The sequence below is a fragment of the Enterobacter sp. PL1 genome (genome assembly GCF_945957325.1).
In the GTDB taxonomy this organism is placed as follows: domain Bacteria; phylum Pseudomonadota; class Gammaproteobacteria; order Enterobacterales; family Enterobacteriaceae; genus Enterobacter; species Enterobacter roggenkampii.
Genome location: NZ_CAMFKT010000028.1, coordinates 1 through 47,158, shown reverse-complemented (window position 1 = coordinate 47,158; position 47,158 = coordinate 1). Strand labels below are relative to the sequence as shown.

The 47,158-nt window shown below is 56.1% G+C and carries 40 protein-coding genes; 24 read left to right on the top strand and 16 right to left on the bottom strand.

Features of this window, described 5'->3' with window-relative positions:
- The 4 genes from N6P30_RS20500 to N6P30_RS20485 form a co-directional block, all read left to right on the top strand.
- Positions 1-2,357, top strand: a 2,357-nt coding sequence (locus N6P30_RS20500) for a fimbria/pilus outer membrane usher protein (protein ID WP_260629973.1), incomplete at its 5' end; no start/stop codon positions are given.
- A 6-nt stretch (positions 2,358-2,363) separates the two neighbouring features.
- A complete protein-coding gene (locus tag N6P30_RS20495) occupies positions 2,364-3,374 on the top strand; it encodes a fimbrial protein (RefSeq protein WP_023294518.1) in 1,011 nt (336 codons plus the stop codon).
- A gap of 17 nt (positions 3,375-3,391) precedes the next feature.
- Positions 3,392-5,125 carry a ShlB/FhaC/HecB family hemolysin secretion/activation protein gene (locus N6P30_RS20490; protein WP_023294519.1) on the top strand — a complete coding sequence of 578 codons (1,734 nt, stop codon included), beginning with the start codon at positions 3,392-3,394 and terminating at the stop codon, positions 5,123-5,125.
- 14 nt (positions 5,126-5,139) lie between these two features.
- The gene (locus tag N6P30_RS20485; protein ID WP_260629972.1) at positions 5,140-13,398 is read left to right on the top strand and encodes a hemagglutinin repeat-containing protein; all 8,259 of its coding nucleotides are present in this window, start codon (positions 5,140-5,142) and stop codon (positions 13,396-13,398) included.
- 53 nt (positions 13,399-13,451) lie between these two features.
- Here the strand turns inward: N6P30_RS20485 and speA are convergent, their stop codons facing one another.
- The 3 genes from speA to N6P30_RS20470 all read right to left on the bottom strand — a co-directional run bounded on the left by speA (position 13,452) and on the right by N6P30_RS20470 (position 16,093).
- Positions 13,452-15,428 carry a biosynthetic arginine decarboxylase gene (speA, locus tag N6P30_RS20480; RefSeq protein ID WP_023294521.1) on the bottom strand — a complete coding sequence of 659 codons (1,977 nt, stop codon included), beginning with the start codon at positions 15,426-15,428 and terminating at the stop codon, positions 13,452-13,454.
- Between the two features lie 8 nt (positions 15,429-15,436).
- Positions 15,437-15,568 (bottom strand): acid stress response protein YqgB, encoded by a 132-nt coding sequence (yqgB, locus tag N6P30_RS20475; RefSeq protein WP_127312443.1) that lies wholly within the window; start codon positions 15,566-15,568, stop codon positions 15,437-15,439.
- 354 nt (positions 15,569-15,922) lie between these two features.
- Positions 15,923-16,093, bottom strand: coding sequence for a hypothetical protein (locus tag N6P30_RS20470; protein WP_045335271.1), 171 nt, complete (start codon positions 16,091-16,093; stop codon positions 15,923-15,925).
- Positions 16,094-16,231: 138 nt separating this feature from the next.
- On the opposite strand from N6P30_RS20470, the gene metK reads away from it, so the two are divergent.
- The 8 genes from metK (at position 16,232) to ruvX (ending at position 23,392) form a co-directional block, all read left to right on the top strand.
- Entirely contained in the window at positions 16,232-17,386 is a 1,155-nt protein-coding gene (gene metK, locus N6P30_RS20465; RefSeq protein ID WP_008499745.1) for a methionine adenosyltransferase, read from the top strand.
- Positions 17,387-17,827: 441 nt separating this feature from the next.
- Positions 17,828-19,225: a galactose/proton symporter gene (gene galP, locus N6P30_RS20460; RefSeq protein WP_008499747.1), complete on the top strand. Its 1,398-nt coding sequence runs from the start codon at positions 17,828-17,830 to the stop codon at positions 19,223-19,225.
- 58 nt (positions 19,226-19,283) lie between these two features.
- Complete coding sequence (locus N6P30_RS20455) at positions 19,284-19,781, top strand: SprT family zinc-dependent metalloprotease (protein WP_021242073.1); 498 nt, start codon at positions 19,284-19,286, stop codon at positions 19,779-19,781.
- A 94-nt stretch (positions 19,782-19,875) separates the two neighbouring features.
- Entirely contained in the window at positions 19,876-20,583 is a 708-nt protein-coding gene (endA, locus tag N6P30_RS20450; RefSeq protein WP_260629971.1) for a deoxyribonuclease I, read from the top strand.
- Positions 20,584-20,634: 51 nt separating this feature from the next.
- Entirely contained in the window at positions 20,635-21,366 is a 732-nt protein-coding gene (rsmE, locus tag N6P30_RS20445) for a 16S rRNA (uracil(1498)-N(3))-methyltransferase (protein WP_021242075.1), read from the top strand.
- A 19-nt stretch (positions 21,367-21,385) separates the two neighbouring features.
- Positions 21,386-22,333: a glutathione synthase gene (gene gshB, locus N6P30_RS20440; protein WP_008499751.1), complete on the top strand. Its 948-nt coding sequence runs from the start codon at positions 21,386-21,388 to the stop codon at positions 22,331-22,333.
- 82 nt (positions 22,334-22,415) lie between these two features.
- Positions 22,416-22,976 (top strand): YqgE/AlgH family protein, encoded by a 561-nt coding sequence (locus N6P30_RS20435; RefSeq protein ID WP_008499752.1) that lies wholly within the window; start codon positions 22,416-22,418, stop codon positions 22,974-22,976.
- Positions 22,976-23,392 (top strand): Holliday junction resolvase RuvX, encoded by a 417-nt coding sequence (gene ruvX / locus N6P30_RS20430; protein ID WP_021242076.1) that lies wholly within the window; start codon positions 22,976-22,978, stop codon positions 23,390-23,392. Before N6P30_RS20435 ends, ruvX begins: the two co-directional genes overlap by 1 nt.
- A gap of 14 nt (positions 23,393-23,406) precedes the next feature.
- On the opposite strand, the gene N6P30_RS20425 is transcribed toward ruvX, so the two are convergent.
- Complete coding sequence (locus tag N6P30_RS20425; protein WP_023294522.1) at positions 23,407-24,387, bottom strand: type IV pilus twitching motility protein PilT; 981 nt, start codon at positions 24,385-24,387, stop codon at positions 23,407-23,409.
- 17 nt (positions 24,388-24,404) lie between these two features.
- Between N6P30_RS20425 and N6P30_RS20420 the strand changes: the two genes are divergently transcribed.
- The 5 genes from N6P30_RS20420 to hemW are packed head-to-tail and all read left to right on the top strand — an operon-like array spanning position 24,405 to position 27,725.
- Positions 24,405-25,106 (top strand): YggS family pyridoxal phosphate-dependent enzyme, encoded by a 702-nt coding sequence (locus N6P30_RS20420; RefSeq protein ID WP_023294523.1) that lies wholly within the window; start codon positions 24,405-24,407, stop codon positions 25,104-25,106.
- 21 nt (positions 25,107-25,127) lie between these two features.
- Complete coding sequence (locus N6P30_RS20415) at positions 25,128-25,694, top strand: YggT family protein (RefSeq protein WP_008499757.1); 567 nt, start codon at positions 25,128-25,130, stop codon at positions 25,692-25,694.
- Complete coding sequence (yggU, locus tag N6P30_RS20410) at positions 25,691-25,987, top strand: DUF167 family protein YggU (protein ID WP_008499758.1); 297 nt, start codon at positions 25,691-25,693, stop codon at positions 25,985-25,987. Before N6P30_RS20415 ends, yggU begins: the two co-directional genes overlap by 4 nt.
- A gap of 3 nt (positions 25,988-25,990) precedes the next feature.
- Entirely contained in the window at positions 25,991-26,584 is a 594-nt protein-coding gene (locus tag N6P30_RS20405; RefSeq protein ID WP_023294524.1) for an XTP/dITP diphosphatase, read from the top strand.
- A complete protein-coding gene (gene hemW / locus N6P30_RS20400; RefSeq protein WP_023294525.1) occupies positions 26,577-27,725 on the top strand; it encodes a radical SAM family heme chaperone HemW in 1,149 nt (382 codons plus the stop codon). The genes N6P30_RS20405 and hemW overlap by 8 nt, the downstream gene beginning before the upstream one ends.
- Positions 27,726-27,915: 190 nt before the next feature.
- On the opposite strand, the gene N6P30_RS20395 is transcribed toward hemW, so the two are convergent.
- The 3 genes from N6P30_RS20395 to trmB are packed head-to-tail and all read right to left on the bottom strand — an operon-like array spanning position 27,916 to position 29,734.
- On the bottom strand, positions 27,916-28,632 hold the full coding sequence (locus tag N6P30_RS20395) for a DUF2884 domain-containing protein (protein WP_008499762.1): 717 nt from the start codon (positions 28,630-28,632) through the stop codon (positions 27,916-27,918).
- 56 nt (positions 28,633-28,688) lie between these two features.
- On the bottom strand, positions 28,689-29,015 hold the full coding sequence (locus N6P30_RS20390; protein ID WP_003862421.1) for a YggL family protein: 327 nt from the start codon (positions 29,013-29,015) through the stop codon (positions 28,689-28,691).
- The gene (gene trmB / locus N6P30_RS20385) at positions 29,015-29,734 is read right to left on the bottom strand and encodes a tRNA (guanosine(46)-N7)-methyltransferase TrmB (protein WP_023294526.1); all 720 of its coding nucleotides are present in this window, start codon (positions 29,732-29,734) and stop codon (positions 29,015-29,017) included. Before trmB ends, N6P30_RS20390 begins: the two co-directional genes overlap by 1 nt.
- 144 nt (positions 29,735-29,878) lie before the next feature.
- On the opposite strand from trmB, the gene mutY reads away from it, so the two are divergent.
- The 4 genes from mutY (at position 29,879) to N6P30_RS20365 (ending at position 33,905) form a co-directional block, all read left to right on the top strand.
- Positions 29,879-30,931, top strand: a complete 1,053-nt coding sequence (mutY, locus tag N6P30_RS20380) for an A/G-specific adenine glycosylase (RefSeq protein WP_170226944.1) — start codon at positions 29,879-29,881, stop codon at positions 30,929-30,931.
- Between the two features lie 26 nt (positions 30,932-30,957).
- On the top strand, positions 30,958-31,230 hold the full coding sequence (locus tag N6P30_RS20375; RefSeq protein WP_008499765.1) for an oxidative damage protection protein: 273 nt from the start codon (positions 30,958-30,960) through the stop codon (positions 31,228-31,230).
- A 124-nt stretch (positions 31,231-31,354) separates the two neighbouring features.
- Positions 31,355-32,431: a membrane-bound lytic murein transglycosylase MltC gene (gene mltC, locus N6P30_RS20370; protein ID WP_021242082.1), complete on the top strand. Its 1,077-nt coding sequence runs from the start codon at positions 31,355-31,357 to the stop codon at positions 32,429-32,431.
- Positions 32,432-32,648: 217 nt separating this feature from the next.
- Positions 32,649-33,905 carry a nucleoside permease gene (locus N6P30_RS20365; RefSeq protein WP_008499767.1) on the top strand — a complete coding sequence of 419 codons (1,257 nt, stop codon included), beginning with the start codon at positions 32,649-32,651 and terminating at the stop codon, positions 33,903-33,905.
- A gap of 79 nt (positions 33,906-33,984) precedes the next feature.
- Here the strand turns inward: N6P30_RS20365 and citG are convergent, their stop codons facing one another.
- From citG to N6P30_RS20325, 8 genes are read right to left on the bottom strand one after another with little or no spacing between them, the layout of a single operon-like run.
- On the bottom strand, positions 33,985-34,788 hold the full coding sequence (gene citG / locus N6P30_RS20360; protein WP_023294527.1) for a triphosphoribosyl-dephospho-CoA synthase CitG: 804 nt from the start codon (positions 34,786-34,788) through the stop codon (positions 33,985-33,987).
- The gene (citX, locus tag N6P30_RS20355; RefSeq protein WP_023294528.1) at positions 34,766-35,305 is read right to left on the bottom strand and encodes a citrate lyase holo-[acyl-carrier protein] synthase; all 540 of its coding nucleotides are present in this window, start codon (positions 35,303-35,305) and stop codon (positions 34,766-34,768) included. The genes citG and citX overlap by 23 nt, the downstream gene beginning before the upstream one ends.
- The gene (citF, locus tag N6P30_RS20350) at positions 35,302-36,825 is read right to left on the bottom strand and encodes a citrate lyase subunit alpha (RefSeq protein WP_023294529.1); all 1,524 of its coding nucleotides are present in this window, start codon (positions 36,823-36,825) and stop codon (positions 35,302-35,304) included. The genes citX and citF overlap by 4 nt, the downstream gene beginning before the upstream one ends.
- Before the next feature lie 10 nt (positions 36,826-36,835).
- Positions 36,836-37,711, bottom strand: a complete 876-nt coding sequence (gene citE, locus N6P30_RS20345; RefSeq protein ID WP_023294530.1) for a citrate (pro-3S)-lyase subunit beta — start codon at positions 37,709-37,711, stop codon at positions 36,836-36,838.
- Positions 37,708-38,001, bottom strand: coding sequence for a citrate lyase acyl carrier protein (citD, locus tag N6P30_RS20340; RefSeq protein WP_023294531.1), 294 nt, complete (start codon positions 37,999-38,001; stop codon positions 37,708-37,710). Before citD ends, citE begins: the two co-directional genes overlap by 4 nt.
- Positions 38,002-38,017: 16 nt before the next feature.
- On the bottom strand, positions 38,018-39,040 hold the full coding sequence (gene citC / locus N6P30_RS20335; RefSeq protein ID WP_023294532.1) for a [citrate (pro-3S)-lyase] ligase: 1,023 nt from the start codon (positions 39,038-39,040) through the stop codon (positions 38,018-38,020).
- Positions 39,041-39,053: 13 nt separating this feature from the next.
- The gene (locus tag N6P30_RS20330; protein WP_021242089.1) at positions 39,054-39,917 is read right to left on the bottom strand and encodes a fumarylacetoacetate hydrolase family protein; all 864 of its coding nucleotides are present in this window, start codon (positions 39,915-39,917) and stop codon (positions 39,054-39,056) included.
- A 17-nt stretch (positions 39,918-39,934) separates the two neighbouring features.
- Positions 39,935-41,296, bottom strand: coding sequence for a 2-hydroxycarboxylate transporter family protein (locus tag N6P30_RS20325; RefSeq protein ID WP_021242090.1), 1,362 nt, complete (start codon positions 41,294-41,296; stop codon positions 39,935-39,937).
- A gap of 344 nt (positions 41,297-41,640) precedes the next feature.
- Between N6P30_RS20325 and N6P30_RS20320 the strand changes: the two genes are divergently transcribed.
- Positions 41,641-43,266 (top strand): sensor histidine kinase, encoded by a 1,626-nt coding sequence (locus N6P30_RS20320; RefSeq protein ID WP_023294533.1) that lies wholly within the window; start codon positions 41,641-41,643, stop codon positions 43,264-43,266.
- Positions 43,256-43,948 (top strand): response regulator, encoded by a 693-nt coding sequence (locus N6P30_RS20315; protein ID WP_023294534.1) that lies wholly within the window; start codon positions 43,256-43,258, stop codon positions 43,946-43,948. The genes N6P30_RS20320 and N6P30_RS20315 overlap by 11 nt, the downstream gene beginning before the upstream one ends.
- 88 nt (positions 43,949-44,036) lie before the next feature.
- Here N6P30_RS20315 and N6P30_RS20310 read toward each other — a convergent pair whose 3' ends face one another.
- A complete protein-coding gene (locus tag N6P30_RS20310; protein ID WP_023294535.1) occupies positions 44,037-46,172 on the bottom strand; it encodes an ornithine decarboxylase in 2,136 nt (711 codons plus the stop codon).
- A gap of 182 nt (positions 46,173-46,354) precedes the next feature.
- Between N6P30_RS20310 and N6P30_RS20305 the strand changes: the two genes are divergently transcribed.
- Positions 46,355-47,068, top strand: coding sequence for a DUF554 domain-containing protein (locus N6P30_RS20305; protein WP_008499781.1), 714 nt, complete (start codon positions 46,355-46,357; stop codon positions 47,066-47,068).
- Positions 47,069-47,158: the final 90 nt, after the last annotated feature.

Genomic DNA, 47,158 nt, shown 5'->3' with positions numbered 1-47,158 from the left:
TTAGCAACTTGCGGAAATTAGGAACCTGGCCCATTTCATTTATTCCGGCAAACAATACGCAGGGCGTAAATGCCTGCATGACGCCGGAAATGATTATCCGCTTTGATGTCGATACCAGCAAACTGCCGGAAAACTGGAAGACGGGCCGCTGCCTGATCCTCGAAACGCTTATCCCCGGCGCGACCGTCACCTACAACCAGGATGATGAGCGCCTGGATGTCACCGTTCCGCAGGCGATGCTGCTCAATACACCAGAGGGTTATATCAGCCCTGAACTATGGGATGACGGTGAACCTACCCTCATGGCCTCCTACGCGCTGAGTGGTTCAAGCACGCGCAACCGTGAGTTAGGTGAAACCAGCAACTATCTCTTTGGTAACCTGCAAACCGCTATGACGCTCGGTGCGTGGCGTTTTGTAACCTATGACACCCTGAACCTCGGCAATGATATTGAGGATGAAGGGGTCGATCATCTGCAGGCATTTGCCAGCCGGGGAATTGCGGCCTGGCAATCTGAAGTGGTGCTGGGCGATCTCAACACCAGCGGGGAGATGTTTGATACAACGGCCATTCGCGGCGTCAGACTCGCCACCGACGATCGCATGCTGCCGGATTCCGTGCGCAGCTATGCGCCTGTCGTTCGTGGTTTTGCCAACAGCAACGCGACGGTCACCATCAAGCAGTCTGGCAGTACCCTCTATGAAAAAGTGGTTCCCCCAGGCGAGTTTGCCATCAGCGATCTCTATGCAACGGGCTACAACGGCGATCTGGAAGTCACCGTCAAAGAGACCGATGGCACCATCAATACCTTTACCGTCCCCTACTCCAGCGTTCCGCAGCTGCTGCGCGAAGGCTATTTTCGCTATTCGGTCTCCTCGGGTGAAATCCGCAACACATTTCTTGCCGATGATCCGTGGATGACGGAAGGCACGCTTCAGTACGGTTTGCTTAATAATCTGACCGGTTACGTAGGCGCTCAAACCGCGTTTGATGGCGATTACAACGCCCTGCTGGGTGGTGTGGCTATCAATACCCCGCTGGGGGCATTAGGCCTGGACGTTACCCGCTCTTATACGAACTTTAACTCCAGCACCGGGAACGATGACTGCGGCTCACTGTGTGACATGTCCCTGCGTATCAGCCTTGCTAAAAATCTTTCCGAAACCGGGACAAATTTCAGCCTGGTGGGTTACCGCTACTCCAGTAAAAATTACTACTCGCTGTCGGATGCCGTCAGCGTGAAGCAGGCGCTGGAACATGGTAACGACCGATATTTACCCGAACGCTATCGTGAACGCCTGGAAGCAAACATCAACCAGATGCTGCCTGCGGGTTGGGGAAGTTTCTACGTCAGTGGTTTCATCGGCAACATCTGGAACGATGAACTGGGCCGCACGGAAAAATCCAACTACGCGCTGGGATACAACAACCGGTTTGGCTCGTCGACCTGGGGCATTTCGCTTGGCCGAACCAACAATGAAGACGGTGGTCACGACGATACGATCTACCTGAGCGTATCTATGCCGCTCGGCCATCGTTATGAAAAACAGGCTCGCCTGGGAGCAAACTTTAGCTACAACAGTGATGAGGCCACCATCCGCACCTCGCTCAGCGGCTCGGCCGGCGAGCGATCGCAGTATGGCTTTAGCGGCTACTTCAGCGAGTCCAGCAGGCCGGAAACCAACTTCGGTACCAACCTGTCTTATGTGGGCGATAGCGCTTCCGGCGGCGTCGCGTTCAGCCAGTCCCTCCATAGCTTCATGGGCGGTTTGAACATGAACGGTGGCGTGGTTGTGCACCGTGGCGGTATCAATTTGACCCCAACGTTAGGCGACACCATTGGCGTGATAGAGGCCAAAGGCGCTGAAGGGGCAAGAGTTTACCCTGATTCAAATGCGGTCATTAAAGATAACGGCTACGGGATTGTCGGCTATCTGACGCCTTACAGATACAACGATGTCTTCATTGATCCAAAAGGTACATCAATGAGTGTCGATGTAGAGGATACGCGTAAGAGCATTGTGCCAACCGCCGGTGCCGCCGTGCATATCAAAATGGAAACACAGCAGAAGCAACAGACCTTTGTGCGCTTCACACATGCCTCCGGGCAAAAGATCCCCTTCGGCGCATCCATTACCGATGGTAGCAATACCACGCTCGGTATGGTCGGACAGGGTGGCCTGGCAATGCTGACCTTACCTGAACCTGGCAAGCCGATCGTTATTAAATGGAACAGTAATAAGGTGATGAACGCGTGCTCAGCAGATGTCAATCACCTTTCTGATAACAGAAAAACCCGCGACATGAATAAAGCCGCCTCCTTTAATGCAATAGATATTATCTGCAAAGGCCTTTAACAGAAAATGAATAAATACATTACTACTCTGCTTTATCTCGTTTTATTATCCGTTTTATGGATGTTTACCCTTGAAGCAAAAGCCTCAGCGTGCAGACTCGAAGGCGTGGAAAAGGTTTTAAATATTACAGACGACATTACGTTAAACCCTGCGGATAAAGGCTCCACTGGAACGGTCTTATGGTCGAAAACGTATACTGCACCTAACATCAAATATATCTGTGATGAATCAACGCAAACGCAGTGGCACACCGCTTACAGCCGAAATTATCTCTCTTCCTCGGTAGATAAAGTCTATACAACCGAAATTCCGGGTATCGGTATTCGGATGAAATGGCCAGCCAACGCAGGGAACACCTGGGTGCCGGGTAACTCCGGCTCTCCGGTGACCTGCAGCCCGAGCTGTTCTATCGACAACAGCACCGTATTGGTAGAGTTCGTGCAGACAGGTAATATTAATCAGGGAGAATCCGAGATCCCTGCCGGCGAAATGGTTAACGTAAAAGTCAAACCTTTGCTCACGCCAGAGGATGCGCTTCGTATTCTTACTATCAATTTCTCAGCGCCAATTAAAGTAAATACGCGTTCATGTTCCATTTATCCCTCGTCGACCAACGTCGATTTGGGGACCTACAGTATTGCCTCATTCCAGAACACGCTAAATTATCAAGGTGATAAAAAGGACTTTTCTATTACCATCACATGCCCGGAACAGGCACAAGTTGGCTTAACTTTCTCTTCCCTGATCAATACCAAATTCGCATCAATGAACGGTCTTTTGGGCGTCGAGACCGGCGAAGGCTACGCGAAAAATTTCGCGATTATGGTTTACGAAAAATCCAGCCCTTATGTCTCATCGGCCCTTGTTCTTGGAAAAGAATACCCTTTCCAGGTTTCATCCCGCTTAACTAAAAACTATCAGGCCCAGATTTTCGTTCCTGCCGAGGTTAATCGCGAAAACTCATTAAGTGCTGGCAGGGTGGTCGGCGCAATTCAATACACCATGGCTTTAAGATAATTATCAAGGAGAGATTCGTGCTTCAGCGTTTTTCAAAATATGCACTTTTATTAGTGCCGTTCATTCCTGTGGCTCACGCTACGGCGGCACTCCCTGGTCAGCAAAATAAACAGGAACTGGATCGTCTCGAAAGACAAACCAGCCAGGCATTAATAGAAGAAGCCAAGCGGACCGAGCAGTTAATCCAGCAACAAAAAAAAATGCGCGAAGCCGGAGATGAAACCCTGGCCAGCAGCGACTCGAACTGGAAATTTCAGGTCAATCATATTGTCATCCTTGATGATACGCAGTTTGACAACTCACCGCAGCGTCAGGCGATTATCGATCGCTATGAGGGCAAAATGCTCGGTCGAACAGAAATATTTGAACTGGCCAAAGAACTGACCGATTTTTATATTTCTCGTGGTTATGCCACGACGCTGATTGGTGTTGAGCCCGGTAATATCAAAACGGGCACACTCTCTCTGCGGGTGATGTGGGGAAAAATACACGATCTTAAGGTTAACGGGCAAGCGCCGTCCTTCCGTGAACGCACGCGCATGTTCACTGCCTATCCTTTTGCGAAAGACAAGATTCTGAACATGCAGGATGTCGATCAAATGGTCGAAAACCTGCTGCGCGTTTACCCTAACGACAATATTGAAATTCAACCGTCTGTTATAAACAGCTATTCCGATCTTAATCTGCTGCACGTGCCTGCATTCCCTCTTTCGGTCACCGCGGGTCTTAACAACTCTGGCTTTAAGGCTGACGGCTGGCAGCAGTATTATGGCAGCGTAACCGCTAAAAACATTGCCGGCATCAATGATATTTTCAACGTTTATTATTCATGGAATAACCTGAAGAATAACCAGGATAATCAGGATTCGTGGTCAACGAGTTACAGCATCCCACTGGGTTATTGGTCGTTTGACGCGCTTTATTACAAATCCAGCTACGACAAAACGCTTGCCGGCAATAACGCCAGCTACGCTTCTGACGGAGATTCTGACCGTGCTTCTCTGCGTGTCAGCCGCATGCTCGGCCGTAACGCCACGGGTAAAACCAGCTGGTGGGCAAAAGTTGAAAGACGTAATAGCAACAACAGCATTGAAAACCAGCGTATAGACGTCAGCTCTAAAACCTATACCTCGATTTCGTCGGGCGCTACCTGGGTCGGCGCCCTGATGAACGGCTGGTTCTATGGCGATGTGGGCGTGACGGCAGCGGTTCCCTGGTTTGGTTCCGCCTGGAAAAACGATGCCGACCTTAAAGGGTTTGACCTTGATTACGTCAAGTACAACGGCATTGCCAGCTGGACGCGTCCGCTTTTTCAGTCTGGCCGTTTAGGTGGCGTGTATGAACTCAACGCAGGGTTCCAGTACACCCCGAACGTACTGGTTAGCGATGCAAAATTAACGCTGGGCGATGAATTCACCGTACGCGGCTTCAAGGACGATAGCCTGCTGGTTGATAGCGGCGGCTGGATCGCCAATACCCTGCAGTTTCCATTCGATGTTGGCGTCGGCGGTATCTATCAGCTTATTCCCTATGTAGGTTATGACCTGGGCTTTGCCAAAGATAATTGCCCGAAAGGCGTCAACGTATGTGATAGCCAATTCATGATGGGTGGCTCTGTCGGGATTAAAGCTACCGGTAGCCATTTTTCAACGTATGTCCTCGCGGGCTGGCCTATAAAAAAACCAGATTCACTGGAAGAGAATACCGTCGATAACACGGTCGTTTATTACAAGATGGAAGTAACGTTCTAATTTAAGGAATTTTTATGAGCAATAATAAAACCTCAAAAACGAAGCTAACCGCAGGGAATTTGCATAAACACCTTTGCCCACTTTTTATTTCAATAGCGGGTATTCTCGCAGCTAATGCCGAAGCCGCAACGGTGCCGGATGCCAGCCAGAGTAAAGGGCCAACAATGGGTCAGGCGGCTAACGGCACGCCAGTCGTGAATATCACCGATCCGAATGCGAAAGGCGTCTCGCATAATAAATTCGACCAGTTTAACGTTGATAAAAATGGCCTTATTTTTAACAACAGCATGCAGGATGGTGTGTCTAAGATCGGGGGTTACACGGTTAAAAACGCCCAGCTTGAGCATGAAGCAAAAGCAATTATCAGTGAAGTGACGGGAGCCCAGGCGTCCTATATTAACGGGACGATGGAAGTCTTCGGCAGAAAAGCGGACGTGATCGTTGCTAACCAAAACGGTATTAGCGTTAACGGCGCCACCACCATTAATGCCAACAGCCTGACGCTGAGTACCGGTAAGGTGCAGATGAAAGAGGACGGCAACTATAAACTAGCTGTTGAAAAAGGCACCGTGTCTCTCACAGGGCAAGGCATTTCTACCGAAGGGCTAAGCTACTTCGACATTGTCAGCCGAAGTGCAAAACTGGAAGGTGAAATTGCCGGCCAGGCGGACGTTAAGGTAGTTGCCGGGCAGAACGATTACGATCTCTCCAGCCGCCAGCACACGACTCGCGCCACGGGTGACGGCCATACGCCGGATGTCGCGATTGACGGTCGGGCGATGGGGTCAATGTACGGTGGTAAAATTCAGCTTATCAGCACCGAATCCGGCGCAGGCGTCCGTCATGAGGGCAGTATTATTGCCACGGGTGACATTGAGATCAGTGCGAACGGCGACGTGACGCTGACAGGTTTACGCAGCGATAAAAATGTCACTGTCAGCGGCAACAATATTGCCCTGAACAAAAACAGCAGCGGCACCGGAAGTACAGAAGCGCAAAATAATATTATCCTGCATGCGCTCTCTGGCATGACGGTGAATAACGACGTTATCTCCCGTAACGGCACAATCCGAATTGATGCCTCAACCCTGCTGCAAAATACGGCTGCTATCATTGCGCAAAACAGTGCCACAACAGCGGTACCCGCCATTCAGATTAATGTTGCCGGGCAGTACACCCTTTCCGGAAAACTAAAAGCGCTGGATGCTAACGGCGCTGTCATTTCCGGTGGCGTCGTGACGTTAAAAAATGGCGATTTTGTCGTCATCCAGAATGGCCAGCAGGTGCCCTTCAGCACCCTCGTCTCCGATGCGGAGATCGTCAGCAACAGTGGTAATGTCAACGTTACCGCGGGCAGCATGACTAACAATGAAGGCGTTATTCTCGCGAAGAAAGGAACGCTGCAGTTCAACCTGACCGGTGCGTTTGAAAACAAGGGTTCCGTCAGCGCCACAGGGGATATCTGGATTGCATCAGGTTCGATGAAGAACAATGGCATCCTGTATGCCAGCAACGCCCAGACGCTGTCTGTCGGCCATCTCGACAACGCAGGCCGCCTCTACGCGGATAAAAACCTGGTTATGACCGCCAGCGCCCTGAACAACAGTGGTCATATTGGCGCTAATAGCGGTGAGATGCGCATTAAGGTCAACGGTGAGGTTTCAAACAGCGGCACCCTGAGCGGTAACGATGCGCTGATCTTCATTGATGCCGACGGTAACATCGTCAACGACGGCACCATTGCCAGCAACAAGCATGACGTGACGGTGGCATCCGGCGGCGACACGCTCAGCAATACCGGACGTATTGCAGGACGTAATGTCTCCACCCAGACCCGTAAAGCCAGTGCAACCGTCAGTAACAGCGGCACCATCAGTGCCAGCGAGAAACTGGCCATCGCAACCGCGAATCTGAAAAACCAGGCCGGCACGCTGAGTGCGACCACTGACATGCAGCTTGATGTCAAAAAAGAGCTACAGAATAGTCAAAAAGGCAGCATTATTGCCGGGAAGAACCTCACCATAAAGGGTGACGGCGCGCTGGCAGTACACAATGACGATGGGCTGATCCAGGGCGATAATATCAATGCCAGCGGAATTTCCACCCTCTCTAACACCCATGACGCGCTGATTGCGGCAAGAGAAACCCTCTCCGTTACAGCGACATCGTTGCTTAACGACGCCTCAACCATTCAGGCCGGTAGCCTGACGCTCGATAACGTCAGCACCGTCGATAACCTTAACGCCGCCACGCTGTATGCCAGCAAGACGCTGCAACTTACCCATCTCAACACGCTGAATAACACCGGCAGTTTTGTGATTTCTGACGGCACGCTGTCACTGTCCGATGTGAACACCCTCAATAACACTGAAGGTGCAACGCTATTCGGTGCTGGAAATACCGCGCTGAGAAACGTAGGTACCCTTAATAACAGCGGCGCATCGATGATTAAATCAGATAATGCGCTCTCGATCGCGACGACCACGACGCTTAATAACAGCAGCGATGCAGTGATTGCCTCTGAGGGCAATCTGAATATCAGCGGCGTGAAGACGTTAAACAACCGCTCGGTGATCATCGGCAATGGCAATATCGCGATCGATGCCGTTGAGGAGCTGAAAAACGACGGTGTGGTTCAGGCAGGTCTGGATCTGATTATTCGCAACGTCAAAAACCTGGCCAACACAGGTGAAGGGCATGTTTTAGCTGCACTGCGTAACCTGACGATTGAAGACGTTGAGTCGCTCATCAACAGCGACGGCGCGGTCATCTCCGCCAATATGCAGACGGTGCTGAACGCCATCGGCGTTCTGACCAACCGCACGGCCGGTGTCATTCAGGCTGTAAACGGCCCGCTGGAGATTGTCGCCAACACGTTGAGCAACATTGGCAGCCTCACCGCAGAGGACGGGCAGCAGTCGGTGTCCACTCTCGTGGCGGGCGGCGACATTACGATCAATGCGCAAAACATGCTTAACACCGAACAGGCGGTGATTGTGTCGACGCAGAGCGATCTGTCAGTTAATGTCGCTAATAATCTGATCAACGCCAATGCAGCGGTACTATCGGGTGCCAACAATACGAACCTCAACGTAGCGGGCGGGACGATTAGCAACGAAAAAAATGCCCTGATCGCCGGGAATAACATCACGATTAATGCCTCGCAGCTGAATAATCATGATTCCGGCACGACCTCTGCCAGAAACGACCTCAACATCCATACCGGTTCATTCAATAACATCAATGGCATCCTCGAAGCGGGTCATGATTTATTGCTCAAGGTAAAAGACTCCATCGCGCTGAATGACAATAACCGCAGTATTCGTGCAGGTCATGATATGACGCTCAGCACGGAAGGTACGCTGTTCAACAACACCATGATGGAAGCCATCGGCAACCTGACGCTCCAGGCAGACGGTAAGGTGATCAACAGCAAGTCTGTGGTCACGGGGGGTGATTTACACATCAACGCTAATGAGGTAATGAACAACAGCAACAGCCTGCTCTGGTCGTTAGGGAAGATGGATATTAATGCCCACGACGGTGCCTTTGTTAACGACTATAACGGCAACGTGCTGAGCATGGGTGACATGTCGCTCATCGCGAAAACGATTATCAACTCCGCCGGGATCATTCGCTCCGAACAGAACATCAATATTGATGCGGCCTCTCTGGAAAACCAGAGCACCTATACGGGTGGCACCATTTCGCAAACCCAAACGCAGGATGCCGTGGGTCAATGGGCCGGTATTGATAATGTGATGACGCAGGTCAGGATTACCACGGTTCTGCACATCCCGGTTCTGGCGTCAGATATCGCTATGAGTAAGCTCGGCGAAATCAGCGCCGGGAAAGATATTAATATTAACCAGCGCGGCATTTTCGACGAAAAAGAGGTTAAAAATAACGGCGGCCTGATCCAGGCGGGACGTGATATCACCATCACGGGTAATCTGCTGAACTCGCCAACCTATACCTCCGAATCCATGTATGACTATCTGAATCTCATCCTTGAGCAACCGATAGTACTGACCGACTACTGGAAGGTGGCAGCAGAGCACTACACGACGCTGACCTTCAACTCGCTCTATCAATACCTTGATTTCATCTTTGGTGACGGCGCACCTGCAACCAAAAGCGGTACCCAGGATCCAAACAGAGAGCGTAGCTATAAATCGCTTCTCGACGCCGCGAATGACTCAACCCAGCTCAACTACGTCATGAGCAAAGTGTTTGGTGAAACGTGGAATTCGCAAGATTACGCGACCCTGAACACGGCATGGCATAACCTGGTAAGCAATGACACCAGCATTACCCCTCTGAAGACGAATATGATCTACTTCGTGCCTTCAGAAAAAGGTGAAATCACGGCGGGTCGTAACTTTACGCACAATGGCGGCACGCTGGATAACGGCCTGGCTAACGCTGGCACAATCAAAGAAAACGCCAAAATTGAGAATATCGACGTGGGTGACTACACCATCGACACCGCCGTCGCGGGCTATGATGTTGCCATCAATACCAAAAAGCTGAATGAACTGGCCATGGGGATCAGCCCACTGCCGACCATCAAGGATTTGGTCTCTCTGCCGGGCATGTTTGAAGTCACTGACGAATTCAAAAAAGCCTCTGAGGCGGCGAAAAACGGTACCGAATACAGCGGCCCGGCCAACCACATCATTCCGATTTTCGAAACGCGCCCGGAAATGATCGATCAGAGCAAGTACAGCGGCTCTGACTACTATTTCGACAAGGTGGATTACACTACCACCGAAACCGTTAACGTCATTGGCGATAACTACTTTATCTCCGAACTGATTCGTCGAGAGATCAGCCGCTCCGTAGGCAGCATGTTTGCGATACGAGACGGTCTTGAAGGCGATGCGCTGGTACAAAACCTGATGGATAACGCCGGTATTGCGGCGAAAAACAGCGATCTAAATCTGGTGGTGGGGCAGCCTCTGAGCGAAGAGCAGCGCAATGGGCTAACCCAGGATATCGTCTGGTTCGTGAGCCAGAACATCAAAGGGACGGAAGTGCTGGTGCCGGTGGTCTACCTTTGCCCTGAAACCCTTAGCCAGCTGGCTAACGGTGATATCAGTAAAGGCACAGCGTCCATTGCAGCCGGAAATAGCCTTTCAGTTGATGCCACCGCCATTAACAACGTGAACGGTACCCTCTCCTCTAAGGGTGACGTCACGCTGAAATCCAAAGGGGATATTAACAACATCAGCAATGCGACAGATGCTGGCATCTCGGCGGGCGGTAACGTCTCAATGACGTCGGAAAATGGCAGCATTGCCTCAAACGGCGCGGCAGTGAACGCCGGTGGCGACATTGACATGAAGGCTGAAAAGGGCGACATCACCCTGACCGCATCTGTCGGACACGGCGAAGACGGCAAGCAGAAGATTCATGCGCACGATGATGGCGTCACCGCAGGCGGCAGTATCAACATGCAGGCGAAAACCATCACTTCCAACGCGGCTGATATTACGGCAGGCCAGGACGTGAATATGAAGGCGAGCGAAGGTGACGTCACCTTCAACGACCTGCATCAGATTGATTCTAACCGTACCATCAATACCGAGATCAACGGTCTGTCCAGCTATACCACCACCGACACCAAAACGGTGACCGGCGAAGCTATCGGCGCAACCGTCAAGGCTGGCGGCAATGTGCAGATTGATGCCAGCAAGAATGTGGTCATCGAAGGCGGCAGCATTGACGCGAAAAGCGGCTCCATCAACGCGGCAGAAAACGTTGAGATAAAGACGTCTGAAAACGTGTCCGCTGAGGAACACACCACACAGTCTCGCCAGTTTGTTGCTGAGGCCGGCATCAGCGGCGCCGGTAAATCCGCCTCGGCTTCCTACGGCAAAAACGACGGCACCACAAAAAATACCACCTCTGGCGACTACACCAGCGCAGGCGGTAATTCTGAAACCTCCGCGATTGGTGCCAAACCGGGCCGCGCACCGATCACCGATACTGCCGGTTTCAGGGTGGGTATGGAAGACACAACCGATACCGTGTCGACCCAGAGCAAGCAGAACACCAACGCGTCCATTAATTTTACCGATTCCGGTTCCGTAAATGCAGGAAAAACGGCGGATATTGGCGGCGCTGACCTCTCCGCCGGAGATAAGCTCAGCATTAACGCGAAGGATGTCGCAAGCACCAAATACGAGGATGAAACCAAAACCACCGTCACACATAAAGACCGCTTTGTCGGTGTTTCAGGTGAGGCCCACAGTGCGGTAGTTGATGCGATCGACAAAACCGGGAATCTCATTGATAAATCGCAGCAAGGCCAGTCGATTAACAGCGGAACCACGACGGCGGAAGTGCTGGGCGATGTGTCCAACATCATGCTAAACGATCTTGCTGGCGGCTCCGTCACTTTCGGCGGGAACACGACAAAAACGAAAGAAACGCGCACCGCAACGGCGGAGAATACCACCAATATTAATGCTAAAAACGTCAGCATTAATTCGACCAACGATACCACGCTCAACGGCGTGAACGTGAACTCGCAGAATACGGAGATCAATGCGGGTGGTAATGTGGACATTAACGCAGCGAAATCAACGACCTCTTACACCAATGAAACCGAAAAACACAAAGGCGGTCTTACCGCAGGCGTGGGAGTGGATATAACCGGCGCAAGCGGCGGTATTTCAGTCGATTACAACGGCAGTACGGAACACGGCTCGGGTAACTCTACGTCGTATAAGAACAGTACTATCAACGGCAACACGGTGACAGTGAACGCTGGCGGTGATATGAACATGAAGGGCGCTAACATCGATGCAGAAAAAGCGGATGTTAACGTTGCAGGCGATATGAATATCACCTCCGTGCAGAATACCGAGCACACCGAAAGCAGCCGCGGTAACTGGGGCGCTTCTGTGGGCATCTCCGTCTCGGCAGCGGGCATCATCCCGAACGCGTCCGTCAACGGGGGCGGCGGCTCTGAAAGTTACGATTCGTCTAAAACAGCGAAGCAATCCGGTATCAATACCAGCGGCGAGCTGAATGTGAAAACCGGAGGCGACCTCAATATGACCGGGGCTAATCTGGTATCTCAGGATGGCACCGGATCGGTGAACGTTGCGGGTGATATCAATGCGAAAACGCTGGAAGACCACGTTGAGCAGGATGGTCTGTACGGCGGTGGCGGCATTGGCCTGAGCAATGGCGTAGTGCCTTCCGGTAACATCTACGTCGACACCGTGGATGAAATTCACTACAACGAAACGCAGAAATCCACTATCGCCGTGGGTGACACCACCAGTGCGGCAGTGAATGGCGATCTCAATACCAATAAAGATGAAATGTCGGTTGTCACGCGTGATGAGAAAGAAGCAGGAAATAACATTTCCTACACGCTTGCCGATCCGGGGATTCGTAAGAAGAAGAAAAGCGGCGCTGACGCAGACAGCGATACTCCAGCGAAGCCGGATGACGGCCATACGGACGATGGCGGCTGCCCTCAGAAGTGTACGCCGACTAAGCCAGGCTCAACGCAGCAGCAGACGACAACCACGACGCGTACAACGTCTGATTCTCAGCATATGACGATTGAGAAAACGACGGCGACAACGACCTCCACGTCCGCCTCTTCGGTGGTCCATAAGGAGGCCGTCGCGTCTGAAACCGCACGCAGTGAAGCCGTGCCAAACGTTGCGCCGTCAACGTCCCAGCCGCTGACGCCAAAAGCGAAACCAGAGGCCGCAACGGTTACACCAAAAGCGAAACCAGAAGCCACAACGGTTACGCCAGTGAAGAAATGGGCCGTACCGGAAACTAACTATCCGGTACTCTCTCCGGGCTCTGCAACGGGTAAAACCGGTAAAGACATGCCGAAAACACCGGACCACAGGAAGTGGAATGGCGACATGACCAACGGCGTTGCGCCATCCAGCAACACCAAAGGCGATGACGTCAAGCTCTCGCCGGGTTCGTCCACCGGTCAGACCGGGATGGATATGCCGAAAACGCCGGAACACAAGCAGTGGAATGGCGACATGACCAACGGCGTTGCGCCATCCAGCAACACCAAAGGGAATGACGTTAAGCTTTCTCCGGGGTCGTCCACCGGTCAGACCGGGATGGACATGCCGAAAACGCCGGAACACAAGAAGTGGAATGGCGACATGAGCAAAGGTGCGATGAACGCGCGTCCGCAGTGGAAGGCGTTGCAAATCGATCGACCGATTGATATCTATGCTCCGGTAACCATTACCTTCACCGACGAGCAGTACAGCTAAAACAAAAGGGTCTGACTTTCGTCAGACCCTTTTTTTAACGCCCCTTTCGAACGTTATTCGTCTTCCAGATACGTATATCCGTACAGACCCGCTTCAAACTCTTCCAGGAACTGCTGCTGCAGCGCATCGTCCAGCCCGGTGTTTTTCACCTGGTCGCGGAACTGCGTGAGCAGGGTTTTCGGATCCAGCTGAACGTATTCCAGCATGTCCGCCACGGTATCCCCTTCGTCAGACAGCTCAACTTCCACGCTGCCGTCAGGGAAGACAAACACGTCGACCGCCTCGGTATCGCCGAACAGGTTGTGCATGTTGCCGAGGATCTCCTGATACGCGCCGACCATAAAGAAGCCCAGCATTGGCGGGTTCTCCGGGTCGTATTCCGGCATTGGCATCGTCGTGGCGATACCGTCGCCGTCCACGTAGTGGTCGATGGCGCCGTCAGAGTCGCAGGTGATGTCCAGCAGCACCGCGCGACGTTCCGGGGCGTGATTCAATCCTTCCAGCGGCAGAACCGGGAACAGCTGATCGATACCCCAGGCATCCGGCATCGACTGGAACAGCGAGAAGTTGACGTAAATCTTATCCGCCATACGCTCCTGCAGCTCGTCGATTATCGGACGGTGCGCGCGGTTGCTCGGGTCGAGCTGCTTCTGCACTTCATGGCACATATTCAGATAGAGCTGCTCTGCCCACGCGCGCTCCTGCAGGCTGAAGGTGCCTGAAGAGTAGCCGACGTGAATGTCGTGCAGATCCATCTGGCTGTCGTGCAGCCATTCGCGCAGGGAACGACGCGTGCCCGGCTCGTGCATCTCCTGCCAGGTTTCCCACATGCTTTGCAGGGAACGCGGGGCATCGTCTGCCGGCGGCGTCGCTTCGGTGGTTTCGCTGCGCTCAACGCCGATAATGTTAGAGACCAGCACCGTATGGTGCGCGGTCACCGCGCGACCGGATTCGGTAATCACCGTCGGGTGCGGCAGGCCGTGCTCTTCACAGGCGTCGCCGATCGCCCAGATGATGTTGTTCGCGTATTCGTTCAGGCCGTAGTTCACGGAACAATCAGATTGTGAGCGGGTCCCTTCATAGTCCACGCCCAGGCCGCCGCCCACGTCGAAGCACTGAATATTCACGCCAAGCTTGTGCAGCTCAACGTAGAAACGCGCCGATTCACGCACGCCGGTGGCGATATCGCGAATGTTGGCCATCTGCGAGCCGAGGTGGAAGTGCAGCAGCTGAATGCTGTCCAGACGACCACGCTCGCGCAGAATTTCTACCAGCTGCAGCACCTGGTTGGCCGCCAGGCCGAACTTGGATTTTTCACCGCCGGAGGACTGCCATTTTCCGGAACCCTGCGACGCCAGACGCGCACGCACGCCAAGGCGCGGCACCACGTTCAGACGCTCGGCCTCTTCCAGCACGATGGCGATTTCAGTCATCTTCTCAATAACCAGATAGACCTTGTGGCCCATCTTCTCGCCAATCAGCGCCAGACGAATGTATTCACGGTCTTTATAGCCGTTACAGACGATCACTGAACGGGTCATCCCCGCATGCGCCAGCACGGCCATCAGTTCGGCTTTGGAACCCGCCTCCAGCCCCAGCGGCTCGCCGGAGTGGATCAGCGATTCAATCACGCGGCGGTGCTGGTTTACCTTGATCGGGTAAACCAGGAAGTAGTCGCCTTTATAGCCGTAGGATTCACGCGCGCGTTTGAACGCGGCGTTAATCGAACGCAGGCGATGTTGCAGGATCTGCGGGAAGCAGAACAGTGCAGGCAAACGCTGGCCCTGAGCCTCACGGGCTTTCACCAGTTTGGCGAGATCCACGCGCGCTTCAGGGACGTCCGGATCCGGGCAGACGCTGATATGGCCCAGTTCGTTGACGTCGTAGTAGTTATTGCCCCACCAGGCAATATTGTAAGTGCGCAGCATCTTGCTGGCTTCCTCGGAGCTCATCGCAACCTCCTGCATAGAACGTAGTACACCCTGTTCGCCCGCTGACGAAGGCGAAAAAGAAGACATGTCGTCAGACATAGCGAACCTCAACTCTTTGTATTAAGTGTAAAACAGTTGACTACTATCGCAGCGTTATACGGCGATAACAACCCATAAACGGCTCCGTTTCCCAGCAGAGTATGCTGAAATCCAGACCGTGCGACCGGTTTCTTATTCATATCATTGTAAAACACGTATCCGAACTCTGTATGACAAGGTTCGGCGAAACCACGAGAAAACTCTTGTATTAACAAGAGCGCCCTTGTTCAGTTTTCACAAAGCGTGACCGGCCCTGGAATCCTGAGAAGCGCCGAGATGGGTATAACATCGGCAGGTTTGCAGACTAGAAATGCGGGTTGCGGGAATCAAATGCGCGCCAGAACGGCTGCGCTGAATTAGCGGAAAACGATGGTTCATTATCTCGTATCACCTCCACGGCCGCCTCTGCTGAAACGGACCCCAAGCCAAAGCTAAAAGTTCACTGCTTTACCCGGCTGGAAGTGGCGACACGATGAGTTCATCGAGCGCTTATTTTATATGAGCCGCGCGCCGCGTTTTATACCGAGAAGGGGGCTAAAAAGCAAAACAAAAATGCGCGTGTTGCCAGCACCGTCAGGAATTTTTGCCAGCAGCAATTTCAACTGAGTGAGAGATGAGTCAAAAAAAACTGGAAATCGGGTGAAGAAGTGACCTAAAATAGCCATCCAGATGTTAATCCATCTATACTGATTAACACTCATACTGCCAGTGTCAAAAACCTGCAGGCCTTGGTAGAATTATCTCCTTTGGCTATTCCACACAGCAGCTTGAGCTAACCAAATTCCTCTTAGGTGAAATAAAACATGGCAAAACACCTGTTTACGTCCGAGTCCGTATCAGAAGGACATCCTGATAAAATTGCTGACCAAATCTCCGATGCGGTGCTGGATGCGATCCTCGCGCAGGATCCAAAAGCACGCGTCGCGTGTGAAACCTATGTCAAAACCGGCATGGTTCTGGTTGGCGGTGAGATCACCACCAGCGCATGGGTTGATATCGAAGAGATCACCCGTAACACGGTGCGTGAGATCGGTTATGTGCATTCTGATATGGGCTTTGATGCCAACTCCTGCGCGGTACTGAGCGCGATTGGCAAACAGTCTCCGGACATCAACCAGGGCGTTGACCGTGCCGATCCGCTGGAACAGGGCGCGGGCGACCAGGGCCTGATGTTCGGCTATGCAACCAACGAAACCGACGTGCTGATGCCAGCGCCGGTCACCTACGCACACCGTCTGGTGCAGCGTCAGGCTGAAGTGCGTAAAAACGGCACCCTGCCGTGGCTGCGCCCGGATGCGAAGAGCCAGGTCACCTTCCAGTACGACGACGGTAAAATTGTCGGTATTGACGCGGTGGTTCTGTCTACCCAGCATGCCGAAGATATCGATCAGAAATCCCTGCAGGAAGCAGTGATGGAAGAGATCATCAAGCCGGTTCTGCCAACCGAATGGCTGAGCAGCGCCACCAAATTCTTCATCAACCCAACCGGACGCTTTGTTATCGGCGGCCCAATGGGTGACTGCGGCCTGACCGGTCGTAAAATCATCGTTGATACCTACGGCGGCATGGCGCGTCACGGTGGCGGTGCATTCTCCGGTAAAGATCCATCAAAAGTGGACCGTTCTGCAGCGTACGCGGCACGTTATGTGGCGAAAAACATCGTGGCTGCCGGCCTGGCTGACCGCTGTGAAATTCAGGTTTCCTACGCTATCGGCGTGGCTGAACCCACCTCCATCATGGTGGAAACCTTTGGTACCGAGAAAGTGCCTTCAGAACAGCTGACCCTGCTGGTGCGCGAGTTCTTCGACCTGCGTCCATACGGCCTGATTCAGATGCTGGATCTGCTGCACCCAATCTACAAAGAAACCGCTGCATACGGTCACTTTGGTCGTGAACATTTCCCATGGGAAAAAACCGACAAAGCCGCCCTGCTGCGTGAAGCTGCCGGTCTGAAGTAATCGACTGACATCGCTTTTAAAAGGCCAGCCTTCGGGCTGGCCTTTTGCATTTGTGCGATCATCCTTGCCCGGCGGCGCTTCACTTGCACGGGCCTACGGGTTTTGGGCATTTGTAGGCCGGGTAAGGCGCAGCCGCCACCCGGCTGAAAGGTGTACCCTTTGGAACCGATTACACCGCACCGGTACCCCTCCGCTTTCAGAATATTCTCTTTGCATGATCGCCATTCTTCTGCTGTTACATTCCCTTTCAGTTAAGTCTGAAATATCTCCTTTCGCGATGCGCCTCACTTCATTTACCTCTATATTTTCAAAGCTTTAATTTTATTTACGGTTGCACACGAGTGTAACCGATTACACCTATGTGATTAATCTCACATATTTTTACGGGTCGCTCACCTACCCTTACCATCAATAAAACTGATAACCCAACTGGAGGGCATAATGCCTGACAATAAAAAACAGGGGCGTACGTCCAACAAGGCGATGACATTCTTCGTCTGTTTCCTCGCCGCCCTGGCAGGATTACTTTTTGGCCTGGATATCGGCGTGATTGCCGGTGCATTACCTTTCATCACTGACGAGTTCCAGATTAGCGCTCACACCCAGGAATGGGTGGTCAGCTCCATGATGTTCGGTGCGGCCGTTGGGGCCGTCGGCAGCGGCTGGCTCTCCTTCAAGCTCGGACGTAAAAAGAGCCTGATGATTGGCGCGATCCTGTTCGTGGCCGGCTCACTCTTCTCTGCCGCAGCGCCTAACGTTGAGGTCCTGCTGGTTTCCCGCGTGCTGCTCGGTCTGGCCGTGGGCGTGGCGTCCTATACCGCCCCGCTCTACCTGTCTGAAATCGCGCCGGAGAAAATCCGCGGCAGTATGATTTCGATGTACCAGCTGATGATCACCATCGGTATTCTCGGTGCATACCTTTCCGATACCGCGTTTAGCTACAGCGGCGCATGGCGCTGGATGCTCGGCGTGATCATCATCCCTGCGGTTCTGCTGCTGATTGGCGTCTTCTTCCTGCCGGACAGCCCGCGCTGGTTTGCTGCAAAACGTCGCTTCCACGATGCCGAACGCGTGCTGATGCGCCTGCGCGATACCAGCGCAGAGGCGAAAAACGAGCTGGAAGAGATCCGCGAGAGCCTGAAGGTCAAACAGTCCGGCTGGGCGCTGTTTAAAGAGAACAGCAACTTCCGCCGGGCGGTGTTCCTCGGCGTGCTGCTCCAGGTGATGCAGCAGTTCACCGGAATGAACGTCATCATGTACTACGCGCCAAAAATCTTTGAACTGGCGGGTTATACCAACACCACCGAGCAGATGTGGGGGACCGTCATCGTGGGTCTTACCAACGTGCTGGCGACCTTTATCGCCATCGGTCTGGTGGACCGCTGGGGACGTAAGCCAACCCTGACGCTGGGCTTCCTGGTGATGGCGGCCGGTATGGGCGTCCTCGGTACCATGATGCATGTGGGCATTCACTCCCCAACCGCCCAGTACTTTGCGGTAGGCATGCTGCTGATGTTTATCGTCGGGTTTGCGATGAGTGCCGGTCCGCTGATCTGGGTGCTGTGCTCTGAGATCCAGCCGCTGAAGGGGCGTGATTTTGGTATCACCTGCTCTACCGCAACGAACTGGATTGCTAACATGATCGTCGGCGCAACGTTCCTGACCATGCTCAACACTCTGGGCAATGCCAACACCTTCTGGGTCTACGCCGGTCTGAACATCTTCTTTATTGTGCTGACTATCTGGCTGGTTCCGGAAACCAAACACGTGTCGCTGGAACATATTGAACGTAACCTGATGAAAGGTCGCCCGCTGCGCGAAATCGGCGCTCACGACTGATCCTCTTGCGGGAGGCGCCTCTTGCGCCTCCCCGCTTCCCGCTTTATGCTCTGCCCCTATGAAAGCTCCCCGTCTCCCCATCGCCATTCAGCAAGCCGTTATGCGCAGCCTGCGGGAAAAACTCGCCCAGGCGAACCTGAAGCTTGGTCGCAATTACCCTGAACCCAAACTCGTCTACCAGCAGCGTGGCACCTCGGCCGGTACCGCCTGGCTGGAATCCTATGAGATCCGCCTGAACCCGGTTCTGATGATGGAAAACCAGCAGGCGTTTATTGATGAGGTGGTGCCGCACGAGCTGGCGCACCTGCTGGTGTGGAAACACTTCGGACGCGTCGCTCCCCACGGCAAGGAGTGGAAGTGGATGATGGAAGCGGTGCTCGGCGTTCCGGCGCGCAGAACCCATCAGTTCGAGCTGGAATCGGTGCGCCGCAATACCTTCCCCTACCGCTGCCAGTGTCAGCAACATCAGCTTACCGTCCGCCGCCATAATCGCGTGGTGCGCGGCGAGGCAACCTACCGCTGCGTGAAATGCGGCGAGCCGCTGGTGGCGGAATAATTATCTGAACGTTCAGGAACTTTCCTGATCTGACTGATTGCATACAGGAACAACATTCGTTACGTTGCGGGCTCGTTTTGACACGGAGTGTAAGATGTCCCGTAATTTTTCTCTCGCGGTCGCCTTTCTGACGACGGCGCTCTCAGGCCACGCCCTGGCCGACGGTATCAACAGTTTCTCTCAGGCCAAAGCGGCCGGTGTAAAGGTCAACGCTGACGTACCGGGCGATTTCTACTGCGGCTGTAAAATTAACTGGCAGGGTAAAAAAGGAGTCGTAGACCTTGAGTCCTGCGGCTACAAGGTGCGTAAAAACGAAAACCGCGCCAGCCGTATTGAATGGGAACATGTCGTTCCGGCATGGCAGTTTGGCCACCAGCGCCAGTGCTGGCAGGATGGCGGACGTAAAAACTGCGCCAAAGATCCGGTATACCGCCAGATGGAAAGCGACATGCATAACCTGCATCCCGCGGTGGGCGAAGTGAACGGCGATCGCGGCAACTTCATGTACAGCCAGTGGAACGGTGGCGAAGGTCAGTACGGCCAGTGCGGTATGAAGATTGATTTTAAAGAGAAAGTCGCCGAGCCCCCTGCCCGCGCGCGCGGCAGCATTGCCCGCACCTATTTCTATATGCGTGACCGTTACGATCTCAACCTCTCCCGCCAGCAGACCCAGTTGTTCAACGCCTGGGACAAGCAGTACCCGGTGACGGAGTGGGAATGCCAGCGCGACGAGCGTATCGCCAGAGTCCAGGGGAATCACAACCCTTACGTCCAGCGGGCTTGCCAGGCGCAAAAGAGCTAACCTACACTACGGCAATTCGCTTATATCGCATGACACATGGAATTTCTGACTATGCGCATTCCCCGCATTTACCATCCTGAACTGATTACCGCAGGCCGTGAAATCGCCCTGTCTGATGACGCCGCTAACCACGTTGGCCGCGTGCTGCGCATGGGCGCCGGCCAGGCAATACAATTGTTCGACGGCTCTAACCAGGTTTTCGACGCGGAAATCACGCGGGCGGATAAAAAAAGCGTACACGTGAACGTCCTGCGTGGTGAAGTGGATGACCGGGAATCACCGCTGCATATCCATCTGGGCCAGGTGATGTCGCGCGGCGAGAAAATGGAGTTCACGATCCAGAAATCCATTGAACTGGGTGTAAGCCTCATTACGCCACTTTTTTCTGAGCGCTGTGGCGTTAAACTGGATGCGGAACGTCTGAACAAAAAGATCCAGCAGTGGCAGAAAATTGCCATCGCGGCTTGCGAACAGAGTGGCCGCAACCGTATTCCGGAGATCCGCCCGGCGATGGATCTGGAGGAGTGGTGTGCAGAAGAGGACAGTGGGCTGAAGCTCAATCTTCATCCGCGCGCCAGCGCCAGCATCAATACGCTGCCGCTGCCCGTTGAGCGCGTTCGCCTGCTGATTGGCCCTGAAGGCGGCCTGTCGGCGGACGAAATTGCGATGACGGCACGTTACCAGTTTACTGATATTCTGTTGGGACCTCGCGTTCTGCGCACTGAGACAACGGCACTCACGGCCATTACCGCGCTACAGGTACGGTTTGGCGATCTGGGTTGACGCATTATTGGAGAGAAAGATGATCAAGCTCGGCATCGTGATGGACCCCATCGCAAACATCAACATCAAGAAAGATTCCAGCTTCGCCATGCTGCTGGAAGCGCAGCGTCGCGGCTATGAACTCCACTATATGGAGATGAACGATCTTTACCTGATCAACGGTGAAGCCCGCGCCCGCACCCGCATCGTTAACGTCGAGCAGAACTACGACAAATGGTATGAGTTCGGCACCGAGCAGGACATTGCCCTGGCCGATCTCAACGTCATTCTGATGCGTAAAGATCCGCCGTTCGACACCGAGTATATCTACTGCACCTATATCCTTGAACGTGCAGAAGAGAAAGGCACGCTGATCGTCAACAAACCGCAGAGCCTGCGCGACTGTAACGAGAAGCTCTATACCGCCTGGTTCTCTGACCTGACGCCAGAAACCCTGGTGACCCGCAGCAAAGCGCAGTTGAAGGCATTCTGGCAGAAGCACGGCGACATCATCATGAAGCCGCTGGACGGGATGGGCGGCGCGTCGATTTTCCGCGTGAAAGAAGGCGACCCGAACATTGGCGTGATTGCCGAAACCCTGACCGAACTGGGCACCCGTTACTGCATGGCACAGAACTATATTCCGGCGATCAAGGACGGCGACAAACGCGTGCTGGTGGTGGATGGCGAACCGGTCCCTTACTGCCTGGCGCGTATCCCGCAGGGTGGCGAAACCCGTGGTAACCTGGCGGCCGGCGGTCGCGGTGAGCCGCGCCCGTTGACCGAAAGCGACTGGGAAATTGCCCGCCGCGTCGGCCCAACGCTGAAAGCCAAAGGCCTGATCTTCGTTGGCCTGGATATCATCGGCGATCGTCTGACCGAAGTGAACGTCACCAGCCCGACCTGCATTCGTGAAATTGAAGCGGAATTCCCGGTCTCGATCACCGGAATGCTGATGGACGCCATCGAAAAACGCCTGCAGAAATAACCCACCAATGAGTGACAGCGCCCGGGTTTCTCCGCATACTGGTCGCTGTCGCTTTTTAAACCAGGAAACAGTACCTCTGACAATGAATTTACAGCATCACTTTCTTATTGCCATGCCTGCTCTCCAGGACCCGATTTTTCGCCGCGCCGTGGTTTATATTTGTGAATACAATGAAGACGGCGCGATGGGTATTATCATTAATAAACCGCTGGAAAATCTTCAGGTTGAAGGGATTCTGGACAAGCTGAAAATCCCGGCTGAAGCGCGACTGCCGGAGATCCGGCTTGATAAGCCCGTGATGCTGGGTGGACCTCTTGCAGAAGATCGCGGCTTTATCCTGCATACGCCGCCGGTGTTCTCTTCCAGTATTCGAATTTCGGATAACACCGTCATCACCACCTCACGTGACGTGCTCGAAACGCTGGGCACCGCAGAGCAGCCTTCTGAAGTGCTGGTGGCGCTGGGCTATTCGTCGTGGGAGAAAGGCCAGCTTGAGCAGGAGATCCTCGATAACGCCTGGCTCACCGCCCCTGCGGACATGAATATCCTGTTTAAAACGCCGATTGCCGATCGCTGGCGCGACGCGGCGAAGCTGATTGGCATTGATATTCTGACCATGCCTGGCGTAGCGGGGCACGCCTGATGAGCGGAACGCTTCTGGCCTTCGATTTTGGCACCAAAAGCATTGGCGTCGCCGTGGGGCAGCGCATCACCGGTACCGCGCGTCCGCTTACCGCCCTGAAGGCCAACGACGGTACGCCGGACTGGAATCTCATTGAGCGTCTGCTCAAAGAGTGGCAGCCGGATGACGTGATTGTCGGATTACCGCTCAACATGGACGGTACCGAACAGCCGCTGACTGCCCGGGCGCGTAAGTTCGCCAATAAAATCCATGGCCGCTTTGGCGTCTCCGTGAAGCTGCACGACGAGCGTCTCAGCACCGTCGAAGCGCGTGCTGGCCTGTTTGAGCACGGTGGCTTCCGGGCGCTCAATAAAGGCAGCGTGGACTCCGCTTCTGCCGTCATCATCCTCGAAAGCTATTTCGAGCAGGGCTTTTAAGCACAGGGGCCTAGCTAGAGCCGCCCCTGCGCCCGTCTCTCCGCCAGGCTTTGGTCAAAGTTCTGCATGCCTGCCTGCTGTCCGGTTTGAATAATGCCGGGCAGCTGCCACGTTTTTCCCTCGCGAATGAGATTCGCCGCCGCCGCGGTATTCACCAGCAGCTCATACAGCGCGACGCGCCCGTCCTGTAAGTCAGGAACCAGCTTCTGCGCCAGCACCGCCCGCAGGCTGCCGGCCAGCTGGTTACGCACCGGATCTTTCTCCTGCGCCGGGAACGTATCGACCAGCCGCTCAATCGCCTGCGATGCCCCGCGCGTATGCAGCGTCGCCAGCACCAGATGCCCGGTCTCCGCTGCCGTTAACGCCAGGCGGATCGTTTCGCTGTCGCGCAGCTCTCCCAGCAAAATCACGTCCGGATCCTGGCGTAAGGCACTGCGCAGCGCGTCGGCAAATGACGGGCTATGCTGGCCGATCTCCCGCTGCTGGATCAGGCAACGCTCGCTCTGATAGATAAACTCCACCGGATCTTCGAGCGTGAGAATATGGCCGTCAGTATGGTGGTTGAGAAAATCGACCATCGCCGCCAGCGTCGTGGATTTGCCGCTGCCGGTCGCCCCCGTCACCAGAATCAACCCGGACGCATTGGTTAACAGTTCCGGGATTGCCCTCGGCGCGCCCAGCGGAGCGAGCTGCGGACAGGTACGCGGCAACAGCCGTAGCGTCACAGAGACTCCGCGCATCTGCTTAAAGGCACTGCCGCGCAGGCGCTGGCCTCCCGCCACCGTCGCGGCAAAATCCACCTGCCCGTTGGCCCACCATATCCCCTGCTGCTCATCGTTGAGCCACGCTTTTAACAACGCCCCGAGGTCCGGAGAAGGAAACGGTGCCGGTTCAAGGCGGCCCGTTCTGCGCCAGAGAGGTGGCGAATCACTGCACAGGTGTAGATCGGAGACGTTATGCTTTACACTAAGGGCCACAATTTCTTCCACATCCATAGACTACTCCTCGGAAAATGAACGACATTGCGCATAACCTGGCACAGGTCCGGGACAAAATCTCAGCCGCCGCAACGCGTTGCGGCCGGGCTTCAGAAGAAATTACGCTACTTGCTGTCAGCAAAACCAAGCCTGCGAGCGCCATCGCAGAAGCCATTGACGCAGGCCAGCGGGCGTTTGGTGAAAACTACGTCCAGGAAGGCGTGGATAAAATTCGCTACTTCCAGGAACAGGGGAAGACGGCTCTGCAGTGGCACTTTATCGGCCCACTGCAGTCGAACAAAAGCCGTCTGGTGGCGGAGCACTTCGACTGGTGCCATACCGTTGACCGTCTGCGCATTGCGACACGCCTGAACGACCAGCGTCCGGCAGAGATGCCAGCGCTTAACGTGCTGATTCAAATCAACATCAGCGATGAAAACAGCAAGTCCGGTATTGCGCTGAGCGAGCTGGATGCGCTGGCAGCCGAGGTGGCCGAACTGCCGCGCTTAAGCCTGCGTGGTTTGATGGCAATCCCGGCGCCTGAGTCAAGTTATGAAAGGCAGTTTGCCGTGGCACAGCAAATGGCTGTAGCATTTGAGGCGCTTAAAGCGCGCTATAACACGGTAGACACGCTTTCTCTGGGCATGTCGGATGATATGGAAGCCGCCATTGCGGCAGGCAGCACGATGGTGCGCATCGGCACGGCAATTTTCGGTGCGCGCGACTACTCAAAATAATAAGGAAACCTGAGGAACGCCATGAAGACGTTGACTTTCCTGCTCTCAACGGTCATTGAGCTGTACACGATGGCGCTTTTGCTGCGCGTCTGGATGCAGTGGGCCCGCTGTGATTTTTACAATCCGTTCTCGCAGTTTGTCGTGAAAATCACGCAGCCTGTTGTCGGACCGCTGCGCCGTATTATCCCGGCCATGGGGCCCATCGACAGTTCGTCTCTGCTGGTGGCGTTTATTCTGAGCGTTATCAAAGCGATTGTGCTGTTTATGGTCTTCACCTTCCAGCCGATTATCTGGATTGTCGCCGTCCTGATTTTGATCAAAACCATCGGTCTGCTGATCTTCTGGGTGCTGCTGGTCATGGCGATCATGAGCTGGGTGAGCCAGGGCCGTAGCCCGGTGGAGTACGCCTTGATTCAGCTGACCGAGCCGCTGCTGCGCCCGATCCGTAACCTGCTTCCGTCTATGGGCGGCATCGATTTTTCGCCGATGATCCTGGTTCTGCTGCTCTATGTGATCAACATGGGGGTCGCTGAACTGCTGCAGTCCACGGGCGATATGCTGCTGCCGGGGCTGTGGATGGCGCTATGAGTGCCGTAAGCACCTGCGCTGACGGGCTGGTTTTACGGCTGTATATTCAGCCGAAAGCCAGCCGTGACGGTATTGTTGGACTGCATGGCGACGAGTTAAAAGTCGCCATCACTGCCCCGCCGGTTGACGGCCAGGCGAACGCGCATCTGACCAAATATCTGGCAAAACAGTTTCGCGTCGCCAAAAGCCAGGTCATCATTGAAAAAGGCGAACTGGGGCGACATAAACAGGTAAAAATCCTTAATCCGCAATCTATCCCGACGGAAGTCGCGGCTCTGACAGAACAGGACTAAACCATGCAGAAAGTTGTTCTCGCGACCGGCAACGCCGGTAAAGTGCGCGAGCTGGCCTCGCTATTAAATGATTTTGGTCTGGACGTGGTCGCCCAGACCGATCTTGGCGTGGATTCCGCCGAAGAGACGGGGCTGACGTTTATCGAAAACGCGATCATTAAAGCGCGCCACGCTGCGCAGGTAACTGGCCTCCCCGCGATTGCCGACGACTCCGGCCTGGCCGTAGACGCCCTCGGCGGCGCGCCGGGGATCTACTCTGCCCGCTATTCCGGCGTTGACGCTACCGACCAGCAGAATCTGGAAAAGCTGCTTGTCGCCCTGAAAGACGTCCCGGACGAACAGCGCACCGCGCAGTTCCACTGCGTGCTGGTCTATCTGCGTCACGCGGAAGACCCGACGCCGATCGTCTGCCACGGCAGCTGGCCGGGCGTGATTACCCGTGAAGCGGCTGGCAACGGCGGCTTTGGTTACGACCCGATTTTCTTTGTCCCTTCCGAGGGCAAAACCGCTGCGGAACTGACCCGCGAAGAAAAAAGCGCGATATCCCACCGCGGACGCGCGCTGAAACTGTTACTGGAAGCACTGCGTAATGGCTAATTTGCCACCTCTGAGTCTTTATATTCACATCCCGTGGTGCGTGCAAAAATGCCCGTACTGTGATTTCAACTCGCACGCGCTGAAGGGCGAAGTGCCGCACGATGACTACGTTGCGCATCTGCTGGCCGACCTGGATGCCGATGTACCTTACGCACAGGGACGTGAAGTTAAGACCATTTTCATTGGTGGCGGTACGCCGAGCCTGCTGTCAGGCCCGGCGATGCAAACGCTGCTGGACGGCGTGCGCGCGCGCCTGAACCTGGCAGCGGATGCTGAAATTACGATGGAAGCCAACCCCGGCACCGTTGAAGCCGACCGTTTTGTCGACTATCAGCGCGCGGGCGTGAACCGCATCTCCATCGGCGTGCAGAGCTTTAGCGAGCCGAAGCTGAAGCGCCTGGGGCGTATTCACGGCCCGGAAGAGGCGAAGCGCGCGGCAAACCTGGCGACCGGCCTGGGCCTGCGCAGCTTTAACCTGGATCTGATGCACGGCCTGCCGGATCAGTCTCTGGAAGAGGCGCTGGACGATTTGCGCCAGGCCATTGCGCTGAATCCCCCTCATCTGTCGTGGTATCAGCTCACCATCGAGCCCAACACCCTGTTTGGCTCGCGTCCGCCGGTGCTGCCGGATGACGACGCGCTGTGGGATATCTTCGAGCAGGGTCACCAGCTGTTAACCGCTGCGGGCTATCAGCAGTACGAAACGTCGGCATATGCAAAGCCGGGCTACCAGTGTCAGCACAACCTGAACTACTGGCGCTTTGGCGACTATCTCGGCATCGGCTGCGGCGCACACGGCAAGGTGACCTTCCCGGACGGGCGTATTCTGCGTACTGCCAAAACCCGCCACCCTCGCGGGTATATGGAAGGCCGCTACCTGGAGCGTCAGCACGACGTCGAGGCGGCGGATAAGCCGTTTGAGTTCTTTATGAACCGCTTCCGTCTGCTGGAAGCCGCGCCGCGCGCTGAGTTTGCGCTGTACACCGGGCTGCCGGAGTCGGTGATTCGCCCGCAGATCGACGAAGCGCTGGCGCAGGGGTATCTCACGGAATGTGAGGAATACTGGCAGATCACCGAGCACGGCAAACTGTTCCTCAATTCCCTTCTTGAGCTGTTCCTCGCCGAAGAAGCTGAAGGCTGATTCAGGATTTTGCATCCCGTTCTGCCGGCTGAGGGAAAGGCTGGCAGAGTGTGGAGATGATCGACCTGAAGAAACAGTCGATCACCATGGGTAAAGGATGTTAAAAAGTGTTCACCATGTCCCCGAACACCTGTCTACCATGTCCCCGGACCGTACACCCTAAAAGGGAGAGGGTTAGGGTTAGGGGTCCTTACTTCAGCGTCCCCACCAGCGCCTTCCGGCTATCTTCCAGCGACACCACGCGCTTACACACGTCTTTGCCGAACTGCTGGAAATCATCTTCCTGGTTTTTCCACTCGTTCTGAATGGAAGTTTGCAGGCCGCCCAGACTGCCCAGCACGCCCTGCAGCGGGTTACCGCCGCCTTTCAGCACCGCTTTGGCGCCCATCTCGTTGATGCTGTCCTGCAGGATGCCGCCCATCGCCTGGTTCACCAGCTGCTGCCCGTCGGCACGGACCTGATCAATCGCCTTGTAGTGGAACGTCAGGCCGTCGGAGCGCGTCTCGATAATGCGGTTCATCTGTTCTTTAAGCTGCTTGTCCAGCTTCGTCAGGCGGGTGCGCATGTTACTGCTCTCACCCACCTCTTTGGTGATGATCTTATCCAGCGCCACGCGGCTCTTTTCGACGCGCGTCAGGGCACCTTCATTAATCCACGGCAGCGCGGTACGCAATTCGGACTGGTAGTCTTTCGCCTGCTCGCGCTGTGCGGCAGTCAGGTTGTACTGTTTGCCGTTATAGGTGACGTTCCCTTCTGGCGTAATTACCAGATTGCCGTTCTCGCCTTTGACCTGCACGGTTTGCGGGCTTAACACCACGTCATCACGCGGGGTGACGCTACATTGATAATCCGCATGGGCGGTGAATCCGGTTGCCATCAAAGCAACTGCCAGCAACGTTTTGCGCATCTTAAACACTCCCTCAGACAAAACGGGCCAGCTAATGCTGGCCCTTGACTGCTTTATTAGTCCCACCAAACGTCGAAAAGTTCGCTGACGCGGACATCTTCGAGCTTGTGGTCTTCAAGCCATTTACGGACCAGAGCCTGATGTTCTTCGGTGCATTTACCCACTTCCTGGGTGCAGATCAGACCTTCCCAGGCCAGATAGCCGCTACCGTCGAAGGCCAGTTTGTTAGGCTCGATCACCTCGTTGATGAACGCATCCACGTCCTGATCGATCTGCTCAACGCTGGTGCCTTCCGGGAAACGCCACGCAACGGAGAAGCCCACTTCCTGGAATTCTTCGATGTGCATCTTTTTACGCAGACGACGGCTACGATTCTTTGCCATTATTTCACCCTCTCGAACATTAAGTCCCATACACCGTGACCAAGACGATGGCCACGCTGTTCAAATTTCGTTACCGGACGCGATTCCGGACGCGGTACATAGTCGTTATTCGCAGACTGGTTTTTATAACCGTCGAGCGACGACATCACTTCCAGCATATGTTCCGCATACGGTTCCCAGTCGGTCGCCATATGGAAGACACCGCCCAGCTTCAGCTTGCTTTTAACCAGCTCGGCAAACGGCGCCTGAACGATACGGCGTTTATTATGACGCGCTTTGTGCCACGGGTCAGGGAAAAAGAGCTGAACCATGGTTAAAGAATTGTCAGGAATCATTTTGTGCAGCACTTCCACCGCGTCGTGACACATCACGCGCAGGTTCTCAACGCCCTCTTCATGGGCCGTTGCCAGACACGCGCCCACGCCCGGCGAATGCACTTCGATACCAAGGAAGTTCTGCTCCGGGCGCGCTTTCGCCATGGTCACCAGCGAGGCGCCCATACCAAAGCCAATTTCCAGCGTGACCGGCGCGTCGCGGCCAAACAGCTCGCTGAAATCCAGAGGCTGCTCGCTGAACTCAACGCCCATCACCGGCCAGTAGTTGTCCAGCGCGTGTTGCTGACCTTTTGTCAGGCGGCCCTGACGACGGACAAAGCTGCGAATACGGCGCAGCGGGCGGCCGTTTTCATCAAATTCCGGTGAAATGACGTCGTTTTTCATAAAAGAGTTGTCTGCTTGTGAGAATGTTCGGGAAACGGGCATTATCCAAAGTTAAGGCTTCTATGCAAGCATGGGAAAGATCCGGTTTACAGCAGATTGACGCTGTGCTGCAATCTGCGTCCCTGATTATGCGAATCGATGACCATGCAAGCCTCTCAATTTTCAGCCCAGGTGCTGGACTGGTACGACAAATACGGGCGTAAAACCCTGCCCTGGCAAATTGAAAAAACGCCTTACAAAGTATGGCTCTCCGAGGTGATGTTGCAACAAACGCAGGTCGCCACGGTAATCCCTTACTTCGAGCGTTTTATGGCGCGCTTCCCGACGGTGACCGATCTGGCGAACGCCCCGCTTGACGAGGTGCTGCACCTGTGGACCGGGCTGGGCTATTACGCCCGCGCGCGCAACTTGCACAAGGCCGCACAGCAGGTCGCGACGCGCCACAACGGTAAATTCCCGGAAACTTTCGACGAGGTGGCGGACTTACCCGGCGTCGGGCGTTCGACCGCAGGCGCTATTCTCTCCCTGTCTTTAGGCAAGCATTTCCCGATCCTCGACGGCAATGTGAAGCGCGTGCTGGCACGCTGCTATGCCGTTGACGGCTGGCCGGGGAAGAAGGATGTTGAAAAACGCCTTTGGGAAATCAGTGAAGCGGTTACCCCAGCCAACGGCGTCGAGCGTTTCAACCAGGCGATGATGGATCTCGGCGCCATGGTCTGCACGCGCTCAAAACCCAAATGCGAACTCTGCCCGGTAAATAACCTCTGCGTGGCGTATGCCAACCATTCCTGGGCGCAGTATCCGGGCAAGAAACCCAAACAGACGCTGCCGGAGCGCACCGGCTATATGCTGCTGATGCAGCACGGTGATGAGGTCTTCCTGGCCCAGCGTCCGCCGAGCGGTCTGTGGGGTGGTCTATACTGCTTCCCACAGTTTGAAGATGAAGACTTGCTGCGTGAATGGCTTAAACAGCGTGGAATTGCTGCCGATAACCTGACGCAGCTGACCGCGTTTCGCCACACCTTCAGCCATTTCCATCTGGATATTGTGCCGATGTGGCTTCCCGTGTCCTCCTTCGCCTCGTGCATGGATGAAGGCACCGCTCTCTGGTATAACTTAGCGCAACCGCCATCAGTCGGGCTGGCGGCTCCCGTGGAGCGCCTGTTACAGCAATTACGTGCCGGTGCAATGGTTTAGCATCGACAAGAAAAAGAGGAATGAGTATGGCCAGAACGATTTTTTGTACTTTCCTGCAGCGTGACGCTGAAGGCCAGGATTTCCAGCTTTATCCGGGCGAGCTGGGTAAACGCATCTACAATGAAATCTCCAAAGAAGCCTGGGGACAGTGGCAGAAAAAGCAGACCATGCTGATCAACGAGAAGAAACTCAGCATGATGAACCCGGAACACCGCAAGCTGCTGGAGCAGGAGATGGTGAGCTTCCTGTTCGAAGGTAAAGACGTGCACATCGAAGGCTATACGCCACCGGAAAAATAATATCGAGCGGCTGTTGCCCGGCGGCGCTTCGCTTGCACGGGCCTACGGTTTTGTAGGCCGGGTAAGCGCAGCGCCACCCGGCGAAAGCAACGACTAAGCAAACACAACACGCACTCCCGGAATGATGAAAAAACTTTTAGCGCTAGCCCTTGTTGCGCCGTTGCTTGTCTCGTGTTCGTCAAAAAAAGGCGATGATTACAACGAAGCCTGGATCAAGGACACCAACGGTTTTGACATTTTGATGGGGCAGTTTGCCCACAACATCGAGAACATATGGGGATTTAACGAAGTTCTTATTGCCGGACCTAAGGACTACGTTAAGTACACCGACGCCTATCTGACCCGTAGCCACATCAACTTTGATGAGGGGACGATCACGATTGAGACCATCGCAGGCACGGACCCTGCGGCTCGACTCCGTCAGGCCATTATCAAAACCCTGCTGATGGGTGACGATCCGGGCTCAATCGATCTCTACTCCGATGCCGACGATATCACCATCTCGAAAGAGCCGTTCCTGTACGGTCAGGTCGTCGATCAGACCGGCCAGCCGATCCGCTGGGAAGGTCGCGCCACGAAATTTGCCGACTACCTGCTGCAAACGCGCCTGAAGAGCCGCTCTAACGGTCTGAAGATTATCTACAGCGTCACCATCAACCTCGTCCCGAACCACCTCGACAAGCGTGCGCATAAGTATCTGGGCATGGTGCGTCAGGCCTCGCGTAAATACGGCGTGGATGAGTCGCTGATCCTGGCGATTATGCAGACCGAATCCTCGTTTAACCCGTATGCGGTAAGCCGTTCCGACGCCCTGGGGCTGATGCAGGTGGTGCAGCACAGCGCCGGTAAAGACGTGTTCCGCGCGCAGGGGAAATCCGGCACGCCGAGCCGCAGCTATCTGTTCGACCCGCAGAGCAACATTGATACCGGCACGGCCTATCTGGCGATGCTGAACAATGTCTACCTCGGCGGCATCGACAACCCGACGTCGCGTCGCTATGCGGTGATCACTGCCTATAACGGCGGCGCGGGCAGCGTGCTGCGCGTCTTCTCAAATGACAAAGTGCAGGCCGCAAACATCATCAACAGCATGGCGCCGGGGGATGTCTACGCCACCCTGACCACCCGCCACCCGTCCGCGGAATCCCGTCGTTATCTGTATAAGGTGAATACGGCGCAGAAGAACTACCGTCGCCGGTGATCCGCACACCTTCTCCTGCAAGGAGAAGGTGTTCTGCTTCCCCCACCCATACGAAAATGTTATTTGCATCACAATCCAAACTGCAAATTAATGTGGATTGCATTTTTTTGCGGGAGGTAACAAAACATATCGTTGCCAACTGATAGAATTGCATCAAATAACAACCCTGAATGTTTCTATAACAACATATCTCCCGCTCACTTGTGAGGAAAGTAACATGAACCTTAAGCTGCAGCTTAAAATATTGTCGTTTCTGCAGTTCTGCCTGTGGGGTAGCTGGCTGACTACACTCGGCTCCTATATGTTTGTGACGCTCAAGTTCGATGGTGCGTCAATCGGTGCCGTCTACAGCTCGCTCGGTATTGCGGCTGTCTTCATGCCAACGCTGCTGGGGATCGTGGCGGATAAATGGTTAAGCGCCAAATGGCTGTACATGCTTTGCCACCTGGTGGGCGCGGGGACGCTGTTTATGGCAGCCCAGGTGACCACGCCGGGGGCGATGTTCATGGTGATTCTGCTCAACTCGCTGGCCTATATGCCAACGCTTGGGCTGATCAACACCATCTCCTACTACCGCCTGAAGTCCGCGGATATGGATATCGTGACCGATTTCCCGCCAATCCGTATCTGGGGCACCATCGGCTTTATCATGGCGATGTGGGGCGTGAGCTTCGCGGGCTTCGAACTTAGCCATATGCAGCTCTATATCGGTGCGGCGCTCTCCGTATTGCTGGCGATCTTCACCCTGACGCTGCCAACCATTCCGGTGTCTAACCAGCAGAAAAACCAGAGCTGGAGCACCATGCTCGGCCTGGATGCCTTCGCGCTGTTCAAAAACAAACGCATGGCGATCTTCTTCATCTTCTCCATGCTGCTGGGCGCGGAGCTGCAGATCACCAACATGTTCGGCAACACCTTCCTGCACAGCTTCGATAACAATCCGCTGTTCTCCGGCAGCTTTATCGTTGAACATGCGTCGGTGATGATGTCCATCTCTCAGATCTCTGAGACGCTGTTCATCCTGACCATCCCGTTCTTCCTGAGCCGCTACGGCATCAAGAACGTCATGCTGATCAGTATCGCGGCGTGGATGCTGCGCTTCGGTCTGTTCGCCTACGGCGACCCAAGCCCGTTCGGCACGGTGCTGCTGGTGCTGTCGATGATTGTTTACGGCTGCGCCTTCGACTTCTTCAACATCTCCGGCTCGGTGTTTGTGGAAAAAGAGGTTAAACCTGAAATCCGCGCCAGCGCGCAGGGTATGTTCCTGATGATGACCAACGGCTTCGGCTGTATTCTGGGCGGCGTGGTGAGCGGTAAAGTGGTTGAGATGTACACCACCAACGGCATCACCAACTGGCAGCCGGTGTGGCTGATCTTCGCGGCGTACTCGCTGGTGCTGTTCTTCGCGTTCATCGCGCTGTTCAAGTACAAGCACGTGCGTGAACCGCACGGTGCGCAGCCGATCGCGCATTGATTGTTGTGCCCGGTGGCGCTGCGCTTACCGGGCCTACAAAACCAGACCGTAGGCCGGGTAAGGCGAAGCCGCCACCCGGCTATTTTATTGCAGAGAGCACCCACCCCACCGACAGCAAATCCGCGCTGCCGCCCGGGCTCAGGTTCCGTTCAATCAGTGCGTTATCCATTCTGATCAACGCCTCGCGGTCCCAGCCGTTATCCAGCAGTTCCCGCGCGTAGCCCTGAACGTAGCGCAGCCCTTCCATGCCGCCGCGAGAAACCAGATTGCTGTCCTGATTGACGGCCATCAGGCGCAACAGCAGGCCGTGAAGTGAATGTCCGCTCCACTGCGCCAGCGCCTTACGCACCGTCGCAAAGCCGCTCTCCGCCTCACCGCGCGCGCCGGTTAAGCCGTACTGCTTAAACTGCCGCTCGCCCGCCGTCGCCTGTCCGCTGCGTGCGGCCAGCTCCCGCGACACCAGCCCGCGGCAGATGTTACTCACCTCACAGCAGAGGCTCTCTGCGGAGACATTTTTCACACGCCCGGCGGCGAAGCACAGTAACCCCAGGGCAAAAATGCCGCCCTTGTGGGTGTTTACTCCGTTCGTCGCAGCATACATCGCCTGCTCGCAGGCCAGCCCCATCGGGCGGAGAAGCCGTAACTGTTCGCCAGCCGGTTTATCCGCATGCGCGCTGCCCAGCTCGGCAAAGCGCGAAAACCACGGCGTAATCGCCGCAATGCTGCGGACAAACAGCGCGTGGTCCATATCGCGATGGGAACCGTTGTTGAGCCTGTCCACCAGCCCCGGCTTGGGCGTCAGCTCCAGCTCCTGCCACAGCGCCGCTTCGGCAAGCGCGGGCACGTCAGCCGGGCGCGGTTTAGTCGCGAGCAAACCAGTCATCGATCGTCTTCTCCACGCGGGAAACCACCTGCTCAATGGGGTGATTGCGCGAACGGGAACAGGCGTGGGCGGGCGCGTCGCAGATCAGGCAGCGCCTGAGATTCCCCCCCAGCGACTGACGCCCGACGTGGCCGTGCTGAGGGCAGATCACATCCAGATCCCACAGCCTGCCGAGCGGGTGCGTCTGCTCCAGATCCGCACAGTGCGCTTTGATTTCCACCGCCGGATGGGCCACGCACCACAGGGCTTCGGGCCCGGTCGGGAGCCACAGCACCTGGCGGTCCAGCACCTGCCAACGGTTTTCCCACAGCAGCTGGTCGCACATCTGCAGCGCCACGCCCATGGTATTGCGGTAGCGCAGGCTGTCCTTGATTTCCCCTGGCGTGACCAGCGTGAGGGAGATCACCGGTTGTTGATAGTGCTCAAGCATGTCAGCCTGGCGCGCTGCGCGGCGCTCTTTCGCCGCCAGCAGTTCGTCAAGGCTGACACCCGCCCGCACGGGTGTCGCTAAAGTCATACGTCCTCCTTCACCTGTCGCACGGTGTCGATCACGCTGCCGTCGCGGTAGCGGATCACCCCGACGATTTTGTCGGTGAACTCAATCGGTTTCGGGACGCCGGTCAGGGAGATCGCCCGTTCATACAGCGCGTTGATATCCACAACCTTCAGCCCGGCCTCCAGCAGCCGCTCGCGGATTTCCGGGCGCGCCGGGTTGACCGCGATGCCGTGATCGGTGACCAGCACGTCGATGCTCTCCCCCGGCGTAAGGCGCGTGGTAACCCGCTTCACCACCGTCGGAATGCGGCTGCGCAGCAGAGGGGCAACGACGATGGTCAGGTTCGCCGCGGCGGCCACGTCGCAGTGCCCGCCGGACGCGCCGCGCATCACGCCGTCGGATCCGGTGATGACGTTGACGTTGAACTCGACGTCGATTTCCAGGGCGCTGAGGATCACCACGTCGAGCTGGTCGCAGCTTGCCGCCTTGCTGCCGGGGTTGGCGTAGACGTTGGTGGAGATCTCCACGTGGTTCGGGTTACGCGCCAGCGAGGCCGCCGCCTGACCGTCAAAGCACTGGGTATCGAGCAGCTTTTCGATGAGCCCCTTCTCGTGCAGATCCACCAGGCTGCCGGTGATGCCGCCGAGCGCAAAGCGCGCCTTCACGCCGCTGCGCTCCATCTTCTCTTCCATAAAGCGGGTGCAGGCGGTGGCCGCCGCGCCGGAGCCGGTCTGCATCGAGAAGCCCGGCTTGAAGTAGCCGGAGTGTTCAATCACGTCCGCCGCATAGCGGGCGATCATCAGCTCGCGCGGGTTGCTGGTGACGCGCGCCGCGCCGACGCTGATTTTCGCCGGATCGCCCACGCTCTGCACCTGCACGATGTAGTCCACCTGGTCCTGCGCCAGGCTGGCGGGCATATTGGGGAACGGCACCAGCTCTTCGGTCAGCAGCACCACCTTGCGGGCAAAGTGCGCGTCCACCATCGCGTAGCCCAGCGAGCCGCAGCAGGATTTACCGTGCGTGCCGTTGGCGTTGCCAAACTCATCGCTGCACGGCACGCCGAGAAACGCCACGTCGATATTCAGCTCGCCGTCCTGGAGCAGCTTCACGCGCCCGCCGTGAGAGTGAATTTGCACCGGCTCGTCCATCAGCCCGTGGGAGATGGCCTCCGCCAGCCTGCCGCGCATGCCCGAGGTATAAATCCGGGTGATGACGCCGCTTTCGATATGCTCGATCAGCGCGTCGTTGCAGGTCATCAGCGAGCTGGAGGCCAGCGTCAGGTTTTTGAAGCCCATCCGCGCCAGCAGCGCCACGACGGTGTTGATCACCCGGTCGCCTTCGCGAAACGCATGGTGGAAGGAGATGGTCATCCCGTCCTGCAGGCCGCAGCGTTTAACCGCCTCTTCAATGGAGGCACACAGCTTGCGGCTGTGCTTCGCATCGCTGTCCGCCAGCCACGGCGTGGCGCTGTGGGCGGTATCAAACGGTTTTAAGTCCCGCAGATGGGGAAAATTCACGTGAAGAAGTTCAGTCTGATTCATTGTCTTATCCTTACCGACGCACGCCGGAGGCCGCCGCGCGCTCCAGCACCACCTGCGCGTGGTTAATAATCGGTGCATCCACCATTTTGCCGTTGAGCGACACCACGCCCAGGCCGTTACGCTCGCCCTCTTCTGCCGCCTCAATCACCCTTCTGGCGTGATCCACCTCTTCCTGCGTCGGGGCGTAGGCGTTGTGCAGCAGGTCAATCTGGCGCGGGTTAATCAGTGATTTGCCGTTGAAGCCCATCTTGCGGATCAGATCGACCTCGCGCAGGAACCCGGCCTCGTCGTTAACGTCTGACCACACCACGTCGAAGGCGTCGATACCCGCCGCGCGGGCGGCGTGCAGCACGGCACAGCGGGCGTAGAACAGCTCGGTGCCGTCGCCGCGCTCGGTCTGCATATCCATCACGTAGTCAAAGGCAGCCAGCGCAATGCCGATGAGGCGCGGAGAGCTGCGGGCAATCGCCACGGCGTTGATGACGCCAATGGCCGATTCAATCGCCGCCATCACGCGGGTGGAGCCGACCTCGCGGCCGCACGCCTGCTCGATGCGCTCGAGGTGGCCCTCCAGCTCGTAAATGTCGTCCGGGGTATCGGTTTTCGGCAGACGGATCACGTCCACGCCGGCCCGCACGGCGGCTTCCAGATCCAGCAGACCAAACGGCGTGCTCAGCGGGTTAATGCGCACCACGGTTTCGATATCCTGATACATCGGGTGCTGCAGCGCGTGGAACACCAGCATGCGCGCCGTATCCTTCTCGCGCAGGGCAACGGCGTCCTCAAGGTCAAACATGATGGCGTCGGGACGGTAGATAAAGGCGGTGGAGAGCATGGCGGCGTTAGCGCCCGGCAGGAACAGCATGCTGCGGCGGAGTTTGCTCATTTCAGCGCCCCCCAGTTGATGGCCTGTTCATCGGCGGCACGCAGCAGCGCGCTTTGCAGGCGGGCGCGGATCACACAGTCCAGCGCCCCTTTGTCTTCAATAATGATTAATCCCTGGTGCACGTTCATGGCGCGCAATGTGTCGTTGACCACCTGGCGAATCTGCTCGCCAAACTGCTTAATCACTTCGCTGTGGATGACGATCTCAAGCTCGCCGTGAGCGGGAGCAATTTTCACCATCAGGTCGCTGGACTCCTGCGTTCCGGCCAGCGCCTCCCTTACAATTTTCATGATAAATTCCTGGTAGTTAAGCGACTTCCGCACTCGCACGGTAATGCGTTTCGAGATGCGCGAAGGTGGAGTCCGGGACAATCTCCCGGATCCGGGAAAACTGCTGTGTCTTCAGTAAGCGGCGCACTTCGGACGCCGATATGGCGTTACCGGTGGCCTTGATGCGCGGCATTTCCACCACCTCGATATGCGAGGCCAGCAGGTCGTGCAGCGTCTGGTTGTACTGGCGGGTGATGTCGCAGAACGGCTCCGAGCCGATGAAGCGGTGCGTGATGCCGAGCGCCGGGGCGATGAAGTCCCGGAAGATCAGCACGTCGATCTCGCTCCACGCCTGCTGCACTTTGCCGGTCTCCTTCAGGAAGTAGGCCGGAAAGGTGGCGCGAGAGATGATGTACTGCGAGCCTTCATGCACCACCACGTTCGGCAGATGCGCCACGCCCGCCCGCACCATCTCCAGACGCGCGCTGAACGGGAAGAACGATGCGTCTTCACGCACCACGAACAGATGCAGGGCATCGCACCGCTGCGCCGCCTGCTCCACCAGATGGCGGTGGCCGAGGGTGAACGGATTGGCGTTCATCACGATGGCGCCAATCTTCTCCCCGCACTTGCGCTTCGCGCTCAGGGAACGGCAGTAGCGCGCGATCCCCTGCGGGGTGTTCTCCATCAGCACCGCGTTGTTCCCGCTCTGGGCAATCGGCCAGAAGCCGCTGCGGGCAAAGCGCTCCCGGTTGCACGGCCGGGTGCAGAGGAAGAGGTGAAAATGGCCGCGCTCCAGCGCCGCATTTTCCACCTCTGCCAGAAGCCGCGCGCTGAGGTTCTCGCCGCGAAGCTGCTCGTTGACCGCCACGCACTTGATGACGTTGGCGGCAAGCCCTGCGCAACCCACCAGCTGCGGGCCGGACCAGGCTTCGACGAACAGCGTGATGTCGTTGTCCAGGCCAAGGCCGCTGTCTGCCAGCAGATAACGGATCTGACTCAAGCGTTCCGGGTGTTTCGCCACCAGCGTGTGGCGAAAATCGATGGGTTGCGAATGCATGCTGCCGCCTTACTTAATGTGCTGCCGCAAGCCCGACGGCTGGCGCTTCCACGATCACGTTGCTGAGATGACCGATATGCTCGATCTCCACCTCAATGCGATCCCCCTCTTTCATAAACAGCGGCGGATTGCGCTTTTTACCCACCCCGCCCGGGGATCCGGTGATGATCACATCGCCAGGACTTAAGCGGGTGAAGGTGCTGATGTACTCGATCAGCTCCGCCACCTTGTGGATCATGCTGCTGGTGTTGTCTTCCTGCACCATGCGGCCGTTCAGCCAGGTGCGGATTGCCAGTTGGTGCGGATCCGGGATCTCGTCCGCCGTCGCCATCCACGGGCCAAACGCGCCGGTTTTGCGCCAGTTTTTACCGGCGGTAAACCAGGTGTGCTGCCAGTCGCGGGCGGAGCCGTCCATGTAGCAGCTGTAGCCCGCCACGTGGCGCAGGGCGTCGTCGCGGCTGATGTTCTCCCCGCCTTTACCGATGATCACCGCCAGCTCGCCTTCGTAGTCGAATTCGCTGGAGTGGCGCGGCTTCAGCACCGGCTCGTTGTGGCCGGTCTGTGAGTCCGGGAAGCGGACAAACAGCGTCGGGGCCGGGTTGTGCTGGTCAAACTCCTTGCGCTTGTCGGCGTAGTTCATGCCCACGCAGAGGATTTTTTCCGGCTGCTCAATCACCGGTAAGAAGGTGATGGCGCTCATCGGCACGTCCACGGCATCGTTCAGGTAGCGGGTGGCCTGCGCCAGCCCGTTGCCCTGCAGCAGCGCTTTAAGGTCGCTGTAGCGGTCGCCCAGACGGCGGCCTAAATCAATCACGCCGTCGGCCTGGACGATGCCGTAGCTGCGTTTTCCCTGGTATAAAAAGCTTGCGAGTTTCATTGTTCTTTCCTGAAAACTTAAACGAGGAAGTTGCCCAGAATCAGCAGAGAGATGGAGACGTTAATCGCCCCGCCGATACGGGTAGCAATCTGGGCGAACGGCATCAGGCTCATGCGGTTGCCTGCGGTCAGGATCGCCACGTCGCCAGTACCGCCCTGGCCGCTCTGGCAGCAGGAGACGATGGCGACATCAATCGGGTGCATGCCAATCTTTTTGCCGACGAAGAACCCGGTCGCCACGAGCGCGGAGACGGTGCTGATAATCACCAGCAGGTTGGTCAGCGTGAAGGCGGCCACCAGTTCATGCCATGGGGTGATGGCCACGCCAACGGCAAAGAGAATCGGGTAGGTCACGGAGGTCTGGAAGAACTTGTACACCACCTGCGAGCCTTCCAGCAGGCGCGGAGAGGCGCCGTTGCAGAGCTTCACCAGCACCGCCATAAACAGCATGCCGACCGGCGCAGGCAGGCCAATCAGCTTGTGGCCGAGCATGCCCAGCATGTAGAGCAGCACCGCCAGCAGCGCGCCGGAGGCGATGGTGGTCACGTCCGCTTTGCCGGAGAACGCCGGTTGAGAAACGGTGGCATCGGCATTGGCGCGGTTCGGCATCAGCTGGCCTTCACCGGTCAGGTGCGGGTAGCGTTTACCCAGCTGGTTCAGGCAGCCGGAGATGATGATGGCGGTCAGACCGCCGAGCATGACCATCGGCAGCACGCGTCCGAGCGCTACGCCCTGGTCCATATGCAGCAGGGTGGCATAGCCGATGGAAAGCGGGATTGCCCCTTCGCCCACGCCGCCCGCCATGATCGGCAGAATGATAAAGAAGAAGATCTGGAATGGCTCAAGACCCAGCGCCAGGCCGACGCCCATCCCCACGAGCATGCCGACGATTTCGCCGCACAGCATCGGGAAGAAGATGCGCAGGAAGCCCTGAATCAGCACCGTGCGGTTCATGCTCATGATGCTGCCGACAATAATGCAGCAGATATAGAGGTAGAGAATGTTGGTGGATTTGTAGAACTTGGTGGTGGACTCGACCACCACGTCCGGCAGCAGGCCGTAATAGACCAGCGCGGAAGGGATAAAGGTGGCGCAAATCGCCGCCGCGCCGAGCTTGCCGACAATCGGCAGGCGTTTGCCAAACTCGCCGCAGGCAAAGCCGAAGAAGGCCAGCGTCGCCACCATCACCACGATATCGCTCGGCAGTTTTCCGCCCAGGCAATCAATGGCGATCAGCGCGCCCGCCAGAACGAACAGCGGCAGAGGAATAATCCCGATTTTCCAGGTATCCATAATATGCCACCAGCGCTCTTTAAGCGAAGGCCGCTGAATTTCAATCGGGTCGTGGGTAACAGAGAAAGAATCGTCAGTTGTGCTCATAATAAGCCCCTTGGTTATTTTGTGCGTTCAGCTTAGAGTCACAAAGGCTTACTTTATGTGAGGAATGGCATATTAAAAGCGAAGTTTTAATGGCAGCTATGGTTTTAATGGTTTCTTTTATTTAATGTGATTTACGCCTTATTTATGGCCGTGGTTTTTATGGTTTCTTTTCTGAATTGAACAAACAAATAACATTTATTCGTGCAGCCAGAGGCCACCCGTCTTTGGGATAACGCTTTTACAACGCCCGCTGTGCAAGGGATCACAAGTTTTCGGCAAAGCGGACGTCCGCGCGAAAAAAGATGATATATTGGCGTTCTTTGTCGCTACCTTGCGTGAGAGTTATGAAAGTCTCTTTTCAGATAAAGCTGTTTATTTCGCTGGTTGCCTTTTTCTCAGTGCTTTTTGCGTTACTGGGCGGATATTATTATGCCGATGTCGGGAAACAGCTTTATCAGGAAATGAGCACGCGCGCCAAAATACAGGCTGAAGAGATTGCGCTTATTCCAACATTGCGACATGAAGTTGAACAAAAGAATATCGCCGCCATCCATGATTTTATGCAGAAGATTTCTGCGCACAGTGACGCCAGCTTTATTGTGATTGGTGATAATAAGGGCCAGCATCTTTTTCACTCCGTCTTCGCCGACAGAGTGGGCACCACGCTGGTAGGCGGTGACAACGAAGCCGTATTGCAGGGTAAAAGCACCACCACCATCCGCAAAGGCGGGTTGGGTATTTCGCTGCGCAGTAAGGCCCCCATCTTCAACGCTGCCGGACAGGTGGTCGGCATTGTTTCGGTCGGCTATCTCACCAGCTACCTGGACACCATTACCGTCAGTAAAGTGGTCAATATCCTGATTGCCGCGGTGCTGCTGCTGATTGCTCTCTTTATCTTCTCCTGGTTCTTTACCCGCAGTATTAAGAAGCAGATCTTCTCCCTCGAGCCGCGCGAGATCGGCCTGCTGGTACGCCAGCAGAAGGCGTTGATGGAGTCTATTTATGAAGGCGTAATTGCCATTGACGATCAAAGGCGGATTGAAGTCATCAACCAGGCGGCGCGCAAGCTGCTGGGGCTGAGCCAGCCGGCCCGTGAGCTTCGCGGGCAGCTGATAAGCCAGGTGATCGATCCGGTCCCGTTCTTCGACACGCAGACGATGCTGGCGAAAGATACCCATGATGAGATTTGCCGTTTTAACGATCTCACGGTGATTGCCAGCCGGGTCCACATCATGCTTGAGGGATCGCTGCAGGGCTGGGTGATCACCTTCCGCGATCGCAACGAGATCGACTCGCTGAGCGCCCAGCTCAGCCAGGTCAAACGCTACGTCGATAACCTTCGCATCATGCGCCATGAGCAGTTAAACCGGATGACCACCCTCTCCGGTCTGCTGCATATGGGCCGCTATGAGGAGGCGATTGGCTACATTCAGGCGCAGTCTGAACACGCTCAGGAGCTGCTGGACTTTATCTCTTCGCGCTTCAGCTCCCCGACTCTGTGCGGCCTGCTGCTGGGGAAAGCCGCCCGCGCGCGGGAGAAAGGGGTCGAGTTGAGTTTCGACCCGGCCTGTCGGCTGGACAGGCCGTTCCTGCCGTTGGGGGAGCAAGAGCTGATTTCGATTATTGGCAACCTGCTGGATAACGCTATCGAAGCGACGCAGCGGTCGCCGCTTCCCCACGCGCCGGTGGAGGTGCTGATAAAGCTCAGCGACCAGGAGCTGATTATTGAAGTGGCCGACCAGGGCGTTGGCATCAAGCCGGAGATCCGTGAGCGGATCTTTGAACGCGGCATCACCACCAAAACGCGCGGCGATCATGGGATTGGTCTGTATCTGATCGAAAGCTATGTCACACAGGCTGGCGGCGCGATAGAAGTTGCCGATAATATCCCGCGCGGCGCCATTTTCTCCCTGTTTATCCCGGCCACGGGAACCGCCCGGCAACTGGAAGACACCGACTATGCAACATGAACTTATCGACGTACTGATTGTTGAAGACGAGAACGAGCTGGCGCAACTGCACGCGGAGCTGATAAGCAAGCATCCGCGTCTGAGGCTGGTGGGCATTGCCTCGTCGCTGGCTGCGGCCCAGGCAGAGCTTGCAAGCAAACAGCCGCAGTTGGTGCTGCTGGATAACTATCTGCCCGACGGCAAAGGGATCTCGCTGATCAATAACCCCATGCTGGCCCGCGCCAACTGCTCGGTCATTTTTATTACTGCCGCCAGCGATATGGACACCTGCAGCCAGGCGATCCGCAACGGCGCGTTCGACTACATCCTCAAACCCGTCTCCTGGAAGCGGCTCAGCCAGTCGCTGGAGCGGTTTGTGCAGTTTGCCGAACAGCAGCGCGTCTGGAAGATTGTCGACCAGCAGAACGTCGATTCGCTCTATCAGCTTCAGGCGAAAAACTACCGCCAGGACAACGGCAGCAAGGGCATTGAGGAAAATACCCTGGCGCGGGTGCAGTCGCTGTTTAACGACAAGGCAACGCACAGCTTTACCGTGGATGAGGTGGTGAGCGAGACGGGATTGAGTAAAACCACCACCCGTCGCTATCTGGAGCACTGCGTGGAGGCGGGTTTTCTGACGGTGGAGATGCTGTACGGCAAGATTGGGCATCCAAGGAGGATGTACCGCCGCGCAGAAGCCTGAAGCGATATTGTAGGCCCGGTAAGCTTGCGCCACCGGGCAAATCGCCGGGTGGCGCTGACGCTTACCCGGCCTATGTTCGGGGGAGAGTCTACTTCAACACATATCCATACAGCCGCTTAATCCCGTCGGCATCCTTCTCGCTGTACACGCCCTGCAGCTCCGGCGAAAAGCCCGGCAGCAGGTTGATGCCCTCCTCCAGCGCCAGGAAGTAACGCTGTACCGCCCCGCCCCAGACTTCACCCGGCACCACGCACAGCACGCCCGGCGGATAGGGCAGCGCCCCTTCGGCAGCAATCCGCCCTTCGGCATCCCGTATGCGAACCAGCTCCACATTCCCGCGAATATACGCCTGATTGGCATCCTGCGGGTTCATCACCACCTCAGGCAGGCTCTTCTTGCGGAACATCGCCTTCTGCAAATCCTTCACGTCGAAGCTGACGTAGAGATCGTGCATCTCCTGACACAGTTGGCGAAGGGTATAATCCCGGTAGCGCACCGGGTATTTCTGGAAGATCGTCGGCAGCACGTCGGCCAGCGGGGTGTCGTCTTCAATATGCTGTTCAAACTGCCCCAGCATTGCCACCAGCTGAGCCAGCTTGTCGCTGCTTTCGGCAGGCGTCAGCAGGAACAGGATCGAGTTAAGGTCGCATTTTTCCGGCACGATGCCGTTTTCACGCAGGTAGTGCGCCAGAATCGTCGCCGGGATCCCGAAATCGGTGTACTCCCCGGTTTCGGCATCAATGCCCGGCGTGGTCAGCAGCAGCTTGCACGGGTCAACAAAGTACTGCTCGCTCGCATAGCCCTCAAATCCGTGCCATTTGGCCCCCGGCTCGAAGCTGAAGAAGCGCAGCTCGCTGGCAATGGCGTGCGTCGGATGATCCTGCCACGGCCGCCCCGCCACCACCGGTGGGATAAACGGCTTGATCATATGGCAGTTGGCAATGATGGCCTTGCGCGCCTCAATGCCCAGCTCCACACACTCGGCCCACAGCCTGCGCCCGCTTTCCCCTTCGTGGATTTTCGCATTGACATCCAGCGCCGCGAACAGCGGGTAAAACGGGCTGGTGGAGGCATGCAGCATAAAGGCGTTGTTCAGCCGCTTGTGCGGGCAGAAACGCGCCTGGCCGCGGATATGGTTATCCTTTTTATGGATCTGCGACGTTTGCGAGAACCCGGCCTGCTGTTTGTGCACCGACTGGGTCACAAAGATGCCCGGATCGTTCTCGTTCAGTTCCAGCAAGAGCGGGGACGTTTCCGCCATCATCGGAATAAACTGCTCGTAGCCTACCCAGGCGGAGTCAAAGAGAATGTAGTCGCACAGATGGCCGATCTTGTCGATCACCTGACGGGCGTTGTAGATCGTCCCGTCGTAGGTGCCTAGCTGAATGATCGCCAGGCGGAACGGACACGCCTCGTCGGCCTTCTCCGGCGCCGCCTCGCGGATCAGGTCCCGCAGATACGCGTCGTCAAAGCAGTGGTCGTCAATCCCGCCAATAAAGCCAAACGGGTTACGTGCGGCCTCAAGGTAAACCGGCGTGGCGCCCGCCTGGATCAGCGCCCCGTGGTGGTTAGATTTATGGTTGTTGCGGTCGAACAGCACCAGATCGCCGCGGGTGAGCAGCGCGTTGGTCACCACCTTGTTGGCCGCCGACGTGCCGTTCAGCACGAAGTAGGTTTTATCCGCGTTGAAGACTTTCGCCGCAAACTTTTGCGCATGCTTGGCGGACCCTTCGTGGATCAGCAGATCGCCCAGCTTCACGTCGGCGTTGCACATGTCCGCGCGGAACACGTTCTCACCGAAGAAATCATAGAACTGCCGCCCTGCCGGATGCTTTTTGAAAAACGCGCCGTGCTGGTGGCCCGGACAGGCGAAAGTGCTGTTGCCCATCTCCACATACTGACTCAGGGTGTCGAAAAACGGCGGCAGCAGGTTCTCTTCGTAACGGCTGGCAGCAGTCTCCAGTTCCAGAAACTCCTGAGCTTTACCCGAGATGACCGCGGTGGCGCCGTCAGGCACCTCCGTTGGCTCCTGAGAGAAAATAAACACCGGTAAATGAAAGCCCGTGCGTTTCAGCAAGGCAAGGATGCCGCTGCGACTCTCTGTCGTCGTCATGACGACGGCTGCCACATCGGTGAAATCCGTGCTGTCCAGCGTCACCTTTTCGCGATGCGTAGACACCGTTGAGAGCAGCTCGCGGCTGACGGCGATTTTCATGGTTTTCATAAGCGCAATTACCCTCACCGAACGGTGAGACAGGGAGGAGAAAATTCGCGCAATAATGTCACCTTTTATTTTGAGGTGCAAGAAGGAATCAGTATGCACGTATATCACCCAAAGCTAAGGCCCGCGCAGCGCTGACGTGCCATAATAATGCAATATCAATGATTAAATAACAGGAGTTAAGCGTGGTTATCGGGCCATTTATCAACGCAGGAGCCGTATTGCTGGGCGGCGTACTCGGCGCAGTGCTGAGCCAGCGGCTGCCGGAGCGTATCCGCTCATCCATGCCCTCGATATTCGGCCTGGCCTCGTTAGGGATCGGTATTCTGTTAGTGGTCAAATGCGCCAACCTGCCGGTGATGGTGTTGGCCACCCTGCTCGGCGCGCTGATTGGCGAGTTTTGCTATCTGGAAAAAGGCATCAATAATGCGGTAGGCAAAGCCAAAAACCTGATAGCCCGACCGGGCAAGGCGAAGCACGGCACGCACGAGACGTTTATTCAGAACTACGTCGCCATCATTATTCTGTTTTGCGCCAGCGGCACCGGGATTTTCGGTTCGATGCAGGAAGGGATGACGGGCGACCCGAGCATTTTAATTGCAAAAGCGTTTCTGGATTTCTTCACCGCCACTATTTTTGCCACCACGCTCGGCATTGCCGTCGCGGCGATTTGCGTGCCGATGCTGCTTATCCAGCTGGCACTGGCTACCTGCGCCACGTTAATTCTCCCGCTCACTACGCCGGCGATGATGGCAGACTTTACCGCCGTCGGCGGCCTGCTGCTGCTGGCAACAGGGCTGCGCATCTGTGGGATTAAGATGTTTGCCGTGGTGAACATGCTGCCCGCGCTGCTGCTCGCCATGCCGCTCTCCGCGCTCTGGACGCACTTTTTCGCTTAAGGATGCGGCGAAATGGTGAGAGATTGCGCAGTCCGTAACGAAAACAACATTTTTCGTTGACGACACCGGGCAGATCGGGTTTAATGCGCC

Excerpts from the sequence above, each read along its gene's own strand:
- N6P30_RS20495 (WP_023294518.1), top strand. The coding sequence starts at position 2,364 with ATGAATAAATACATTACTACTCTGCTTTATCTCGTTTTATTATCCGTT.
- N6P30_RS20485 (WP_260629972.1), top strand. The coding sequence starts at position 5,140 with ATGAGCAATAATAAAACCTCAAAAACGAAGCTAACCGCAGGGAATTTG.
- speA (WP_023294521.1), bottom strand. The coding sequence starts at position 15,428 with ATGTCTGACGACATGTCTTCTTTTTCGCCTTCGTCAGCGGGCGAACAG.
- yqgB (WP_127312443.1), bottom strand. The coding sequence starts at position 15,568 with ATGAATAAGAAACCGGTCGCACGGTCTGGATTTCAGCATACTCTGCTG.
- N6P30_RS20470 (WP_045335271.1), bottom strand. The coding sequence starts at position 16,093 with ATGGCTATTTTAGGTCACTTCTTCACCCGATTTCCAGTTTTTTTTGAC.
- metK (WP_008499745.1), top strand. The coding sequence starts at position 16,232 with ATGGCAAAACACCTGTTTACGTCCGAGTCCGTATCAGAAGGACATCCT.
- galP (WP_008499747.1), top strand. The coding sequence starts at position 17,828 with ATGCCTGACAATAAAAAACAGGGGCGTACGTCCAACAAGGCGATGACA.
- N6P30_RS20455 (WP_021242073.1), top strand. The coding sequence starts at position 19,284 with ATGAAAGCTCCCCGTCTCCCCATCGCCATTCAGCAAGCCGTTATGCGC.
- endA (WP_260629971.1), top strand. The coding sequence starts at position 19,876 with ATGTCCCGTAATTTTTCTCTCGCGGTCGCCTTTCTGACGACGGCGCTC.
- rsmE (WP_021242075.1), top strand. The coding sequence starts at position 20,635 with ATGCGCATTCCCCGCATTTACCATCCTGAACTGATTACCGCAGGCCGT.
- gshB (WP_008499751.1), top strand. The coding sequence starts at position 21,386 with ATGATCAAGCTCGGCATCGTGATGGACCCCATCGCAAACATCAACATC.
- N6P30_RS20435 (WP_008499752.1), top strand. The coding sequence starts at position 22,416 with ATGAATTTACAGCATCACTTTCTTATTGCCATGCCTGCTCTCCAGGAC.
- ruvX (WP_021242076.1), top strand. The coding sequence starts at position 22,976 with ATGAGCGGAACGCTTCTGGCCTTCGATTTTGGCACCAAAAGCATTGGC.
- N6P30_RS20425 (WP_023294522.1), bottom strand. The coding sequence starts at position 24,387 with ATGGATGTGGAAGAAATTGTGGCCCTTAGTGTAAAGCATAACGTCTCC.
- N6P30_RS20420 (WP_023294523.1), top strand. The coding sequence starts at position 24,405 with ATGAACGACATTGCGCATAACCTGGCACAGGTCCGGGACAAAATCTCA.
- N6P30_RS20415 (WP_008499757.1), top strand. The coding sequence starts at position 25,128 with ATGAAGACGTTGACTTTCCTGCTCTCAACGGTCATTGAGCTGTACACG.
- yggU (WP_008499758.1), top strand. The coding sequence starts at position 25,691 with ATGAGTGCCGTAAGCACCTGCGCTGACGGGCTGGTTTTACGGCTGTAT.
- N6P30_RS20405 (WP_023294524.1), top strand. The coding sequence starts at position 25,991 with ATGCAGAAAGTTGTTCTCGCGACCGGCAACGCCGGTAAAGTGCGCGAG.
- hemW (WP_023294525.1), top strand. The coding sequence starts at position 26,577 with ATGGCTAATTTGCCACCTCTGAGTCTTTATATTCACATCCCGTGGTGC.
- N6P30_RS20395 (WP_008499762.1), bottom strand. The coding sequence starts at position 28,632 with ATGCGCAAAACGTTGCTGGCAGTTGCTTTGATGGCAACCGGATTCACC.
- N6P30_RS20390 (WP_003862421.1), bottom strand. The coding sequence starts at position 29,015 with ATGGCAAAGAATCGTAGCCGTCGTCTGCGTAAAAAGATGCACATCGAA.
- trmB (WP_023294526.1), bottom strand. The coding sequence starts at position 29,734 with ATGAAAAACGACGTCATTTCACCGGAATTTGATGAAAACGGCCGCCCG.
- mutY (WP_170226944.1), top strand. The coding sequence starts at position 29,879 with ATGCAAGCCTCTCAATTTTCAGCCCAGGTGCTGGACTGGTACGACAAA.
- N6P30_RS20375 (WP_008499765.1), top strand. The coding sequence starts at position 30,958 with ATGGCCAGAACGATTTTTTGTACTTTCCTGCAGCGTGACGCTGAAGGC.
- mltC (WP_021242082.1), top strand. The coding sequence starts at position 31,355 with ATGAAAAAACTTTTAGCGCTAGCCCTTGTTGCGCCGTTGCTTGTCTCG.
- N6P30_RS20365 (WP_008499767.1), top strand. The coding sequence starts at position 32,649 with ATGAACCTTAAGCTGCAGCTTAAAATATTGTCGTTTCTGCAGTTCTGC.
- citG (WP_023294527.1), bottom strand. The coding sequence starts at position 34,788 with ATGACTGGTTTGCTCGCGACTAAACCGCGCCCGGCTGACGTGCCCGCG.
- citX (WP_023294528.1), bottom strand. The coding sequence starts at position 35,305 with ATGACTTTAGCGACACCCGTGCGGGCGGGTGTCAGCCTTGACGAACTG.
- citF (WP_023294529.1), bottom strand. The coding sequence starts at position 36,825 with ATGAATCAGACTGAACTTCTTCACGTGAATTTTCCCCATCTGCGGGAC.
- citE (WP_023294530.1), bottom strand. The coding sequence starts at position 37,711 with ATGAGCAAACTCCGCCGCAGCATGCTGTTCCTGCCGGGCGCTAACGCC.
- citD (WP_023294531.1), bottom strand. The coding sequence starts at position 38,001 with ATGAAAATTGTAAGGGAGGCGCTGGCCGGAACGCAGGAGTCCAGCGAC.
- citC (WP_023294532.1), bottom strand. The coding sequence starts at position 39,040 with ATGCATTCGCAACCCATCGATTTTCGCCACACGCTGGTGGCGAAACAC.
- N6P30_RS20330 (WP_021242089.1), bottom strand. The coding sequence starts at position 39,917 with ATGAAACTCGCAAGCTTTTTATACCAGGGAAAACGCAGCTACGGCATC.
- N6P30_RS20325 (WP_021242090.1), bottom strand. The coding sequence starts at position 41,296 with ATGAGCACAACTGACGATTCTTTCTCTGTTACCCACGACCCGATTGAA.
- N6P30_RS20320 (WP_023294533.1), top strand. The coding sequence starts at position 41,641 with ATGAAAGTCTCTTTTCAGATAAAGCTGTTTATTTCGCTGGTTGCCTTT.
- N6P30_RS20315 (WP_023294534.1), top strand. The coding sequence starts at position 43,256 with ATGCAACATGAACTTATCGACGTACTGATTGTTGAAGACGAGAACGAG.
- N6P30_RS20310 (WP_023294535.1), bottom strand. The coding sequence starts at position 46,172 with ATGAAAACCATGAAAATCGCCGTCAGCCGCGAGCTGCTCTCAACGGTG.